A 54,896-nucleotide genomic window follows, 5' to 3' on the forward strand; every position below is an offset into this window, starting at 1 on the left:
GACGCGGTAGCCGTGCGGCGCGAGGACCTCGTGGATCGCCGTCATCATCTCGACGTAGACGGGGTTGCCGATGTCGGCGACGGCGAACGCGACCTGGAACGTCTTCTTCAGGCGCAGGGAGCGCCCGATCGCGTCCGGGCTGTAGCCGAGCTCCGTGGCCGCGGCGCGCACGCGCTCGACCATCGCCGGGCTCGCGCCCGTCCCGTGCAGGGCGCGGGAGGTCGAGGCCAGGGAGACCCCGGCCCGCTGTGCCACCTGGATCAGCGTGGCGCGTGATGACGTCACTGTCGTCCACCTCGTCGTCGAAGGACCGTCGTGTGTGGAAACGTTTCCAGACTGACGGCCTCGACAGCCCTGGAAACGTTTCCGGGTTGCGCACACTCTCGCACCCGCCCGCGCGGACGTCAACCCCGCCGTACGCCCCACGCCGAGGTAGAACCCTGGTCACGCGAGGTAGAACCGTGGTCGTGACCAGGGTTCTACCTCGCGCGACCACGGTTCTACCTCGCGCGACCGAGGCTCTGCCTCGCATCGTCCACGGGTACGGGGTTCTGCGTACGGGGGTTGTCCACCACGGTGCGGCGCCGCCAGGCTCGAACCGACCCGACCACCGACGAAAGGTGCACCGATGCACACCCGAGCTCCGGCGTCGTCCTCCACCGCGGCGTCCGCCGCGGTCGCCCTGCGGCCCGCGTCCCGCCCCCTCGCCCTGCTCCTCGCCGTTCTCCTCGTGCTCGTGGGAGCGCTCTCCTGGGCAGTCGCCGGGCCCGCGCAGCAGGCGCACGCCGCGACGTGCGCCCCCGCGTGGAGCTCCGGCACCGTCTACCTGGGCGGCGCCGTCGTCTCGCACGGCGGCCAGAACTGGAAGGCCGGCTGGTGGACGCAGGGCGAGACGCCCGGCACCACCGGCGAGTGGGGCGTCTGGCGCTCCCAGGGCGCGTGCGGCGGCGGGACCGACCCGGGCAACCCGGGCAACCCCGGCAACCCGAGCGGCTTCGTCGTCTCCGAGGCGCAGTTCAACCAGATGTTCCCGAACCGGAACGCGTTCTACACCTACCAGGGCCTCGTCGACGCGCTGTCGGCCTACCCGGGCTTCGCGACGACGGGCGGCACCGAGGTCGCCAAGCGCGAGGCCGCGGCGTTCCTCGCCAACGTCAACCACGAGACCGGCGGGCTCGTCTACATCAAGGAGATCAACACCGCGAACTACCCGCACTACTGCGACTACTCCCAGCCGTACGGCTGCCCCGCGGGCCAGAGCGCGTACTACGGCAAGGGCCCGGTCCAGCTGAGCTGGAACTACAACTACAAGGCCGCGGGTGACGCGCTCGGCATCGACCTGCTGAACAACCCGTACCTCGTGGAGCAGAACTCGGCCGTCGCGTGGAAGACCGGCCTGTGGTTCTGGAACACGCAGTCCGGAGCGGGCTCGATGTCCGGCCACCAGGCGATCGTCTCCGGCGCGGGCTTCGGTGAGTCGATCCGCTCGATCAACGGCTCGATCGAGTGCAACGGCGGGAACCCGGCGCAGGTCCAGTCGCGCGTCACCGCGTTCCAGCGCTTCGCGCAGATCCTCGGCACGACGACGGGCGCGAACCTCTACTGCTGACCTCGCCCGTCCCGAGCCCGTACCGTGGCCCGTCCCGATGTCGGGGCGGGCCACGGTCGCGTGCGTCGGAGGGCACGCTCAGGCACGCACCACGGTTCTCCCTCGCACGACCGGAGCTCTACCTCGCGTGACCACGGCTCTACCTCGCGTGACCACGGCTCTACCTCGCGTGACCACGGCTCTATCTCGCGTGACCACGGTTCTGCCCCGCGGGGCCTCGGCTCTGGCTCGGCGCGTCAGAGGGCGGCGAGGAGGTCGCGCATGCGGTCGATCTCGCCGCCCTGGCCGGACGCGGTCTCGGCCGCGATCTCGTTCGCGAAGAGGTCCTGCCCGTCGACGAGCACGACGTCGACCATCGCGAGGGCACCCTCGTGGTGCTGGATCATCCCCTCGAGGAACAGCCGGTCGAACTCTGCGCCGCTCGCCGCCTCGAGCGCGGCGAGCTGCTCGTGGGTGAGCATCCCGGAGACGCCGGCCCCGTGCTCGTGGCCCGCGCCGTCGGGGGCGCGCGGGCCCGTGCCGCCGACGTCCTCCGCCCCCTCAGGGACGGCCAGGTCGCGCGCCTGCAGCCACGACGCGAGCGCGTGGACCTCCGGGCCCTGCGCGGCGGTGACGCGCTCCGCGAACGACCGCACGGCGTCGGACCCCGCGCGGTCCGGCGCGAGCGCGGCGATCTCCAGCGCCTGGAGATGGTGCTCGATCATCCCGGTCACGAACGCGGCGTCGGCCTGGTTCCAGGACCCCTCCTCGGGCGCGGCCGCGTAGTCCTCGGGCGCCACCGTCGCCGCCTCCTCGCCCGGCCGGCCGGGCTGCACGACGACGCTCGACGGCGTCGAGGTCGGGTCCGGGTCGGCGGTGCACGCCGAGGCGCCGAGCGCGACCCCGAGCACGACGGCGCCGCAGGTCAGGGCGCGTGCGCCGACGGTCGGGGCTGCGTTACGGCTGGGAAAACTCTGCACCCGTCCTGTTCCCTCCGTGTAAAAGGTCACCGGAAACTGCCCGGTTTGAGTGGTCCAGATCACATTTGCCCGTCAGAATTCGCAGAACCCTACCAAGGAGGTGTTTCCCAGGTGCATCGAACGACGCACGGGCAGACGCTCCGGCAACGACGCCGGGTCCTGCTCGCCTCGTCCATGGCGGCCACCCTCGCCGTCTCCTCGCTCGCGGTCGCCTCGTCGGCGGCCGCCGAACCGTCCGACGGATCTCCCGAGGCGGTGGCCGCGCTCACCGAGCAGGCCGCCGGCTCGCTCGCGGACCTTCCCGCCCAGCGCCTCGCTCCCCTCGCCCAGGCCACCGACGTCCTGGCGCCCGGAGAGGTCGCCGGCAGCCCCAACCTGACCCACGTCGCGAACATCCCGAAGAACGGCGCGTTCGCGCCCGAGGGCCAGTACAGCAGCGACCTCGCGTTCCAGGGCCGCTACGCGTTCGCCGGAAACTACGGCGGGTTCACGGTCTACGACGTCGCGAACCCGACGGCGCCGCAGCAGGTCGCCCAGGTGGTCTGCCCGGGGTCGCAGAACGACATCTCGGTCTACGGGGACCTGCTGGTCCTCAGCACGGACTCGTCGCGCAGCAACGACTCGTGCGACAACGTCGCCCAGAGCGCCACGGTCAAGGACTCGTGGGAGGGCATCAAGGTCTTCGACGTCTCCGACCCGACGTCGCCGCAGTACGTGTCGTCGGTCGAGACGCAGTGCGGCTCCCACACGCACTCGCTCGCGCCGTCGAAGGACGGCGAGGAGCTGTTCGTCTACGTCTCGTCGTACAGCCCCAACGCGGCGTTCCCCGACTGCCAGCCGCCGCACGACCTCATCTCGGTCGTGCAGATCCCGCTCGACGACCCGGCCGCGGCCGAGCTCGTCTCGACCCCGGTGCTCTTCCCCGACGAGGGCGAGAACCCCGGCGGCAACCCCGGCGGCAACGGCTCGAGCACCACGTCGGGCTGCCACGACATCACGACCTACCCGTCGAAGGACCTCGCGGCGGGCGCGTGCATGGGCGACGGCATCCTCATGGACATCTCCGACCGCGCGCACCCGGTGGTCACGGAGGTCGTCCGCGACACGACGAACTTCGCCTTCTGGCACTCGGCGACGTTCAACAACGCCGGCACCAAGGTCGTCTTCACGGACGAGCTCGGCGGCGGCGGCGCGCCCACGTGCAACCCGACGGTCGGACCGGAGAAGGGCGCCGACGCCATCTACGACATCGTGGGCGGCGAGCTCGTGTTCAAGAGCTACTACAAGATCGAGCGCGAGCAGGCCGCGACGGAGAACTGCGTCGCGCACAACGGCTCGCTCATCCCGGTCCCCGGTCGCGACATCATGGTCCAGGCCTGGTACCAGGGCGGCATCTCCGTCTGGGACTTCACGGACTCGGCGAACCCCGTCGAGATCGCGTGGTTCGATCGCGGCCCGCTGTCCTCGGAGCGCCTGATCCTCGGCGGCTCGTGGTCGGCCTACTGGTACAACGGCGCGATCATCTCGAACGACATCCAGCAGGGCCTCGACGTCCTGCTGCTCGACGACCCGGTGACGAACGCCGCGAAGTCGGTCGTGACGGACGAGTTCAACCCGCAGGCCCAGCCGACGTACGCCGAGCCGCCGGCGTGGTCGAAGAGCACCGCCTACACGGGCGGCACCACGGTCACCTACGCGGGAGCCGTGTGGCGCGCGCAGTGGTGGACCAAGGGCCAGGTGCCCGGCGCCGACGCGTGGGGCCCGTGGGAGGAGATCGCCGGGGTCGACTCGGACGGGGTCGGCGCGTGGAAGCCGAGCCGCGTCTACGTCAAGGGCGACACCGTGACCTACGACGGGACCACGTACACGGCGAAGTGGTGGACACGGAACCAGGCGCCCGGCGACCGCTGGGGCCCGTGGGCCGCGCAGGACTGACGCGGTCGCGCCCGGGCCCTCCCGGGTGAGCCACAGCTCGACGGCGCCCGCTCACCTCCCGGTGGGCGGGCGCCGTCGAGCATGCGGTCTTGGCCCGAGACACGTCCGGGACGGGCGGCGACCGCGTGCTCGGCGGTCGGGGTCACGCTGCGGCGACGGCGGCCTTCTGCTCGCGCACGGGACGCAGGGCCCTGCTCCAGGCGACGACCTCGTCGAGGGTCGCGTCGAGGTCGCGCAGGTGCCGCTCGCGCGGCGCGAGCGTGCGGAACTCCTCGAAGTCGTCGTAGAGCGACAGCCCCACCTGGGTCCGCACGTCCGCGAGCTGGAGCTCGCCCGCGACGAGGCGGAGCTGCTCGACGGCGCGCGTGCCGCCCTGCGCGCCGTAGCCGACGAAGCCCACGGCCTTGTCGGCCCACTCGTGGTACAGCCAGTCGAGGGCGTTCTTCAGCACCGCCGGCGGCGCGTGGTTGTACTCGGGCGTCACGACGACGTAGCCGTCGAAGCCGTCGACGACGCGCGACCACTCCCACACCAGCGGGTTCTCGTACTGCTGCAGGCGGGGCGGGAGCGCCTCGTCGAGGTGCGGCAGCGGGTGGTCGGCGAGGTCGACGAGCTCGAACGTCGCGTCGGTGCGCCGCGTCGCGCGATCGAGCACCCAGCGCGCGACTCCCTCGCTGTTCCGCCCGGTGCGCGTGCTCCCGACGAGGATCGCGAGGCGCGGGGTCGAGGTCATGGTTCCTCCAGAAGAGTGACGTGTCACCAAAGTTGGTGATGCGTCACCATAACTCCACCTCGGTGACGTGTCACCCACAGCGCTAGGATCGTCCGCATGGCGGGACACCCGATACTCGACGACGCCGAGCGCGACGCGTGGGACGCCTTCGTGACGATGCGCAAGGCGCTCGACCGCGTGCTCGCCGCCGGGATGCGCGACGACGGCGACCTGTCGGAGGCCGAGTTCCAGGCGCTCTCGGCGCTCCACGCCGCGACGGACCGTGCCCTGCGCACGGGCGAGCTCGCCGCTGAGCTCTGCTGGGAGCGCAGCCGCGTCTCGCACCTCACGCGCCGCATGGCCGACCGCGGCCTCGTCGAGCGGACCGAGTGCGCCGACGACGCGCGCGGCACGTGGATCGTCCTCACCAACCCCGGCCGCCGCGCGCTCCTGCGCACCGTGCGCGGGCACACCGAGCTCCTGCGCGAGGTCGTGTTCGAGCCCCTCGGCCCCGAGGGGCTCGCCCGTCTCGAGGCGGTGTCGCGCACCATCGCGGACGCGGTGGAGAGCTCGGGCCGGGCGCCCGGGGCGGAGTGCGCCGCAGCCGCTGAGACGGACCGGCGGCGGGCCGCGTCGTGACCCCGGCCGACGACGCGCGGTGCCCCTGCCTGTCGGGCGACGCGTACGGGGCATGCTGCGGCCGCCACCACGCGGGGCTGCGTCCCGGCCCGAACGGCACCGCCCCGGGACCGCACGCACCGACCGCCGAGGCGCTCATGCGCTCGCGCTACAGCGCGTTCGCCATCGGTGACGCCGCCTACCTGCGCGCGACGTGGCACGCGTCCACCCGACCCGCCGAGCTCGACCTCGACGACGACCTCGAGTGGCGCCGCCTCGACGTCCTGCGCACCGAGGCCGGTGGCCCGTTCGACACCACCGGCGTCGTCGAGTTCGTCGCGCACCACCGGTCGCGCACGGACCGCACCGACCGCGGTCGGCTCCACGAGGTCAGCCGCTTCGTCCGCGAGGGCGACCGCTGGTTCTACGTCGACGGGACGGTGGACTGACCGGCGGCTCGTGCCAGCCGCACGGCGTCACCGGGCGCGCACCGCCGCCCGTCGTCGGCTCGCGGCGACCACGACGGCCGCGGCCAGCAGCGCTCCGAGGAGCGCCCCGGCGGTGTTCATCACGACGTCCTGGACGGTCGGGACGCGGCCCGGCAGGAGGTTCTGGGACAGCTCGATCGCGACCGACAGCGCGCAGCCCGCAAGGGTGACGACGCCGACGGTGCGCCACACGCCCAGAGGCGCACCGTGCCGTCGGGCGGTCGCGCCACGCAGGAGCGGGACCCCGAGCACGCCGAAGGGACCGAACATGACGACGTTCGCGAGCGCCTCGAGCACGGGGAGGGTGATCGGGATCCCGAGGCCCTGGAGGAACCCGAGGGTCGACGTCGCCCAGCCGGGCGCGTCGGTGGACTGCGGGGACGGCCACAGCGTCACGACGAGGACGGCGGCGAGGTAGGCGGCGAACGTCCAGGTCAGCAGTCGCATCGCGTCAGCGTACGGGCGCCGACGGGGGACGGGACGGTCCCTGCGGGGCGCCCACGCTCCCTCCACCGATCCCCCTCCTCGCGGGCGCCAGGCGCCGAGCGGGCAGGGGGTCGCGGCCAGCGCCGGGCGCTGGTACCCGGCGGAGTCCTACCCTGGGCACGTGACGTCGTTCGCCTCGGACAACTACTCCCCCGCCCATCCCGACGTCCTCGCCGCGCTCGCCGCGGCGAGCGCCGGGCACGAGATCTCCTACGGCGAGGACCCGTGGACGGCCCGCCTCCAGGACGCCGTGCGGTCACGCTTCGGCCCGGACGCCACGGCCTACCCGGTGCTCACGGGGACGGGCGCGAACGTCGTCGCGCTCATGGCGATGCTGCCGCGCTGGGGTGCGGTCGTCGCGACCGAGCACGCCCACCTCAACACGGACGAGAACGGTGCGCCCGAGCGCGTCGGCGGGGTCAAGGTGCTCGCCGTGCCGGCGCCGGACGGGAAGCTCACGCCCGACGCCGTGGAGCGGTTCGCGGGCGACCTCGGCGACCCGCACCGCGCGCAGCCGCTCGTCGTGTCGCTCACGCAGTCCACCGAGCTCGGCACGCTCTACACCCCGGCCGAGATCCGCGCGGTGGCCGATGCCGCGCACGCCCGCGGCATGCGCGTGCACCTCGACGGGTCGCGCCTCGCGAACGCCGCCGCGGCGCTCGACGTCCCGCTGCGCGCGCTGACCACGGATGCGGGCGTGGACGTGCTGTCGTTCGGCGGCACCAAGAACGGGCTCGCGCTCGGGGAGGCGGTCGTCGTGCTCGACCCGTCGGCCGTCGACGGCGTCGAGTTCGTGCGCAAGGCGACGATGCAGCTCGCGTCGAAGATGCGCTACGTCTCCGCACAGCTCCTCGCGCTGTTCGAGCCGGTGGGCGACGTCGTCGCGGAGGTCGACGAGATCGCGGACGCCGACGAGCTCTGGCTGCGCAACGCGCGGCACGCCAACGCGATGGCCGGGCGGTTGCGCGCCGGGCTCGCGGACGTCGTCGTCCCCGCCGCGCTCGGGCCGGACGACGCCGTCCCCGCCCCGACGTCGGGCCTCGCCTTCACGCAGCCCACGCTCGTCAACGCGGTCTTCGCGACGCTCCCCCGCGCTGCCGTCGAGCGCCTGCGGGAGCGGCACCGCTTCTACGACTGGGGGCCGGGCGAGGAGCCGGACCGCGTCGAGGTCCGCTGGATGTGCGCGTGGGACACGACCCCGGACGACGTGGACGGGTTCGTCGCGGACGTGCGCAGCGTCCTCGCGGTCGCGCGCTGACCGGGCGAGGATGGGCGCCATGACTCCCGACACGCTGCCCACCCCCGACGACCTCCTGCACCTGCGCCGCTGCGTCGAGCTCGCGCGCGAGGCGCTCGACGACGGCGACGAGCCGTTCGGCTCGCTCCTCGTCGACCGCGACGGGGTCGTACGGTTCGAGGACCGCAACCGCGTGAAGGACGGCGACGCGATCCGGCACCCGGAGCTCGAGATCGCCCGCTGGGCCGCGGCGCACCTCACGCCCGCCGAGCGGCGCGACGCGGTCGTGTACACGTCGGGCGAGCACTGCGCGATGTGCAGCGCGGCGCACGCGTGGGTCGGGCTCGGCCCGATCGTCTACGCGTCGAGCACGACGCAGCTCGTCGGCTGGCTCGACGAGTGGCGTGTGGCGCCCGGACCCGTGCGCCCGCTCGCGATCGGCGACGTCGCCCCCGGCGTCGCCGTCCGCGGTCCCGCGTACGAGCTCGCGCCCGAGATCCGGGACCTGCACGCGCGCCTGCACGGCGTGTCCTGAACCTGCCGACGCGACGCCGCACCCTGCCGCACCCTGCCGCGACCTGGCGCTGGCGGGTCGCGTCAGTCGTCCAGCGCAGCCCCCACCGCGCCCGCGACCTCGGGGAGCGCGAGGTAGCCCGCCGGGCTGCCGTCGGCGAGCAGCACGGCCGCCGCGTGGCGCCCGGGTGCCGCGTTCGCGACGACGAGGTCCTCGATCGCCAGCGTCGCCGGGTCGAGCGGGAACGCGTCCGGGCCGAGGCCGTGGAGCGCGAGCGCGTCCCGGCGGTCGCGCGCCGCGACCCAGCGCCGCACCGGGGCGGGCACGCGCAGCGGGGCGCGGGCGGCGAGGGCGTCGCGGATCGCGCGGATGGCGAGCGGGGACCCGAGCGTGAGCAGGAGCGGCACGTCCCACCGCGCGGCGTCGGGGTGCTCGCGCAGCACCGAGTACGCCACGACCGACCCGAGCGAGTGCGCGATCACGACGGCCGGGCCGTCCGCGGGGATCGCCGCCGCGACGGCGTCGTCGATCCTCGTGCGCACGGCGTCGTCGTGCAGGTACGCCCACACGTCGCGCGCGAGCAGCACGACGACGCCGCTGCTCAGGCCGGGGACGTACCGGTCGAGCGCGGACAGCAGCAGGTTCAGCCAGGCCCCGACGTCGGCCCCGCCGCCCGTCCCGGCACCCTCGGGCCGCGCCGGGACGCCCGCCCCCGCGCCCCGCAGCACCTCCTCGGCGACGGCCGCGACGAACGCGAGCTCGGCGTCGGGCAGGGCCGCCAGCGCGTGCACGGTCACCGGCGGCGGCTCGGCGTCGCCCGCGACGAGCCCCGCGAGCGTGTCGGCGTAGAAGACGAACGCAGTGTCGTCGTCGTGCAGCACGCGTCCGGACCCCGCCGCGCTCAGGCCCGCGTCCAGCACGGCGGTCCACGTGCGGTCGAGGACGTCGGCGTCGAGGCCCTGGTTGTCGCGGCCGTGGACGAGCACGAGTCGGGTCACGCGCCCGAACCTACCGGCTGCCGGTGTCGCCCGGAGGGTCTACCGTCGGCCCCAGAAGCGAGCCCCCGAGCCCCCGAGGTACCCATGAGCGACCCCTCCCTGACCGACCACAGCACGACCGCCGAGATCCACGTCGCACGACCCCCGCAGGTCGTGTGGGCCGAGCTCATGCACCCGAGCGCCCGCTGGATGCTCGGCATGAACGTCGAGACCGACTTCATGCCCGGCAGCCCCGTGACCTTCGAGGGCCACTACATGGGTCGCGAGTTCGCGGACTGGGGCACCGTCGTCGCGGTCGAGCGCCCGCGGCTGCTGCACTTCACGCACTTCTCCCCGACGATGGGCCTGCCCGACGTCCCTGAGAACTACCACGACATCGCGATCACGCTCGAGCCGGACGACTCCGGGACGCGCGTGCGCGTCGTCGAGCGCAACATCGAGACGGCGGACCGCGCGGACCGCGCCCACGCCCTGTGGACCAAGGCGCTCGCGACGCTCGCGGGCCACGACTGAGGCCGGGCACCCCCGCGCGAGCGGTACGACGACGGGCCGGTCACCCCCGCGGGGTGACCGGCCCGTCGTGCGTCGCGATGGCGACGTCGTCCCGAGGGTCAGGCGGTGCGGCCGCGTCGGGCGCGGATCGCGAGGAGCGCGGCACCGGTCCCGACGAACAGCAGCGCGAGCGTCGTCATGAGCACCGCGTCGGAGCCCGTGACCGCGAGGCCCTGGTCCTCCGCTGTGTTCGTCAGCGTCACGACCACCGTGCCGTCACCCACCGTCACCTCGGTGACCGCCGTGCCGTCCACGGTGAACGCCGGCACGCCCCACTCGACCCCACCGATCTCGGGCAGCTCCGTCTCGCTGAGCCGCACGACGGTCCCGGCCGGGAGGTCCTGCGGCCCGTCGACCGGGACGCCGTCGGCGCGGACGGTCAGCGTCCCGGTGACGGTCCCCACGGGTGAGTCGTACGCGTAGGCCACGACGAACTCCGTGGTCGCGGGGACGGCGTCGGACGCCTCGCCGGTCACCCGCTTGACCAGCGAGAACCCGCCCACCGCCTGGTCCGCCGTGTTCGTCACGGTGACGAGGGTGTTGTCCTCGTCGCCGACGACCACCGACTGCGGGCTGAACGTCGGGACGCCCCACGCGACGCCGGGGATGTCCGGCAGGTCCGCCTCCGTGAACGTGACGACCGTGCCCACGGGGAGGTTCTGCGGGCCGGCGACGACCGTCCCGCCGGCCGGGACCTGGAGGTAGCCGCCGACGAGGGTGCCGTCGAGCTCGTACGAGTACGCGACGGTGAACTCGGTGCTCGCAGGCACGAGGTCCGCGCGGTCGCCGGTCACCTCCTTGGCGACGGAGAACCCGCCGACCTCGGCGACGTCCTGCGTGGTGTTGGTCAGCGTGACGAGGGTGTTCTCCCCGTCGCCGACCGTCACGGTCTCCGGGGAGAACGTCGGGGCGCCCCAGACGACGCCGTCGATCTCCGGCAGGTTGATCTCGGTGAACGTCACGCCGGTCCCCACGGGGAGGTCCTGCGGGCCGTCGACCACGGTCCCGTCCGCGAGCACGGTCAGCGTCCCCGTGAGCGGGCCGTCGTACGTGAAGCCCGCGGGCAGGGTCGCGGACCACTCGACCTCGAACTGCGTGCCCGGCGGCACGCTCCCGGCGAGGCCGCCCTCGACCGCCTTCGCGACCGAGAACCCGCCGGTCTGCGCGGCCGCCGTGTTCGTCACGACGACGCCGGCGACCTCGGTGCCGTCACCGATCGTGATCGTGCCGGGCGAGACGGTCGGCGTCCCCCAGTCGACGCCGGGGATGCTCGGCATCGACTGCTCCGTGAACGTCACGACCGTGCCCTCAGGCAGGTCCTGCGGACCGTCGACCAGGGTCCCGTCCGCGAGCACGGTCACCGTGCCCGACGTCGGGCCGTCGTACTCGGCGCCGTCGGGGACCTCGGCCTCCCAGGCGACGACGAACTCCGTGTCCGGCGGCACGGCCCCGGACGCGTCGCCCGAGAGGGCCTTCTGCACCGCGAACCCCCCGATCTCCTCGGGGGCTTCCGCCGTGTTCGTCACGGTCACCGCGACACCCGTCGGGCCCTCGACGATCGTGAACGGGGACGCGGGCTCGAGAGTGACCGGCCCCCAGACGACGCCGTCGATCTCCGGCAGCGGCTGCTGCTCGACGAGCGTCACCGTCGTGCCGATCGGCAGTCCGGACGGGCCACCCGTCACGGTCCCGTCAGCGAGGACGGTCAGCGTGCCCGACGTGTCGCCGTCGTAGACGACGCCGGTGGGCACGGTCGCGGTCCAGTCGACGAGGAACGCGGTGCCGGGCGGCACGACGTCGGCTGCGCCGCCCTCGAGCACCTTCTGGACCGTGAAGCCGCCGACCACGGCGTCCGCGACGTTGGTCACCGTGACCGCGACCCCGGTCGCGCCCTCGACGATCGTGATCGGCGACGCCGGGCTGAGCACGGGTTCGCCCCACTCCACGCCGTCGATCTCCGGCGGCGTCTGCTCCGTGAGCGTGACGGTCGTGCCGACGGGCAGGTCGGACGGGCCGTCCACCACCGTCCCGTCCGCGCGCACGGTCAGCGTGCCCGACAGGTCGCCGTCGTACGTGGCCCCCTCCGGGAGCGTGGCCTCCCAGTCGACGAGGAACGCGGTGTCGTCGGGGACGAGCCCCGCGGCGCCGCCCGTCACGGCCTTGGCGACCGAGAACCCGCCCACCGCCGGGACGGCGCCGCCGTTCGCCGTGTTCACCACGGTCACGGTGACGGTCTGGTTCTCCTGGATCGTGAACTGCGCGGGGTCGCCGAGCGGCTCGCCGTTCACCTGGATCACGGGAGCGCCCCACTCGACGCCGGGCACGGAGGGAAGGCCCGTCTCGGTGACCGCCACGACGGTGCCGACCGGCAGCGTCGGACCGTTCACGAGCGCGCCGCTGATCGGCACGACGAGCGTGTCGCCACCGGTCGTCCCGTTCGGCTCCTCGTACGTGTACTCGACCTCGAACGTCGTGTCGGCGGGCACGTCGGCCGCGGCCTCGCCCGTCACGGTCTTCTGGACGACGAAGCTCGCGGCCGAGGTGCAGTCGAACGGCCCCGGGCCGATCCACGGGTAGTTGTGCATCTCGAGACCGCCGGTGACGCTCGGGTCGCCGAACGTGAGGTTCCCCCCGACGAGGACGCGCCCGTTGGTGCTCGTCGTGATCGTCGCGTCCGCCGCCGGAGCGAGAATCGTCCCGAGGAACTGGTCTGCCCGGCCCAGCGCGAGCTCCGGCGTCGTCTCGAAGTTCCACAGGATCCGCGAGGCCCAGTTGCCGAACTGAGGGCCGAAGGCATTGATCTGGTTGACGCCGTTGCCTACCCAGAAGTTCGGGTCGAAGTCCACGGGCGCGTCGCCGGTCACGTTGATCGCGATCGCCGCGCCCTCCGGGATCGAGGCGAACTCGACCTCGGTGACGCCGTCGAGCGCCGCCGCATCGATGGAGAACACCTGCGGGTCGTCCGTGCCGGTGCCCGTGAAGACGACCCGGTTCCCCGACACGGCGCCGGGCGTCGCCGGCCATCCCGCGATGGTGCTCGACGCGTCGGCCATCACCGTTCCGAAGTCGGACCACTCGGCGATCGCACCGGGCCCCATGTCCTCCGTCACGGGCGCTTCCACCCCCGGAGCAGCTCCCGCGGTCGAGAGGCTCCCCGCTCCCGTGACGGTCCCACCGACGTTCACCGCTCCGCCGCTGGGCAGCGTCGAGCCGACGGTGACGCTCGTCCCGGCCGCGATGTCGAGGCCCCCTGCGACGGCGAGCATCACCGCCCCGTCCGGCGGCGTGATCTGCGAGCCCGCCCCGACGGCACCCACGCTGAAGTTCCCCGGAGCATCGACGACAGCGTCACCGGCGACGACGAGAAGTCCCTCGGACTCTGCGGCGCTCGCCGTGGTGCGGTAGTCACCGCCTGCGTAGACGGTGACGTTCGAGTCCGTGAAGGCCGGCAGGTTGCCGATGTTGGGCATGTCGCCGGGGTCGGGGCAGAACCCGAGCGCTGCCGAGGCCGGCCGGGCCTGCGGCCCCGTGACGAGGACCACCGCCCCGACGAGGGCGAGGACGGCGGCGATCGTCGCGGCGACGACGCGACGGGTGCGATCCCCCAGGGCGAAGGTGCTGATGGGTGGGCGACGGGGCATGCCTGGCTCCAAGGGTCGGACGATGCGGAACGGCCCGATCGGGCAGTACCTCTCATGCACGAGACATCCCCCCGCGAGGATCATGACGGGAACACCGAGGTGACGCGCGTCATACCCGCGGCTCCGGTCGGCGCGGGCGCGCGTCCACGACCTCCGGCGCGGCGGAGCGGGGCTACGGTGGCCGCTGGAGGTGCCTGCCCTGTGACCCACCGTGCCCGGACCACCTGGATCGTCGTCGCCGTCGTCACCACGCTCGCCGCCGTCTCGGCGGTCGCGTGGTACCTCACCCGCCCGGGCCCTGCCCCGGCTCCGTCACCGTCGGGCGCGCCGACCGCGTCCCCCGACCCGTCGTCGTCGGCCCCTCCCCCGACGCCGTCCACCCCGCCCGAGGACCCGCTGGCCGGGTGGACGCTCGAGCAGAAGGTCGGGCAGCTCTTCATGGTCGGCGTCGACGTGAGCGGCCCCCAGCAGGTGAGCTACGACGCGGTGTCGCAGCTCCACGTCGGCAACGTGTTCCTCGCCGGGCGGTCGCAGGCGGGCACCGGCCCGACGGCGGACCTCGTCGCGGGCTTCACGACGCTCGTCTCGCCGGAGACCACGAACGGCACGCCGCTGTTCGTCGCGACCGACCAGGAGGGCGGCTACGTCCAGGTGCTGCGCGGGGCCGGGTTCTCGCAGATCCCCACGGCCACCGACCAGGCGACGCTCGACCCGGCGACGCTCCAGGCGGACGCGACGACGTGGGGCGGCGAGCTCGCGGCGGCAGGCGTGAACCTCAACCTCGCGCCGGTGATGGACCTGGTGCCCGAGGGGACGGCGGCGCAGAACCCGCCGATCGGGTACTTCCAGCGGAACTACGGCACCACGCCGGACACGGTGACGGCGCACGCGAACGCCTTCAGCGCCGGCATGGAGGCGTCCGGGGTGGACGTGACGATCAAGCACTTCCCGGGGCTGGGCCGCGTCACCGAGAACACCGACACCGACGCGGGCGTGACGGACGACGTGACGACGCGCGACGACCCGTCCGTCGCCGTCTTCGCCTCGGGGATCGAGGCGGGCGCCGCGTTCGTCATGACGTCCACGGCGGTCTACACGCAGATCGACGGGTCGCTCCCCGCCGCGTTCTCGCCCGTCGTCGTCGACGGGATGCTCCGCGGCGACCTGGGGTTCGACGGCGTCGTCATCACGGACGACGTGTCCGCGGCGCAGCAGGTCCAGGCGTGGTCGCCCGCCGACCGCGCCGTCCTGACGATCGACGCGGGCGGCGACATGGTGCTCGCGTCCGCCGACCCGAGCGTCGTGCAGCCCATGGTCGCGGCCGTCGTCGAGCGCGCGACGACGGACCCCGCGTTCGCCGCGAAGGTCGACGCCGCGGTGCTCCGGGTGCTCGCCGCCAAGGAGCGCCTGGGCTGACCCCGAGAACAACTGGCTGACTGGTCAGTAAGAAATATCGCTCCGCCCTCTTGACCTCCGCGGACCGGCTGGTCCAGGGTGTGAGAGAGCGCTCTATCGGCGCGAGCACAGCGGCTCGCCCGACTTTCCGAGCAGCTCGTGACCCGTCCGACGTCCGAAGGAGCACGTCCATGCGCACCGCGTCCCGTGGCACCCGCAGCACCGTCAGCAGCACCTCCCGACGGCCCCGACCACGACCCCGCGGCCGCGCCCTCGCGGCCGCCACGGCCGCCGTCGGGCTCCTCGCCCTCGGCGCGCTCGTCCCGGCGCCGGCGACCGCCGCCCCCGGCGACCCGCTCTCGCACGGCCGCACCGCGACGTCGTCGAGCACGGAGTTCGGCTGGAGCACCGCGGCCGCCGCCGTCGACGGCGACCGCGGCACGCGCTGGTCCAGCGCGCACGCCGACGGCGCCTGGATCCAGGTCGACCTCGGCGCCGTCCACGACCTCGACCGCGTCGAGCTCGACTGGGAGACGGCGTACGCGTCCGGCTATCGCATCGAGGTCTCGACCGACGGCGCCGCGTGGGCGACCGCGTACTCGACCACGAACGGCCAGGGCGGCGACGAGACGCTGCCCCTCGACGTCGCCGCGCGCTACGTGCGGCTCACCGCCACGCAGCGCGCGACCGTCTGGGGCGTGTCCCTCTGGGAGCTCCAGGTGTTCGGCGACGAGGGGGGCACGGGCGAACCCGAGCCCGGCACCGCCCGCCTGCTCTCCTACGGCAGGCCCGGGTCGGCGTCGAGCTCCCAGACGCTCGATCCGAACTGCTGGGACTGCACCCCGGACAAGGCGCTCGACCTCGACCCGGCGTCGCGCTGGGCCACGTCCCCGGACACCGGCTGGGTCGACGAGGGGTGGATCGCGGTCGACCTCGGCGCCCCCGCGCACGTCACCCAGGTCGTCCTCCAGTGGGACCCGGCGTTCGCGACGGGCTACGACATCGAGGTCTCGGACGACGGGTCGTCGTGGCGGTCCGTGTTCTCCACCACGACGGGGAGCGGGTTCAAGGAGACGATCCCGCTCGACGCCGACGGCCGCCACGTGCGCGTGCACATGAACGACCGCAGCAGCGCGTACGGCTACTCGCTGTGGGAGCTCCAGGTGTACGGCACCGGCGGCGCGCCCACGACGCCGCCCACGGACCCCGCCGACCCCGACTTCGACGACCTCGAGCTCGTCTGGTCCGACGAGTTCGACGCCCCGGCCGGCACCCCCGCCGACGCCGCGAAGTGGCACATCGACCCCGGCATGCCGCAGAACGCGGAGCACCAGGTCTACACGGCGTCAGGCAACGGCTTCCACGACGGCCAGGGGCACTTCGTCCTCGAGGCGCGCCGCGAGAACGCCGAGGGCCGTGAGTACACGTCGCACCGCATGAACACGTCGACGTCGCTCAACACCCAGTACGGCCGCTTCGAGGCCCGGATCAAGATCCCCGCGGGCCAGGGTCTGTGGCCGGCGTTCTGGATGATGGGCTCCGACTTCCTCGAGGGCCGCCCGTGGCCGTACAACGGCGAGATCGACATCATGGAGAACGTCGGGTTCGAGCCCACGATCACGCACTCCACGCTGCACGCGCCCGCGTACTGGGGGGCGGGCGGCTACGGCGGCCCGGCGACCCTGCCCGGCGGCGCGCGCTTCGCCGACGACTTCCACGTGTGGGCCGCGGAGTGGGACAGCGAGGGCATCCAGTTCTCGCTCGACGGGCGTGACACGTTCTACGCGTCGAAGGAGACCGTCGAGTCGACGCGCGGTCCGTGGGTCTACGACCACGAGTTCTACCTGATCCTCAACCTCGCGGTCGGCGGGGACTGGCCGGGCGCTCCCGACGCGAGCACACCGTTCCCGTCCCGCATGCTCGTGGACTACGTGCGGGTGTACCGGTGAGCGCCCGCACCCGGCGACCCCTGCGGGCCGCCGGTCCGTTCCCGTGGTGAGGCTCCGCCTCTCCCGGTGACCGGTCCACGGCGGGCGTCCCTCCAGCGCCCGCACCCCGGTGCCCGACGGCGCGGTGCTGCTCCCGCGCCGTCGGGCACCGCCCGGTGTCCCGGCCGGCCCTGGCGAGGCGGTTCCCCGCCCGCGGGGGACGACCGGCCGCACGGCCCCGGGCGGGCGGTATAACTGACGACATGGCTGTCCGTCGCTCCTCTCCCCGCCCGACGCTCGAGGCCGTCGCGGCCGTCGCCGGCGTCTCCCGAGCCACCGTGTCCCGCGTCATCAACGGGGTGCCGACGGTCGACCCGGCGATCGTCGCGGTCGTCGAGAAGGCGATCGACGAGACGGGCTACGTCCCCAACCTCGCCGCGCGCACCCTCGTCACCCGGCGCACCGGGTCGGTCGCGCTCGTCGTCTCCGAGCCGACGGAGCGGCGGCACACCAGCCCGTTCCTGGAGCGCCTGTTCACCGACCCCTACATCGGTCGGGTGACGGCCGGGGCACAGCAGGTCTTCCGCCCGCGCGACATCCACCTCGCGATCCTGCCCGCCGACCCGCCCGCGCACGACCAGGTCGTGCGCTACGTGCGCCAGGGCCACGTCGACGGCGTCCTGCTCATCACGTCGAGCTCCGGCGACCCGCTCCCCGCGCGGTTCGCCGCGCTGTCCGTGCCGGTGGTGCTCTCGACGCACCTCGACGGCGCGGACGAGTCGGCCGGCGTGAGCTGGGTCGACCTCGACCAGGCGGCGGGCGGCCGGCTCGCGGCGGAGCACCTGGTAGCCCGGGGCCGGACGCGCCTGGCGACCGTCGCCGGGCCCGCCGACGTCCCCTTCGCGCGCGCCCGGCTGGAGGGCTTCCTCGACGCCGTGCGGGCCGCGGGCCTCCCCGAGCCGTTCGTCGCGGAGGGCGACTTCACGCGGGCGGGCGGCGAGGCGGCGGCCCGCGAGCTCCTCGCGGCACGCCCCGACGTCGACGGCGTGTTCGGCGCCAGCGACCTCATGGCCGACGGCGCGTCCACGGTCCTCCAGGAGGCCGGGCGGCGCGTCCCGGAGGACGTCGCGGTCGTCGGCTTCGACGACTCCACGGTCGCGCACCAGGCGCACCCCCCGCTCACGACGGTGCGTCAGCCCGTCGAGGAGATGGCGGCGGAGATGGCGCACCTCCTGCTCGCGGCCATCGACGACCCGGAGACCGCACCCCGCTCGGTCCTGTTCGACCCGACCCTCGTGGTGCGAGACTCCGCCTGACCCGGCCCCGCGCTGAGTGCATGAAAGAGTCGCGGTCGAATCGGTCCGACCGCGACTCTTTCACGCATTCAACGGGGGGCCGCGTCAGTGGCCGCCGCTCGCGATGAAGGCGATGCCCACCGCGATCGCGACGACGACGACGGCGAAGCACACGAGCGCGCCGACCTGTCGGCCGCGGGTGGCGCGCTCGACGCGCACGGTGCGGCCGTCGGACGTGAAGCGGCCGTCGGGGGTGCCGACCTCCACGGGCACGGCGCGACCGGCGGCGAGCCGGACCCCGAGCGCGAAGAGCGCGGGCAGGCCGGCGCCGACGACGAGGCCGGCGACGACGACCTTGAGCAGCGAGTCGATCTCGACGAACACGGTTCTCTCCTCCGGGCTGCCGGGTCAGACGCTCGCGCGCTGGCGCGCGGCGGTCGGGGTCACGGTGGGTGCGCCCGAGGCGGGCACGGGCGACGCGGCGGCCTGCGGCTCGGCGTCGGTGAACGGGTCGGCCGCGTCGAGGCGGCGCTCCAGCGCGGCCTCGCGCGCCTCGACGACCTCGGTCTCGAGCCCGGCGTCCACCGCGCCCTCCTCCCAGGCGTCGTTGACGTTGTTGTGGTCCACGGGCTTGCGGCGCGACGCGACCCAGATGGCGACCGAGGTGGCGACGAGGATCGCGAACACGACGACCGTGCCGGCCGCGCCGCCGATCCCGTGCTGGATGCCGTAGCAGGCGGCGCCGACGAGGCCGGCGGCCGGGAGCGTCAGGCCCCACGCGGCGAGCATGCGGCCCGCGACGCCCCAGCGGACCTTGGCGCCCGGCATCCCGACGCCCGAGCCGAGGATCGAGCCGGTCGCGACGTGCGTCGTCGAGAGCGAGTAGCCGAAAAGGCCGGACATGAGGATGACGGCCGCGGACGACGTCTCGGCGGCCATGCCCTGGCGGGTGTCGATCTCGACGAGGCCCTTGCCGAGCGTGCGGATGATGCGCCACCCGCCCAGGTACGTGCCGAGCGCCATGAAGGACGCGCAGGCGAGGATCACCCAGAACGGCACGCCCGAGTCCGCCGGGACGGCGCCCGCCGCGATGAGCGCGAGCAGGATGATGCCCATCGACTTCTGCGCGTCGTTGGTGCCGTGCGCGAGCGAGACGAGCGAGGCCGAGCCGACCTGGCCCCAGCGGAACGCACGGGTCGACACGTCCTCCGGCACGTCGCGCGTGAGGCGGGCGACCGCCCACGTGCCGACGCTCGCGACGCCCACCGCGACGAGCGGGGCGAGCAGCGCGGGGATGAGCACCTTCGCGGCCACGCCGCTCCAGATGACGCCCTGCGTGCCGACGGCCGCGAGCACCGAGCCCACGACGCCGCCGATGAGGGCGTGCGACGAGCTCGACGGGATGCCGAGCAGCCACGTGAGCAGGTTCCAGGTGATGCCGCCCACGAGCCCCGCGAGGACGACCTCGAGGGTGATGACGTTGGCGTCGACCAGTCCCTTCGCGATGGTCGCCGCGACGGCCAGGGAGAGGAACGCCCCGACCATGTTGAGGACGGCGGAGAGGGCGACGGCGGTCTTGGGCTTGAGGGCCTTGGTGGCGATGGACGTAGCCATCGCGTTGCCCGTGTCGTGGAAGCCGTTGGTGAAGTCGAAGGCCAGTGCGGTCACGACGACGAGCACCAGCAGGAGCGTCTCGGTCACGTCGTCCATGGTGGGGTCATCCCCGGAGCCCGCTCGACCATCCTGTGGATTCTTCCGCCACTGTTCACCGACAGTTCATCCGGTGTTCGAAGCCGCTGTTCGAACGCCGGACGAGGCTCTGTCGAGCAGGCGCCGACCAGGGCCGGACGGCCCGTGAGCGCGGGCGGTCCGACCCTGTCGGGGCACGGGCGGGGACGTCAGGCGGCGGTCGGTGCGCCGAGCGCGGCGAGGGCGTCGTCGAGGTCGTCGACGACGGTCGCGACGGCCTCGCGCTGCGTCCGCGCGCGGTCCGCCTCCGCGGCGACGGCGGTGCGCGCCTCGGCCAGCTCGGCGTCGAACCGCTCCGCGCTGGACAGCGCGGCCGTGCGCTGGTCCCGCGCGCGCTGCTCGCCCGAGAACCACTGCCACGCGGCGACGACCCCCGCGACGACGGTCACCGCGAACCAGGCCGGCGCGACCGCGATCCCGAGCACGAGCGTCACCACCGCGATCGCCCCGACCCCGCCGACGACGCCCCACGACACCCCGTCGACGGGGCGCGCCAGGAGCTCCGACCTCGCCGTCGCGGCGGGCGCCGCACCGTCGTCGGCCGGTGTGACCGTGACCGTCCGGCCGGCGAGTCGCAGCGCACGCGACGGCGCCGGCGTCGCCGCCAGCTCGGCGGCCCGCGCGTGGCTCGCGACGCGCAGGTCGTCGACCAGCAGCGGTGCTGCGAGCACCGCGAGCCCCGGGTCGGTGCCGCGCGCGTCGTCCACGAGCAGGTCGACGAGCGGCCCCGCGGACGCGTCCCACTCCGGGCCGTCGTCCTCGGGCGCGCGGCCCACGCGGTCGGCGAGCAGCTCCGCCCGCTCGAGGAGGCCGCGCTCCACGGGCGCCCCCTCGTTGACGAGCGACCCGACGACCCGCAGCAGCGCCGCGCCCGGTGCCGGTGCGGCGCCCGGCGTCTCGGCGGTACCGGGCGCGGCGGGCGTGGCGCCTGTGCTTCCCGACGACGCCCCGAGCGCGAGCGGGCCCGGCGCCGCGGGCAGGACGATCTCCCCGGCGACGACGGCCCGCGACCACGCGGTCCAGGACCGCAGCAGCGGCAGGGCGTCGGGCGCCGCGGTCCGACGACGTGTCCCGGACGCGTCGGCCTCGGGCGAGCCCCAGTCGTCCCCGCTCTCCGGGAGCGCGGGCGCGGCCTCGAGGAGCCGGGCGCGCCAGCGGGCGTGCGCGTCGTCGTCGAGCAGGGCCACACGGTCGGCGAGCGCCGCGCGGACGACCGCGACGCCGTCGTCGCCGAGGTGCCCGGCAGCCGCGGCACGCCACAGCGCCCGCTCGGAGGTCGTCACGAGGACCTCGTCCGGCCCCTCGCCAGGGCGTTCCGGCGCCGCCTCCGGCGCGCCGTCGGCGCTGCCCCAGCCGGCCGCCGGGAGGACGGGGGCGTCGAGCACCCAGGGCATCCACTCGCGCGCGAGACCGGGCTGCCCGACGAGCGCGCACACCGCGACGAGGTACGTCGCGGCCCGACGCCGGTCGCGCAGCAGCGCCTCCTGCGCCGCCTCGGGGTCCAGCCGTCCGGCGGGCAGCTCGGCGACGGCGAGCGCCGCGGGGACGAGCCAGTAGCCGGGCACGTCGGCGAGGTCGGGCGAGCGACGCAGGTGCGAGACGTCGCCCTCGCCCGCCACGACCGCGCGCGTCAGGGCGCGCGCCGCGTCCCGGGCGCGTCGGGCGGGGGTGAACAGCGCGAGCTCCTCGCGCACCTCGCCCAGCTCGATGAGCGCGTTGACGAGGCGCGTGAGCACCTCGACGCGGCTCGACAGGTCGCCCTCGAGCGAGCGCAGCCGGCGGCTGAGCGACGCCTCGCGCGACCGCGCCATCGCGGCCTGCGCGGCGAGCTCGTCCGAGAGGGCCTGCATGTTGCCCTGGTCGCTGCGCCAGTAGCTGTAGGTCGACATGCGCGCGAGCGTACTCAGCCCTGCGCCGCTGTCGAGGGGGAGTTCTCCCCGGCACCCCGCGCCGCGGCGGTCAGCGTCGCGGACGCATGAGCGGCGGGTCGAGGACGGCGGGCACGCTCGCCGGCGCGAGGTCAGGGTCCGCTCCCGAACCCGGGGTCGATCCCCAGCCGGGGCCGGTCGTGGGGAGGGACCCCGGGTTCGGCGCGGCGCGGTAGAGGGTCGCGGGGCGGCCGGTGCCGCCCGACGTCGTGCGGCCGGTGTCCTCGAGGAAGCCGGGCGTGGTCGTGGCCTTGCGCGAGAAGTTGCGCGGGTCGAGCCGCACGCCCCAGACCGCCTCGTAGACGCGCCGCAGGTCGGCGACGGTGAACTCGGGCGGGCAGAACGCCGTCGCGAGCGCCGAGTACTCGAGCTTGGCGCGGGCGCGCTCGACGCCGTCGGCGAGGATCCGCGCGTGGTCGAACGCCAGGCCGGGGCCCGACGGTGGCCGGTCGCCCGACGTCGTCGACCCGCCCGGGGCCGTCGCGAGCAGGGGCTCGACGGGGTGCCAGGCCGCTCCCCCGGCATCGGACCCGGCGTGCACGACGCCGAACTCCGGCGCAAGGAGAAGGTAGGCGACGGAGAGGACCGGCCCGCGCGGGTCGCGATCGAGCGGCCCGTAGGTGCGGAGCTGTTCCAGGTGGCCGGGCGGGCGGACGCCGGTCTCCTCCGCGAGCTCGCGCCGGGCCGCCCGGGCGAGCCCCTCCTCCGGCAGCACGAACCCGCCGGGGAGCGCGAGCGTGCCGCGGAACGGCTCGATGCCACGCTCGACGAGCAGCACGTGCAGGGCGTCGTCGCGGACCGTGAGCGCCACGACGTCGACCGTGACGGGCAGCAGCGCGGCGGTCGGCGGGACGTCGGGGGTCGGGCTCGCAGGCGGCGTCATGCGGTCATCGTCGCACATTAGCGTCAGGTTGACGAGAACGACCGGAGGGGTCTAGCGTCCTTATTGTCAAAACGACGAGAACGATCGGAGACGACCATGGCCACCATCCGCACCTACCCGTGGACGCGGCACTTCCTCGGCAGCCCCACCGGGCACGTCGTGCACCTGCGCCGCGGGCGCGTCGCGCACGAGGGCGTCGGGCAGGCGTTCTGGTTCCGCCCGACGACGTCGGTCCTCTCGGAGGTCCCCGTCGACGACCAGGAGCTGCCCGTCTTCTTCCACGCCGTGACCGCCGACCAGCAGGACGTCACCGTCCAGGCCGGCGTGACCTACCGGTTCGCCGACCCCGTGGTCGCCTCGCGACGCCTCGACTTCGCGGTGGACCCGCGCACGGGCGAGACGAGCGCCGCCGGCCGCGACCAGGTGACGAGCATCGTCGGACGGCTCGCGCAGAGCCGCGCCGCCGACGCGCTCGCCGCGATGCCCCTCGCCGACGCCCTCACGGCCGGCGTGCCCCGCGTGCGCGACGTGCTCGCCGAGGCGCTGACCACGGACCCGCGCCTCACCGCGACCGGGATCGTCGTCATCGGCGTCCAGGTGCTCGCCGTCCGGCCCGAGAAGGACGTCGAGCGCGCGCTCCAGACGCCGGCGCGCGAGCGGGTGCAGGCCGAGGCCGACCGCGCGACGTACGAGCGCCGGGCCCTCGCCGTCGAGCGCGAGCGCGCGATCGCCGAGAACGAGCTCGCGAGCAAGATCGAGCTCGCGACGCGCCGCGAGCGCCTCGTCGCCCAGGAGGGCGCGAACGCCCGGCGCGAGGCCGAGGAGAAGGCCGCCGCCGCGCTGGTCGACGCCCGCGCGACCGCAGAGCGTGCGCAGCTCGCGACGGACGCGAAGGCCGAGCAGGTGCGCGTCGTCGGCGCGGCCGAGGCCGCCGCCGAGCAGGCCCGCATGGACGTCTACGCGAGCGCCGGGCAGGGCACGCTGCTCGCCCTCGCGGTCCGCGAGGCGGCGGGCTCGCTCCCCGACGTCCAGAACCTCACCATCACGCCCGACCTCCTGACGGGTGTGCTGGGCTCGCTGCTGGGCGGCGCGCTCGGTGGGCCCGACGGCGGACCCGGCGCCCCGCGTCCGGGCGGCGCGAGGTCGGGCGCGACATCGGGCGCCACCGCGGGCACCACCGTGACGGCGGCCTGACGATGCTGCGGCGACGCGCCGTCGTCGTGCACCGGCGGACCGAGCTCGACGAGCTCCTCGACCGGCACGGCACGCGCGGCCAGGCGGAGTTCTTCCTCCGCTCGCGGGGCCGGTCGCTCGGCGAGGTGCAGGCTCGGCACGACGCGCTCACCGCGGCCCGCGCGGCGGTCGCGGCCGCGGTGCCCGACGGGTGGGCCCGCGCGGACGTCGAGCGCGCCGACCTGTCGCGGTTCCTCCTCGCGCCGGAGGACGTCGTGGTCGCCGTCGGGCAGGACGGCCTCGTCGCGAACGTCGCGAAGTACCTGCTCGGGCAGCCCGTGCTGGGCGTCGACCCCGAGCCCGGGGTCAACGCCGGGGTGCTCGTCCGGCACTCGGTGCGGGCGGCGACCTCGCTCCTGCGCGGGCTCGGTGCCGACGTCCCCGCGGGCGCGTCCGACCGCGCGGCTGCCCTGCCCGTCGACGCGCTCACCATGGTCCGCGCCGAGCTCGACGACGGGCAGCACCTCACGGCGCTCAACGAGGTGTTCGTCGGGCACCCGAGCCACCAGAGCGCGCGCTACACGCTGCGGTGCGCCGCGGGCGAGGAGCGGCAGTCGTCGTCGGGGGTCCTGGTCGCGACGGGGACCGGCGCGACGGGCTGGTGGGCGTCGCTCGCGCACGACCGCGGCGGCCGCCCGGCACCGGGGCGCACCGAGCACCGGCTCGGCTGGTTCGTCCGCGAGGCGTGGCCGTCGCCCGCGACCGGCGCCACGCTCACGGAGGGCGTCGTGGAGGACGGCGCGGACGTCGCGCTCACCGTCGCCTCGGACCGCCTCGTCGTGTTCGGCGACGGCATGGAGGACGACCGCCTCGTCGCGACCTGGGGCCAGACCGTCACGATCCGCCCCGCCGAAGCCCCGCTCCGCCTGGTCCGCCCTTGACCCCTACCCCCCTGCCCCCGACCTCCCCCACCGTCGAACATGTGGTCATGTCCCGTCCTGGCGTCCGGACGGGCACCCACCGCATGCTCGGCGGTCTGCCCGATTTCACCCGGGTGATCCGCCCGGGCGACGAAGGTCCGTGGGTAGCATCGCTGCGGTCATGGGATCCCCATGACGTCACCCTCCCGTGGGCCTGGCCTGCGGGGACGCCGACCCCCGAGCCTGCCGAGGTCCCTGCCATGAGCGCGCCCATCGCCTTCACCGACAACGTCCGCGACCTGTCGAACGCCGGTGGGTACCAGTTCGAGTTCCGGTGCGAGCGGTGCGGCAACGGCTACCGCTCGGCCTACCAGACGGACGTGGTCGCCAAGGGCAGCAGCCTCATCCAGGCCGCGGGGCGGTTCTTCGGCGGCAAGGTCGCCGACCTGTCGTACGCGGCGGGGTCGTGGGCCGCCGACCGGCAGACCAACTCGTCGGCGAAGGACAGGGCGCTCGACGCCGCCGTCGGCGAGGTGCGCGACGCGTTCCGCCAGTGCCACGGGTGCGGCGACTGGACGTGCCACGAGGTCTGCTGGAACGACGCCGTCGGCCAGTGCGTGCGCTGCTCGCCGAAGCAGGTGGAGGAGCTCGCGCAGCTCCAGGCCGAGGCCCGCCGGTACCAGCTCCAGGAGCAGCTCCGCACGACCGACCTCGTCGGCGGCGCGGACGTACGGACGGCCGCCGTCACCCGGTGCCCGTCGTGCGACGCGAAGGTCGACGGCGGCAAGTTCTGCGGCGAGTGCGGCGAGCGCCTGGCGCGGGTCGCCGCGTGCCGCGAGTGCGGCACGCAGAACGCCGCGGGTGCGCGGTTCTGCGCCGAGTGCGGCAGCCCGCAGGCCGCCTGAACGCATGCCGTCCGAACCCAGGCCGTCTGAAGCCAGGGCGGCGGGCTCAGCGGTCCGACGGCGTCCCGCGCCGCCGGTCCCGACGCGCCCCCTTGCGAGCCTCCCGCGCCTCCCGCGCCTCGCGGTCGCGGCGCGCCCGGAGCACGGCCTCGCGACGCTCACCGATCTCGTCGCTCGTGAGGCTCGTCAGGCGGTCCTCCGAGCCACGCGACGCGGCCCGCTCCGCCTCGACGCGTGCCCGGTGCTCGGCCGACTGCGGGCGCGTGCGGACGACGCGCGGGTCGATCCGGTACCGGTCGCCGTGCCGCTCGAGGCGGCGCCGCGCCGCCAGGCGTGCGCGCTCCCGGTGGAACCGCCACGTCCAGGCCCGGCGCAACGCGACGACGGACCAGAGCGCGAACGGGACCGCGGCCACGACGAGCCCGAGCCGCCAGCCCGACGGCAGCGCCGTCGACGCCCCGGTGCTCGCGAGCGCCCACGCGACCCCGGCCGGGACCGCGGGCCAGAACTCGCGGAAGTCCAGGTTCCAGCCGCACGCGTAGAAGCGCATGAGCGTGTCCGTGAGCCGCGTGCGCCGTTGCGGCTGGAGCGACATCGCGACCGGCCCGGGCACGGGCGGGCCGAGCGTCGTGCCGGGGGCGGCGTGGCTCGTGAACGACAGCCGGTCACCGCGGTACGACGGCCGCAACCCCCGCCCGGCGTACACGAAGGACAGCGCCGCGAGCGGCCAGATCGCGCACGACAGGTACCAGGCGACCGGTCCGGCGAGCGCTACGAAGACGGGCGCGAGCACGGCGAGCCGGCCCAGCACGGCACCGGGCGAGACCACGAGATCGGCCCACGGCTCCTGGTCCGCGGGCGGCTCGAACAGCCCGTACGCCGCGACCGCGAGGTACAGGCCGACGACGAACAGCCCGATCGTCGTCCACACCAGCCCGATCGCGAGGTAGCCGACCGGGCGCAGCAGCAGCGCCGCCGTCCCCGGGGGCGTCGCGTCGCGCGCCGCCCGCGGGGCGGGCGTCGGGCCGGTCACCGTCCCGCGAGCCCGAGCACGTCGAGCACCCATGCGTCCTCGTACGCGACCTCGCGCCAGCCCTCGTACCGACCAGAGACCCCGCCGTGCCCGGCGTGCATCTCGATCTTCAGCAGCGCGGGGGCCCCGGCGGCGCGCAGCCGCGCGACCCACTTCGCCGGCTCGACGTAGAGCACGCGCGTGTCGTGGAACGACGTGACGGCGAGGATGCGCGGGTAGCGGGCCGCGTCGTCGGGCACGTTCTCGTACGGCGTGTACGTGCGCATGTACCGGTAGACCTCGGGGTCGTGCAGGGGGTCGCCCCACTCGTCCCACTCGACGACGGTCAGCGGCAACGACGGGTCGAGGATCGACGTGAGCGCGTCCACGAACGGGACCTGCGCGAGCACGCCCGCGAACAGCTCGGGCGCGAGGTTGGTCACCGCGCCCATGAGCAGGCCGCCCGCGGACCCGCCCTGCGCGACGAGCCGCTCGGGGCTCGTCCAGCCCGCGTCGACGAGGTGGCGCGCGACGGCGACGAAGTCGGTGAACGTGGTGCGCTTGGCGAGCGTCTTGCCGTCGTCGTACCAGCGACGCCCCATCTCGCCGCCGCCGCGCACGTGCGCGACCGCGAACACGACGCCGCGGTCGAGCAGCGACAGGCGCGAGACCGAGAAGCCGGGGTCGATGCTGATCTCGTACGACCCGTACCCGTAGAGCAGCAGCGGCGCGGGCTCCGCGCCCGTGCCCGTCGCGTCGAGCCCGACGGCGTCGCGCCGCCACACGAGCGAGACCGGCACCTGCGTCCCGTCCTCGGCCGTGGCCCACTCGCGGCGCTGCACGTAGTCCGCGGCGTCGTACCCGCCGAGCACGGGCTGCTGCTTGAGCAGGGTGAGCTCGTCGGTCTCGACGCGCAGGTCGTACACCGTCGACGGCGTGACGAAGCTCGCGTAGGACAGGCGCACGTTCGGCTGGTCCCACTCGGGGTTCCCGGCGAGCGCCGCGGTGTACAGCGGCTCGTCGAACGCGACCTCGTGCACGTGCCAGTGGTCGTCCGAGGGCGCCGGGGTGTCGCCCGTGCGGATCGGCGTCGGCAGGCCCGCGGGGCGGGGCGGCTCGGCCGAGGCGAGGTCGATCACCCCGACCCGCGACAGGGCGTCGCGCCGGTAGGAGACGACGAGGTGCGAGGCGAAGGCGTCGACCGCTTCCAGCCGGGTCTCGGGGTCGTGCGGCACGACGACGGTCGCGTCGCCCGGCCCGCCCGGGCTCGCGCCGTCGTCGGGCACCCCGGTCACGACGAGCTCGAAGTTCTCCGCGCCGTCGTTGTGCAGCACGAGCAGCACGTCACGACCGTGCGCCTGCTCCCCGCCGAGCATGTGGTCGTCGCCCGTCCCGGCCTCGGGACGGGACACCTCCGCATGCTCGGCGGGGAACCAGGTGCTCGGCAGGACGGCGTGCTCGACCGTGTACTCGACGCCCTCTCGGCGCGGCCATACCACCCGGGGCTCGCCCGTCGGGTCCGTGGCGTCGATGAGCCACGTCTCCGACGTGATCTTCGAGCCGACGTCGATCTGCACGAACCGCTGCGAGCGCGAGACGCCCACGCCGACCCAGTAGCGCTCGTCGGGCTCCTCGAAGACGACGACGTCCTGCGTCGCGGGGGTGCCCACCTCGTGGCGCCACACGCGCCAGGGCCGCCACGCGTCGTCGACCGTCGGGTAGAAGACGTACCGCCCGTCCGGGGAGAAGACCGCGCCCGGGAACGTCCCGGGAACCTCGTCGACGAGGTCGGTGCCGGACTCCAGGTCGCGGATCCGCAGGGTGTACCGCTCGTCGCCGACGACGTCGACCGCGTACGCGAGCCGCGTCCCGTCGACCGACACGTCGAACGACCCGAGCGAGAAGAAGTCGTGCCCCTCGGCCTCGACGTTGTCGTCGAGCAGCACCTGCTCGCCCGGCACGGGCACGCCCGGCTCCAGCACGGGCGGCACCCAGGACGACGGCGCGTCGCTGCCCACGCTCGCGTCGATCGGCGCGCGCGCCCGGATCGGGTACTGCGAGCCCTCGACGGTGCGCGCGTAGTACCAGTGCGCGCCCTGGCGCACGGGCACGGACAGGTCGGTCTCGAGGGTGCGCGCCTTGATCTCCTCGAAGATCCGCTCGCGCAGCGGCTCGAGGTGCGCGAGCCGCGCCTCGGTGTACGCGTTCTCGGCCTCGAGGTGCGCGACGACCTCGGGCGACTCCTTGTCCCGCAGCCACTCGTAGTCGTCGTCCACGGTCTCCCCGTGGTGGGTGCGCGGCGCCGGGCGGCGCGGCGCGACGGGCGCCTGCGGCTCCTCCCGCTCCGCGGGGGTCGGCGTGGCGGTCTGCGTGAGGTCGTCAGGCATCTGGCCAGGGTAGTGCCGCCCGACGGCGCGCCGTCGCCCTGGCGCGACGCGCTCCCCTCGTTACGCTCGACGCGTGACGCAGGAGCAGGGGGAGCGCCCGACGGCGGGGACGCTCACGAGCGGTGAGATGGTGCGCGCGTCGGGCCTGTCCATCAAGGCGCTCCGGCTCTACGACGCGAACGGCCTCCTCGTCCCGGCCCGCGTCGACCCCCGCACGGGCTACCGCGCCTACGCGCCCGAGCAGGTCGAGCGGGGCCGCGCCCTGGCGCTGCTGCGCCGGATCGACGTGCCGCTCGCGCGCGTCCCCGAGGTGCTCGACGCGGACCCGCGGGACGTGCGCGACGTCCTCCTCGGCTGGTGGGACGAGCGGCAGCGGTCGCTCGCGGAGCAGCGCGCGACCGCCGAGGAGCTCGCGCGTGCGCTCGTGACCCGACGCGGGGAGACCAAGGTCCGGTGGCGCGAGGTCCCCGCGTGCACGGTCGCCACGATCACGTCGTCCACGACCCAGGCCGGCCTGGTCCCCACGTTCAGCGCCGACCTGCTGACGATCCGGGCGTACCTCGCCGCGGCCGGGGCGGAGGCGGGCGCCGCGCACTGGGTGGTCTACCACTCGCCCGTCGGCCGCGACGTCCCCGGTCAGGTCGAGGCGTGCGTCCCGTACCGGGGAGCGGTCGTCCCCGCGGGGCCGGTCGTGCTCCGCGAGGACCCGGCCCGCACCGAGGCGTACGTCGAGGTCCCCTCGCGCGACTGCCGCTTCCCGCAGATCGTCGGGTACCTCGACGCGCTGCGCGTCGCGACCGGGCTGGCGCACGCCCCGTCGCGCGAGGTGTACGCCGTCCCGTGGTCCGACGAGCCGGACGCGGTCGTCGCGGACGTCGCGCTCGCCGTCGGGCTGCCATGAGGGTGTCTATCTGGTCGCGAACCTGCGCGTCGCGCCGTCCAACGACCGGGTGCAGACGAGAGGGTCGGTCGCCGGGAGGGCCTGGTCCTCGGTCAGAGCGAGCCGCGAGGGACGACCCACTCCTGCTGGAACCCCTGGATGGAGGCGGCGATGTGGTCGCTGAAGTCGGAGTCGTAGTGCAGCACGGTGAGACGGTGCCGGTAGGCGTATGCCGCGATCATCACGTCGACGGGACCAACCGACCGCAGCTTGCCGTGTGTCGCCAACGCTCGCTGGACGTCCTCGCAGGTGTCGTTGAGGTCGTCAGCGGGCTCGAGGTACACCCCGACGGCGTCGAGGAACTGCTGCTGCTTGTCGAAGTCCTCCTGGGACGTTGCCGAGTAGAGGAACTCCAGACGCTGGGGCGTGACCGTGTAGATCACGTCGGTCAGGCCCTCCACTGCCTGCCGAACCTCGGGAACCTTGATCCGACCCCACACCGAGTTGTCGACGATGTAGCCGGCCACGCCTCACACAGTCCGTTCGACGGGTCGAAACTGGGTGACCTCCGCGAGGTCGGAGACGTCCAGGTCGTCGAGCATCGATAGCGCCTTGCGCTGAGCGTGGACTCGCTCCTCGCGCGTCTCCTCCTCGTCGACGGCGTTCTGGATCAGATCGATGACCATCTCTTGGTTGGACTTGTAGCCGAGGAGCTTCTTGGCCCGGGCCAACGCCTGCGGGTTCGCGCGCACCACGGTGGGCTTGGCCTCACCGGCCCGCAGGTCGATATGACCTCGCGTGGCGGTCTTTGAGACAGTCCTGACCGCCGTCGCCCCGTCCGGGGCGTCGGCCTTGCGCTGTTTCGCCATGCTCATGATGGGCTCCCCTCGACATCGCCTCCACGATATCAGATCGGAGCGGATCGATATCGCGGATGCTCGGCCACGCCCGCCCCGGCCCGGGGCGGCCGACCCAGCGCCGGACGCGTGTGTCGTCGTGCTACTCGGGTGTCAGTCCTCGACCAGCTCCAGGTCCCCCGGGAGCCACGTGCGGTCGAACCACGGCTCGAGCGGCCCGTACAGGCGCAGCATGGGGAACCACGACCTGCCCGGGACCGTCCCGACCCAGTTGGACTCGCGCCCCGTCGGCGGCTCCGGGCCGAACCACAGGACCGTGCTCCCGTCGTCCTCCGTGGCGACGGTGCCGCTGAGGCTCATGAGGCTGGGGTACGGGTTGTCGGTCTGGAGCAGCGACCGGGTCTGGGTGTCGTAGAGGTCCACCGACCAGAAGTTCTTCGCCGGCGGGTTCGGCGGCAGCACGAGCCGGTAGGTGCGCGCCCCGTCGAGGATGCGGCCCTGCGCGTCGTGGGCCGTGTAGGCGTACGCCGACCCGGCCCCGACCTGGGCGTGCGCCATCGCGGGCGTGATGACGGTCGCGAAGAAGTGGAACTGCGCGCGCGCGTCGAGCAGGCGCGCGCCGTCGGCGAGGAACTCGTACGAGCCGCCGAGGAACGCCTGGAGCCAGCTCGACCCGGGAGCGACGCGCGCCTCCGGGTCGCGGGGGGAGTAGACGAGCGCGCGGCTGATCGCCGCACCGGCCTTGGCCGCCGTGTCGAGCGTCGCGCGCAGCTCCGGGCTCGGGGCGAACGGGCGGCCGGGCACGATGCCGACGGCCCGCAGCAGCCCGGCACGCTCGGGGTCGAGCGCGCTCGTCGGCTCCTCCGCGACGATCTCGGCGACCTCGTCGAAGAACGACGCGTCGTTGGCATGGACCGTGTTGACGCGCGTCCCCGCGATGTTGACGAACTCGGTCGGGGGCGGGTCCCCCGCGTCGGCGAGCGGGTAGATCCGCGTCTCCTTCATCGCCGGCACGCCGCCCAGCGCGCGCAGCACCACCCAGTTGGTGAACGTGGGGGTCCGGTAGACGAAGTAGCCGTCCGGGACCTCCCCGTCGTAGCCGGGCGGGAGGAACAGGTAGCGGCCCCCCTCGCCGCGGTCCGGACCCGCGATGCCCATGTCGGCGACGTAGCGGAACCAGAAGTCGTCGACCACGCACAGCGAGTTCTTGGGGGGCTCGATGACGAGCGGGCCCGTCTCGCGCAGGTCGACGAAGAGCGACCCGTACGTGGTCGCCGTGTTCGGCGTGAGGAAGATGCCGCCCGAGTCGGCCCGCGGGTCGGTGTACCCGACCTGGTTCGAGCGCAGGAGGCCGAGCTCGCGGAACCCGCGCCGCATCGCCACGAGCGACGCGCCGGGCATCGCGCTGAGGAACGCCTCGACGCCGCGCAGGAAGTCCAGCGAGCCGTAGAGCCGCTCGACGGACTCCGGGGTCGGCACCCCGTCGACCAGCTCGAACCGGCCGAGCGGGGTGTCCACCGGGGAGGGCGTGCTCACCGCGGCGACCGCCGCCGCCAGCGCGTCGGCCCCGCTCGTCGCCGTGCTCTCCTCGGTGCTCCCCCTGGTACTCGCGTCGGACATGGCTCAGGCTCCCTCGTCGGTCGGTGCACGGCTCGCGCGCTCGACGACGAGCGGCTGCGCCGACCGTAGGTCGGGGGCCACCGCACCGCCACCGGAAGGAGGCTTGACCCTGCCCCTGGGGCGGGCCCGAGGGTCGACGCATGGACGTCTCGCGCTACGCCGCCCACAGCCCCTGCTCCGACCCGCGCCACCACGGCCCGCTCCTCGCCGCCGTGGCGCCCGACCCGGCGAGCCTGCACGCCGCGGTGACGAACGCCGTCGTGCACTACCGCGCCGGAGCGACCCCACCCACCCCCGCGCAGCTCGACGACGTCGACCGGCGGTGGGTCTCGTCGACCCTCGACGCGGTCGCGGAGCGTGCCCCCGGCCCGCTCGACGCGCCGCGCTCCCCCGAGCAGCGGGCCGGCGGGTGCTGCCGGGACCACTCCCTCCTCGCCGTGGCCGTGCTCCGCGAGCACGACGTCCCCGCCCGCACGCGGCTCGGGTTCACGGACTACCTCGGCGAGGGCGGGTTCCACCACGACCACGTCGTCGTCGAGCGGCACGACGGCGACCGCTGGGTCCGGTCCGACCCGGAGCTCGAGCAGGGCTCCCGTGCGTTCGACCTCCACGACATGCCGACGGGCGAGGGCGCGCCCTTCGAGACCGCCGCCGAGGTCTGGACGGCCTATCGCGCCGGGCGGCGCGACCTCGCCGACCACGGCGCCGATCCCGACCTGCCGTGGCTGACCGGGCCCGGGTTCGTGCAGCGGTACGTGCTCGCCGACCTCGCGCACCGGCAGCGGCACGAGCTCCTCCTGTGGGACGTGTGGGGCGCGTCCGCCCTGCCCGGCACCGCCCCGGACGACGGCGCCGCGGCGCTCACGGACCGGGTCGCCGAGCTCACGATCCTTGCCGACGCGGGCGACCGGACCGCCGAGGCGGCGCTCACCGTCCTGTGGGCGACGGACGACCGCCTCCGGCCCGGGCGCTACGTGACGACGTGGTCGCCCACCGGCCGGCTCGGCTGGACCGACCTGGTCGCGCGCCGGACCGGCTGGGCCGCGGTGCCGCGGGACGCGGCGGTCGTCGGCTGAGCCCCGCTCAGCCCAGCAGGGTGACCGACTCCCCGTCCCAGCGCAGGAGCCGCCCCTGCGCGGGCACGAACGACGCCCAGTCGCCCTCGAGGTCGTCCTCCCAGACGACCGACCCCGACGAGAGCTCGAGCGCGACCACGCGCGGGTGCGTGCCCGTGGCCGGGTCGACGAGCACGAGGATCGCGCACCGTCCGTCCGTGAAGGCCTGCGTCACCATGGCGGCCCGTCCCTCGTCGCCCCCGAGGTCGTCGAGGAAGCGCGACCACGTCTGCTCCCCCGACAGGGCGTCGAGCCCGAGGACCGTGTTCGCCGTCCCGACGACGGCCGTCCCCTCCGCGAGCACGTAGACGGACTCGGGCACACGGGCGCCGTCGTACGTCCACAGGCGCGCGCCCTCGTCGTCGTACGCGCGCAGGTCGATGCCGTCGCGCACGAGGAGCACGCCGGGCGCCGGGTCGTCGGTCGCCCGCGGGTCGAGCACCTCGCCGGGAACGTCGAGGACGGGCACGCCCTCGGCGTCGAGCACGCGGTCGGCGCGCAGCGCCCCGGTCGAGCCCTGCCGGTCCGCGTCCACGAGGAACCGTCCGCCCGCGAGCGGCACGGCGCCGTCGGCCGGCAGGTCGGGGTCGTCGAGGCGCTCGCCGTCCGGGAGGAACGACGCCGCGACGCCGCAGCCGCCGACGTCGACCAGCGTCTCCGTCGCGACGAGCGTGAGCCGGTCCGGGTCGATCTCCTCTCCACCCGTCTCGGGATCCCACGTGGTGCACGACCACGGCACGTCCTGGAACGGGAGCTCGCTCCGCCAGCGCACGTCGCCCGTCAGGGCGTCCTCGACCGTGACGGCCACGTCGCGCCCCGCGATGCCGTCGATCGTCTCGCCGGCGCCCGGGTCGACCGACACGGGCGGGCCGCTCGGCGGCCCCGGCTCCCCGACGCGCTCGGCCCGGACCAGGCTGCCGTCGGGACCTGGCACGAGCACCGCGCCGTCGATCTCGACCTCGCGCTCCCCCACGACCTGCCCCGCGGCGTCGAGCACGACCGTCGTCGCGGTCCCCGCACCGGGAGGCGGCCGCGCCGCCGGGTCGTACCAGAACGGCGAGACGCCCGTGCCCGCGACGCACACGACCGTGCGCGACGGTGTGCTCGACAGCTCCCACGGGCTCCACGACCCGCACACCGCCTCGTCCCCGCCGAGCGGGGCGCGCCACGCCTCGGCGCCGGTGTCCAGGTCGAGCGCGACCGCCTCGTCGCCCTCGACCGTCACGAGCAGGCCGGGCAGGAACCCCACGCCGCGGTCCGCCGCGGCCGGCGCCGTCCATCGCTCGGTCGGGGCGACGTCGAGGGGGCGCACCGCCCCGCGTGCGGCCTCGAGCCGCTCCTGCGCGTCACGGCTCGTCACCGCGTCGACGACGAGCATCCCGCCCACGAGCGCGGCGACGACACCCGTCACCACGGCCGCGGCGACCCACCGCCGTCGACGACGGTCCCCGCCGGGCGCGCGCGGTAGGGAGCCTCCCGCGCCGACGTCGTCCGGGCCGTCGCCGCCCCCGAGACCCGTCGGGTCGTGCAGCTCGAGACCGGGCGGGGCGTCGCGCGGGAGCGCGCCGAGCAGCACGGGGTGGGGCGCGTCGAGGAGGTCGGGGTCCACGTCGACCCCGGCCGACTCGACGAGCTCGAACGTGCGACGGTCGTCACCGCCGTCTCGTCGTCGGAGCGGCACGCCCCCAGCGTAGGACGGCCGTCAACCGAGCCGGGAGATCTCGGTGTCGGTCATCCGCAGGAGCCGACCCTGGAGCGGTGCGACCCAGGAGCCGCCGTCCGGACCGGCGGTCTCCGCCGTCCACGCGACGCTGCCGTCGGCGAGGTCGAGCGCGAGCAGCGACGTCGTCCCCGCGTCCCAGTCGGAGACGGAGACGATCGCCCGGGAACCGTCCGTGTAGGCCACGTCGGCCGACCACCCCGCCCCGACCTCGAGCCCCGCGATGAGCTCCTCGCGGTCGAGCGACCAGCGTTCGCCGCCCGTCGTGAGGTCGAGGCCTGCCAGGGCGCCGTCACCGTACCCGTTGCTGACGACGAGCGTCCCGCCCGCCGCGACGAGCACCGCGCCGGAGGTGCTCTGCTCGGACGTGCGCCACAGCTCGGTGCCCGCGGCGTCGAACGCGACGAGGTCCAGACCGTCCCGCACGAGAGTGGGCACCGGGCGCCCGTCGGTCGCCGACGGCGAGAGGACGCTGCCCGGCGGCTCCCAGAGCACCGACCCGTCCGCCCCGAGGACCGCAGGCGCAGAGGTCGGCTCGGTCCCGCTCGAGGGTCCCCAGCCGTAGTCGTAGCCGGTCGGGTCGCGGGAGTACGTGCCGTCGGCGAGGCCGACGACCCCGTCGACGGGGTTGTCGGCCTCGTCCAGGCGCGTGCCGTCGAGGGTGAACCACGCCGTGACGCCGCAGCCCTCGACACGCAGCAGGCGCGTCTCGACCGCGGTCCACAGGTTCTCCAGGTCTGCACGGATCGTCTGCTCGCCGTCGGCCTCGCTCCACGTGATGCACTGGCCTGCCCCCGCGACGAAGGGGAGCTTCGCCTCCCAGCGCACGTCACCCGTGAGCGCGTCCTCGACCTGGACGACGGCGGGACGTCCGTCCGGGATCTCGCGCGGCATCCCCGTGGCGTCGTCCGTCTCGAGCACCGCGCCCTCGCCGGCCGGGACCTCGCCCACCCGCTCGGCGCGGACGACCGTCCCACCCGGGCCCGGGGTCAGGAGCGCGCCCTCCGTGCTCGCCTCGCGCTGGCCCAGCACCTCGCCGTCGTCGTCGACCACCGTGATCGTCCAGGTCGCGGCCACGATGCGCCCGGTCATGGGGTCGATCTCCGGCGACCGGTCCCGGACGATCCCTCCCGGGGCCTCCGGGACAGGGGCGACGCACACGAGCGTGTCGTCGGGCTCCCCCGAGGGCAGAGCCCAGAAGATCCCGCTCCCGCACGTCGCGTCCTTCCCGACACCGACCCGCCAGCGCTCCTCACCGCCGTCGAGCGAGACGGCGACCGCCTCCCCGTCCACCACCGTCACCATGCTGCCGGGCAGCAGCGCGAGCCCGCCCGTGAGACCCACGTCGGCCGTCCACTGCTCCCGCGGGGCGTCCGGCAGCGGCTCGACCCCGCCCGGCGCGGCGCGCAGGCGGGCGATGTCGGCCCGGCCGTGCCACGCGTCGACCGCGAGCATCCCGCCGAGCACGAGGGCGACCCCGGCGGCTACCGCACCGACCACGGCCGTCCGCCGCCCGGGGCGCGACGCCCGCGGGGAGTCGGGACGGGACCCGTCCGCCGCGGGTTCGCCGGTGTCGGGCTCGTCGGTGTCGGACACGTCGGCATCGAGCGCGTCCTCGGGGCCGGTGCGTGGGGTGCCCCGGCCGCGCCCTCGCCCGTCGAGGTCCACCGGCCGGGCGGCACCCGACCAGGCGGGGGCGGCGGTGCCGCGCGGCGCCGAGGCGGAGCCGCCCGCGGATCCCCAGACGGGCCCGTCGTCCTCGAGGTCCGCGTCCACGTCCGCCGACTCGACCAGCTCGAAGGTCAGTCGGTCCCGGGCGTCACGACGGCGGAGCGGCACGCGTCCAGCCTAGGCGACGCGACCGTGCCGCCCCCGCACCGTGCAACCCGTACCGCGGTGTCCCGGTGACGCCCGGCGACCGTCGCGTGACGTGGCCGTGAACTCTCGACGAACACTGGGGCTCGTCCCGGCCGGGACGGTCGCGACGCCGCCACACTGCCCGTGTGCACGACGAACTCACCGAGCTGGCCCAGCACACGGCGATGCGCCCGCCCACGCGTACGAGCGGCACGGTCGCCGACCTCGCGCGGCCGGTGCTGTCGGTCGGCTCCTCCATGCCCGTGGGCCAGCTCGAGGTCGTCTTCCGCAACCCCGACGTCACGTGCGTCGTCGTGCACGACGACGAGGTGCCGCGCCCTGATGCCCCGGCCGCGCGTACCGGGGTGGTGGTGCGCGCGAGCCTCGTCGCCGCGCTGACGGGCCGGCTCGGCTACGGCCGCGCGGTCCTCGAACGCCGTCCGGTCGCGAGCGTCACCGACTGGTCCCCGCTCGTCGTCGCGCCGACCGCGGCCGTGACCGAGGTCGCGACCCTCGCCATGTCCCGGCCCGACGACCACCGGTACGACGACGTCCTCGTCCGCGGCGGCCACTGGGCGAGCGTCGGCGCGGCGGAGCTCGTGCGCTCGCTCGTCGGGACGCTCGCGGAGCGGTCCACGCACGACGCGCTCACGGGGCTGCTCTCGCGTCGCAGCACGTGGCACTCGCTCACCCGGCGCTGCCGGCTGGTCGCGCGCGGCGGGACGCGCGTCGCGCTGCTCCTGCTCGACGTCCAAGACATGTCCGGGGTCAACGCGCTCCACGGGCAGGACGCCGGGGACGCCCTCCTCGCGGGGGTGGGGCACCGGCTGCGGTCGTGGCTCCCCGGGGGCTGCGAGGCGGGCCGCGTCGACGGCGACCGGTTCGCGGTGCTCGCGACGCTGCCCGCGATGGGCGACGTCGAGGCCGCCGCGAGCGCCGAGGCCCTGCGCCAGGAGGTCCTCGCCCAGCTCGGCGCACCCGACGGCCCGGTGCGGCCGTCGTTCCGCACGTCGCTCACGTGGTCCGTCGCCGGTGCGGCGGGCGCCGACGAGCTCGTGCGCGAGGGCGAGGCCCGCCTCGCGGCGGCGCGCACCTCGCCGAGAACGACATGGGTGCCGTCATCCCACGGATGACGGCACCCACGTCGATCTCGACAGCGCGCCGGGGCGTGCTCGACCCAGGGTCAGGTCAGGCCACGCCCAGGTACGCCTCCTTGATGCTCGAGTCGGCCAGCAGCTCCTTGCCGCCGCCGCTGCGCACGACCTCGCCCGTCTCCAGCACGTAGGCCCGGTCGGAGCGCGACAGCGCCTGCTGCGCGTTCTGCTCGACGAGCAGCACCGTCGTCCCCTGCGCGTTGATCTCCGACACGATGCGGAAGATCTGCTGGATGACCATGGGCGCGAGGCCCATCGACGGCTCGTCGAGGAGCAGGAGCCGTGGGCGCGCCATGAGCGCGCGCCCGATCGCGAGCATCTGCTGCTCGCCGCCGGACATCGTGCCGCCCACCTGCGCCTTGCGCTCGGCGAGGCGAGGGAAGAGCTCGAACACGCGGTCGAGCGTCTCGTCGTGCTCGGCCTTGGACGCGAACGTCCGCGCGTAGGAGCCCATCTCGAGGTTCTCGATGACCGTCATCCCGGGGAAGATCCCGCGCCCCTCGGGGGCCTGCACGATGCCCTCCAGCACGCGCAGGTGGGCCTTCATCTTGGTGATGTCCTTGCCGTCGAAGAGGACCTTGCCGCGCGCCACCGGACGGATGCCCGAGATCGCGCGCATCGTCGTCGTCTTCCCGGCGCCGTTCGCCCCGATGAGGGTGACGAGCTCGCCCTCCTCGACGGTGATCGAGATGCCCCGCACCGCCTCGATGCGCCCGTAGGCGACCGTCATGTCCTGGAGCTCAAGCAGAGGCATCGTCGCCACCTCCTTCGGTCGTGGGGGTCGCGCTCCGGTCGTCGGCGGCGGCGAGCTCCTCGTCGGGCACGCCCAGGTAGGCCGCGATGACCTTGGGGTCGCTCGTGACCTCGTCGGGCGTGCCGTCCGCGATGACGCGCCCGAACTCGAGCACGACGATGCGGTCGGTGACCCCCCGCACGAGGCGCATGTCGTGCTCGATGAGCAGGACCGTGTAGCCGTCGTCGCGGATGTGGCGGATGAGGTCCATGAGGGACTCCTTCTCCGCCGGGTTGAAGCCCGCCGCGGGCTCGTCGAGGCACAGGAGCTTGGGCTCGGTCGCCAGGGCGCGCGCGATCTCCAGACGGCGCTGGTCACCGTAGGAGAGGTTGCGCGCCTTCTCCGTCGCCCGCCCGCCCACGCCCACGAACTCGAGCAGCGCGAGCGCCCGGTCGATCGCGTCGCGCTCCTCGCGCCGGTGGCGCGGGGTGCGGAACAGGGCACCCGGGACGGACGTGCGGTGGCGCGCGTCCGACCCGACGACGACGTTCTCGAGCGCCGTCATCTCGTTGAACAGACGGATGTTCTGGAACGTGCGGGCGATACCGCGCTGCGTGATCCGGTAGCGCTTGAGCTTGCCGACCGGGGAGCCGTCGAACACGACCTGCCCCTTGGTCGGCCGGTAGACCCCCGTCATCGCGTTGAACGCCGTGGTCTTGCCCGCGCCGTTCGGCCCGATGAGGCCGAGGATCTCGCCGCGCCGGATGTCGAAGGACACGTCGTCGAGCGCGACGAGGCCGCCGAACTGGACGGTGACGTTCTGCATCTGGAGCAGGGGCTCGCCGACCTTCGCGTGGACCGTGCGGTCCGGCGCGACCATCGCGTCGACGAGCTCGGGGTTCGCGAGCTCGGGCCGCACGTCCGCGACGTCGACGATCGCGGGCTCCTCCAGGACGGCGCCCGGCATGTAGAGGTCGGCGCGCGACGAGTCGGCGCGGCCCGACGACGCGAGGTGCTCGTCGCCGTGCTCGCCGCCCGCCCCGATGCCGCCGGGGTCGTGGGTGCTCATCGGGTCTCCTCCCCGTCCGTCGTGCTCTCTCCCGTGCGGGTCCCGCCGGGCGTCGGGCGCGCGGCGCCCGTCGTCCCCGACGCCGTGGCGACGGCCGGGGTGCCCGGCCGCGCACCGTCGTCGGACCCGGACCGCGTGGCGGCCTGCGCCGCGCGGCGCGCCGCCACGTAGAGCTCGCGCCCGTAGGCGAGCAGCTTCTGCCGGACGGGGATGAGGCCCTGTGGACGGAAGATCATGAGCACGACCAGCGCGATCCCGAAGAACAGGTACCGGTAGCTCGCGATCTCGTTGCCGTTGATCGGGATGCCGAACAGCTCGGTGCGGCCGAGGAAGAAGTTCGGCAGGTACACGATGATGAACGCGCCGAGGATCACCCCGAGCTTGTTCCCCTGGCCGCCGAGCACGACCGCGCAGAGGAAGAGCACGGAGTTGATGACGTTGAAGTTCGTCGGGATGACGAACTGGACCTGGCCCGCGTAGAGCGCGCCTGCGACGCCGCCGATCGACGCGCCGATGACGAACGCCCACAGCTTGAAGCGGAAGGTCGGGACGCCCATGATCTCCGCCGCGTCCTCGTCCTCGCGGATCGCGACCCAGGCGCGCCCGACGCGCGAGCGCTCCAGGTTCCCCACGAGGAGCAGCGAGATGACGATGAAGACGAGGCTGAGCCAGTACCACCAGACGCCCGAGTTGAGCGTGCCCGCCGCGTTGCCCGCGGAGAAGACGCCGTTGGGCAGCTCCTCCGTGACCCCGACGCGCGGGTAGGCGACGCCGCGCAGGCCCTGGCCGCCACCCGTGAGCTCGTCGAGGTTGTCCGCGAGGAGGCGGACGATCTCGCCGAAGCCGAGCGTGACGATCGCGAGGTAGTCGCCGCGCAGGCGCAGCGTGGGCGACCCGAGGATCAGGCCCGACAGCGACGTGATCGCGACCGCGACCGGCAGCGCCGCGAGCCAGGCCCAGTCGCTCGACAGCCACTCGTCGGTCTGGTTCCACGGGCTGTCGGGGCTCGTGAGGATCGCGACTGTGTACGCGCCGATGGCGTAGAAGCCGACGTACCCGAGGTCGAGCAGGCCGGCCTGGCCCACGACGACGTTGAGGCCGATGGCGATGAGCGCGATCATGCCGAACTGCGCCATCACCCCGCCGAAGTTGGTCCCCACCGTGGTGAGCACCGGGATGTTGAGGATCGGCACGAGCGCGATGAAGATGAGGAACGGCACGCCGATCAGCCACTGGGTGGGTCGCGCCTGGGCGTCCCACCACAGCCGGAACCGGTCGCCGACGCCGCCGTGCGGGCGGTCCTTCGTCGCGACCCGGCCCACGGGGGGCATGGACGTGGGGCGGCCCTCGGGGGCCGGCTGCGGTGCGGGGGTCGAGGTGCTCATGCGCGCGCCCTCCCCAGAGACTCGCCGAGGATGCCGGTCGGGCGGAACATGAGGACGATGATCAGGAGCGCGAACGCGACGACGTCGCGCCACTCCGTCCCGAACACGACCTGGCCGTAGTTCTCCATGACGCCGAGCAGCAGGCCGCCGAGCAGCGCGCCGCGCAGGTTGCCGATCCCGCCGAGCACCGCGGCGCAGAACGCCTTGATACCGAGGATGAAGCCGCCGGAGTAGATGATCCCGTTCGGCACGCGCAGCGTGTACAGCAGCGCGGCCGCGCCGGCGAGGATGCCGCCGATGAGGAACGTCAGCATGATGACGCGCTCGCGCGAGACGCCCATGAGGGTCGCGGTCACCGGGTCCTGGGCGACGGCGCGGATGCCACGCCCGAACTTGGTCCGGTTGATGAACATGTCGGTCGCGAGGGCGAGGACGAGCGCCGACAGGATGATGACGAGCGTGATGTTCGTGACCGGCGCGCCGCCGATCGTGAACTGCACCTCCGGCTGCACGAGCCGGATCGGCTGCTGCGCGTTGACGCCGCCCAGGGTGCCACCCGTGAGCTTCGGCAGCACGAAGTGCACGAACTCCTGGATGATGAACGACATCCCGATCGCGGTGATGAGGAACACGAGCGCCGGTGCGCCGCGCCGTCGCAGCGGTCTGTAGGCCACGCGTTCCAGCCCGACGGCGGCGCCGCCCGCGACGAGCATGCCGCCGAGCATCGCGATGCCGAGGTAGAGGACCGTGAGGGCGATGCCCTTGTCGTACGCGTTCCCGCTCGGGGCGAAGCCCAGGAGCATGAGCGTCGCGTACTGCCCGAACATGCCGAGCATGAAGACCTCGGAGTGGGCGAAGTTGATGAGCCGCAGCACGCCGTAGACGAGCGTGTAGCCGACGGCCACGAGCGCGTAGATCGCGCCGTAGGTGAGGCCTTCGATGGTGAGGCCCCAGAAGTTCCGGGCGAGGCCCGCGATGTTGAAGTCGATGAGGGACTGGTGGACGAGGGGACCGGCGGTCGCGCTGTGCATCAGCGCGTCAGCAAGAGCGGGCATGACGCTCCCTGATTCTTTCTCTGGTGTACGAGGTCGTGGTCCACGACGGGCGCCCCGCCCGCCGGCCCCCGCGCGGTGCGGGGGCGTCGGGGCAGGGCGCCCGTCGTCGTCGGACTACTGGACCTCGTAGATCCAGATGAGCGCCGAGGCGAGCTCGCCCGTGTCGTCCCACTCGTAGGTGCGGGCCAGGCCCTCACCGGAGTAGTTCGCCACGTAGTCGATCAGGCCCGCGCGGTCGGTCACGCCGGACGCGATGCCCGTGAGCATGATCGTCGCGAGGTCGTAGCCCTCGACCGAGTACACGCCCGGCGCCTGGCCGGCCGACTCCTCGTAGGTCGCCGCGAAGTCCTCCGGCGCGGGGCCGCACGGGCAGGACAGGATCGCGCCCTCGGAGGACGCGCCGGCCTGCGAGACGAACTGCGGGTCGTTCGTGCCGTCCGCCGAGACGAACGGGATCTCGACGCCGCCGTCGCGCAGCTGCTGCACGAACGGCGCCGCCTCGGCGTAGTAGCCGGCGTAGAAGACCGCGTCGGCGTCGGCGCCCGAGATGATCTGGACGGCGGCGGAGAAGTCCTTGTCGCCCGTCTTGACCTCGGCGGCGCAGTCCGCGTTCGCGGCGTCGCCCAGGCCCTCGGTGATCTGCTGGGCGAGGCCGATGCCGTAGTCCGAGTTGTCGGAGACGACGCAGACGCTGCCGAACTCCTTCGTGTTGACGAGGTACTTGGCGACCGACGGCCCCTGGACGGCGTCGTTGGCGAGGCCGCGGAAGAAGTTGGTCCAGCCGTTCGACGTCAGGTCGGGGTTCGTGGCCGACGCCGTGAGCGACAGCAGGCCGGCCTGGCTGAAGACGTCGCCGGTCGCGGCCGTCTCGCCCGAGAACGCCGGGCCGAGGAGGCCGAGGACCGTGGCGTCGCCGACGATCTGCGGCGCGACCTGGGTGGCCTTCTGCGGGTCGCCCTCGGTGTCGAACTCCTTGATGGTCACCTGGCACCCGGGGTTCGCCGCGTTGAACGCGTCCACCGCGACCTGCGCCCCGTACAGGATGTTGAGGCCGAGCGCGGCGTTCGGGCCCGTGAGGGCACCCGCCATCGCGATCGACGTGCCCTCGGCACACTCGGCGCTGCCGTCGCCGGCCGGGTCGACCGGGTTGCCGGCCTCCGCCGCGGGGACCTCGGCACCCTCGATGTCGATCTGGACCGACGGGACGATGCTCAGCTCGGCAGAGCCGCCGTCGTCGGTCTCGGTCGACGTCCCGGTCGTCTCGTCGTCTCCGCCGCCCTGGGACTGGGGACCGCAGGCGGTGAGGACGAGAGTGGCCGCGAGGAGCAGGGCAGCACCCCCGCTCGCCCGTCGTGCTGTGCGATGCATGCCAACCTCCGTGGTCCTGATCCCCGCGGAGGGCGGCCACGCCGCTTCTCCCCGCGGTCGATCGCTGAATTCAACACTGAATTGCGTGCTGAATAGTGACACAGGTCACCCGGGGACGAAACCTGCCGCGGACGTGTCGCCCGGAGCCCTCCGCGGCATCTCGGAGGGCTCCGGACCCACGAATCCGCGGGAGGTGGCGCCTCCGCGTTCCTGGGTGACGCGAACGTAGGCGGATCGGATTTCGTGGGACGCAGGGAGTTGTTACCGACTCGTAACGTAAGGGTCTCGTTTCGTTCCGTGGACGGTACGAATGTGCCGATTCAGGTGCTGCCGTACGGTGGACGGATGACGGTCGCGTCCCGGCTCCTGCACACGCGCTGGCTCGTCCGGACACCTGTCGCCCTCTTCCGCTCCGGGCTCGGTCTGCTCCTGGGCGGACGGCTCCTGATGCTCGGCCACCGCGGCCGGACGACCGGCGAGACCCGGTACGCCGTGCTGGAGGTCTCCGCGCGACCGGATCCCCGCACGTGGGTCGTCGTCGCCGGGCTCGGCCCGCGCTCGCAGTGGTACCGCAACGTCGTCGCCGACCCGCGCGTCCTCCTCTGGGTGGGCGCCCGTCGCGGCGTGCGCGGCCGCTCCCGCACCCTGGCGCCCGCGGACGGAGCGCGATTCCTGCGCGAGTACGCCGCCGCGCACGCCCGCTCCTGGGAGGTGCTGGAGCCGGTGGTCCTCGAGTGGGCGGAACCGCTCGCGACGGAGCGGGGCGAGGACGACTGGCGGCGCGTCGTGCCGGTCGTCGAGCTCACGGTGCCCGCGGCCTGACGCGCGGCCGGCGGGCTCCCGGACGACCCCCCGCGACGCCCCGGCGACACGTCGCGCGACCGGGTACGACATCAGCGGGGAGAGCCATGGCCAAGGAGAGGCATACCCTGTACGGTTGACCCCGAGATTGCAGTGCCTCGCTTGTCCTCGCGTCGATGTGACCGCCACCCGGCGGGCGCCCGGCGGACCTTGTTACCCAAGAGTTGACGACGAACACCGTGATGTACTCCCCTGCGCCCGCGGGGGGTGTTTCCACACTCTTGAAGGAGTAACAATGGCTACCGGAACCGTGAAGTGGTTCAACAGCGAGAAGGGCTACGGCTTCATCGCCCCCGAGGACGGCTCGGCCGACGTGTTCGCGCACTACTCCGCGATCCAGTCGCAGGGCTTCCGCACGCTGGAGGAGAACCAGCGCGTCGAGTTCGACGTGACGCAGGGCCCCAAGGGCCCGCAGGCGGAGAACATCCGCGCGATCTGATCCGATCTCCCCGGTGACGACCCTCCCGGGTCGCGCCGACCGATCGTTCACCGAGCGCCCCCGACCCTCCGGTCGGGGGCGTTCGTGCGTCCGGTGCCGGTCGCGCTGCGGAGCCGTGCCGAACCCGGGGTCGCTCCTCACGAGGCGGGCGCGGTGAGGAACGATCCCGGGTTCGGCAGCGGGCGGAACCGTGCGCCGAGGCTCCTCGTTGTTCCGGGAGTGAGCCGCACCGGCCACGACCCCCGCGCGAGCGTCCGACGCCGCGCCACCGAACTCGGAGGACGACCCATGGGATTCCTGGACCGGCTCCTCGGCCGCGAGCCCCGCGACCCGCACGGCGCCCCGCAGGCGGGCCCCTACGGCTCGCCGGCGCAGCACCCGACGCAGTACCCGACCCAGTACCCGAGCCAGCCCGCCTACGGGAGCGCCCCGCAGGACGCGCGCGCCGCGACGACCGCACCCCGCACCCCCGACCAGGTCGCGGTCGACCGCTACCGGTACCTGCTGCGCACCGCGCCGCCGGACCAGGTCGAGCAGGCGCACGCCGAGGCGTTCGCCCGCCTGACGCCCGAGCAGCGGCGGCAGGTGCTCGCCGAGCTCGGCGAGCAGGTCCCCGCGTCGGAGCGCGCGACGTCCGACGCGCCGCAGGACCTCGCCCGGATGGCGACCCGCGCCGAGATGCGCCAGCCCGGCACGCTCGAGCGCACGTTCGCCGGCCGCGGCCAGGGCGCACCCGGGTTCGGCGCCATGGTCGGCTCGAGCCTGCTCGGCACCATCGCGGGCGTCGTCATCGGCTCGGCGGTCGCGAACGCCCTCTTCGGGCCGGCGTTCGCCGATCCCACGCAGCCCGTCGCGGAGGACGCGGCGGCCGAGCAGGGCGCCGAGGATCCCGGTGCCACCGAGGGCGGCGACGGCGGAGCGGTCGAGGCGGCCGGCGAGGATCCTTCGGGCGGGGGCGACCCCGGCGGGGACGACTTCGGCGGCGGCGACCTCGGCGGAGGGTTCGGCGACTTCGGGGGTTTCGGGGAATTCTGACCCCGGCGCGCCGCCCGCGCATCGCCCGGCCGGGCGAACCCTGCTCGGCCGGGCGAGCCCTGCTCGGCCGAGCGCATCCCCGGCTCACCGCGGGCGGGACTCGCCCGCCGGCCGGACGCCGTTCAGCCGACGGGCGGGGAGCCCGCCAGCCCGAGGAACGCGCCGAGCTCCTCGACACCGCGCGGGGAGTGCGGCAGGAGGTCGGTGAGACCGGGTGAGCGCACGACGACCGCGCTCCACTGCGCTCGCGACACCGCGACGTTGACCCGGTGCCGCGAGAGCAGGAACCCGAGCCCGCGCGACGCCTCGCGGCCCGACGAGGCGGCGAGCGTCACGACGACGACCGGCGCCTCCTTGCCCTGGAACCGGTCGACCGTGCCGACCTCGACGTCCGGGTAGCCCGCGGCCTCGAGCGCCCCGCGCACGGCCCACACCTGCGCGTTGTACGCCGCGACGACCAGGACGTCCCCCTGCCCGAGCGGACGTCGCTCCTCGACCCCGTCGACCGTCGTCGTCCACGTCCGCCCGAGGACCCGCTCGACCTGGCGGACGACCTCGGCCGCCTCCTCGGGCGAGCGCACCGAGTTCCCCGCGTGCGCCACGAGCACCTGCTCGACCCCGGGCGGGACGCCGTCGAGCTCGCGGGCCGCGGCGCACGGGTGCGCGTGGAGACGGTCCTCGTACGCGAGGGTCGAGACGGCCTGCGCGAGGCGCGGGTGCAGACGCCACGTCAGGGGGAGGAAGTAGCCGCGGAGTGCGGGCAGCACCCCGTGACCGTCGGCGAGCCACCCGAGCACCGAGCGGTCGACCGGCTCGGGGTGCCGCCCCTGGCTGACCTGCGGGAGCTGCTGCGGGTCGCCGAGCAGGAGGAGCCGGCGCGCGGCGCGCGACACGGCGACCGTGGTCGCGAGCGAGAGCTGACCGGCCTCGTCGACGACGAGCAGGTCGAGGGTGCCGGCCGGGAGGCGGTCCGCCGCGAAGTCCCAGGCGGTCCCGCCGACGACGCGCGGCCCCGGCTGCGTCGCGAACGCCGCGAGGTGGGCGCCGTCGAGCTCGTCGTACACGGCGCGCGCCGACGGCCCGTCCGCCGCGACCTTCTTCGCCACGACCTCGCGCGGGACGCCGGCCCCGAGCACGACCGCCCGGAGCATGTTCTCGACGACGGCGTGCGACTGCGCGACGACCCCGACCCGCCAGCCCTGCGCGACGAGCCGCGCGACGACCCGCGACCCGACGTAGGTCTTGCCCGTCCCGGGCGGGCCCTGGACCGCGAGGTACGAGTCGTCGAGGCGCTCGACGGCGGCCGTGACCGCCGCGACGATGTCGTCGTCCACGACGGGCGGGAGCCCGGGCCCGGCCGCTCCGTCGTCGCCTGCCGGGACGCGCGCGCCGTCGCCCCCCTCCGGGACGTGGAGGCGGTCCGCGCGTGCTGCCGTCGCCGGCACGAGCCGTGGGGGTCGCCGCAGGAGCACGTCGGTCGCGGCGTCACGCGGCAGCGCCCCCGTCGTCTGCCACGTCCGGAGCGCGGACCGCGCGGCGGCCTCCGCCGCCGCCTCCAACGGCTTGGCGCTCGGGCCCGGCGACGGGGTGAGCGCGACGGGCGTCGCGTCGAACGGCTCGGCACCGGTCGGGAGCTGCTCACGCACGAGGAGCACGTCCCGCTCGCCCGCGGGCGTCGCACGGCGGCGCGCGTCGACGACCGACGCGCCCGTGAGCCAGCCGCGCACCCCGTCGGCCGCCGTCCTGACGCACGGCGGCAGCGGCGGGTCGTAGAGGACGTACGGCGCCACGCCGACGCGCAGGTCGCTGCCCTCGGGGAGCCGGCCCACGAGCTCCAGGCGGCGCGACCACGTCCGGCGCCCAGGCTCGACCTCCCAGCCCGAGACGACCTCGGCCTGCTCGACGAGGAACGCGTTGCGGCGCCCCAGCCACTCGTCCACCGGGAGCGAGAGCCGCGAGTAGTGCTCGTGCCAGAACGGCTTCGCCTCGCGCCGGAAGTACCCCGCAGCGGCGCCGTACAGCGCGAGCGCCTGCTCCTCGGCACCACGCCGGGCACGATCCTCCCCCACGACCTGCCGGATCTCCTCCTCCAGCACCACCACGGACGACCGCTCCCGCAGCTCGTCGGTCGCCAGATCCTCACCCCGCCTGTCGGGCGCGATCTCGCCCCCGGGGGAGGTGACGGACATGGCGGGGTCGGGGGAGGTGCGCGCCGTCGTGGTCGGGTCTGGCGGGAGCGCCGCGAGGGACGAGCGGCGCGGATGGTAGACGGCGCGCACCTCCCCCGACCCCGCACCCGAGGCCACCACCTCGGAGGCGAGAACGGCATGACGCAACCACTCCCCCAGCCGCAGCGTCGACACGCAGTCGTACCGGTTGTAGTCCGCGATCCCGCGGAGGAGCTCGTCCGCCTCGTCGTCGCGCCCCGCCTCGCGCAGCGCGGTGTACTCCGCGTACGCGACGACGGACGCGGCGGCGGTCGTCACGTCGCCGGTGCGCAGCTCGTCGCCCATGTAGAGCGGCTCGAGCTTCTTGATCGACCGGGACTTGTCGGAGACGTGCAGCGCCTGGCGCACGACGGCGTAGAGGTCGACGAGGACGCCGTCGCGCAGGAGGTCGTCGACCTCCTCCTCGTACACGCCGTGCCGCGCGGCGATGGCGAGCAGGTGCGCGCGCTCGTAGTCGGCGTAGTGGTAGACGTGCAGGTCCGGGTACGTGCGGCGGCGCGCGTTGACGTGGTCGACGAACGCGACGAGGGCGTCGCGCTCCGCCGCGAGGTCGTGCGCCCACAGCGCGTGGAACGGCGGGCGGTCCTCGGGCGCGTCGGGACGCTCGACCCAGCCGAACAGGTAGTCGAGGCCCCAGCTCGTGCCGCCCGCATCCGTCCACAGGGGGTCACCCTCGAAGTCGAAGAAGACGTCACCCGGGCTCGGCGCAGGCAGCGCGAGCACGGGGGCCGGGTCGTCGATGCGCCACGAGAGCTCGTGGGGTCCCGCCGCGTCCGCCCACACGACCGTGCCGTCGGAGGGCCCGGTGCCGAGCTGGAACGCGGCCTGGCGTCGGACCTTCGCGAACGAGGACCGGCTCATGCCGTCGGGCACGGGTGTCTCGTCGGTCGCGGCCGCGAGCTCGTCGATCGTGCGGATCCCCGCCGCGTGCAGCCGTGCGCGCTGCGACTCGTACACCCCACCCACGAGCAGCACGTCGCGGTGCGCGTCGATCTGCGCCCGGCAGTCGTCGCAGCGCCCGCACGCCCGGACGGCGGGGTCGTCCCAGGGGGCGCGGCCGTCGCGCGCGACGTGCTCGGCCGTGAGCCGGACGAGCCGGTCGCGGCGGTCCCGGAACACGGGCAGGAGGTCGGCGAGGCGGTGCGAGGTGCGCTCGCGCGTGCCGAGCACGAGCGAGACGTCGGGGTCGACGGGCACGCCCGCGGCCCGGAGCTGGTCGCCGTACGCGGCGAGCTGGAGGAGCGCGGGGACCTTGGCGCGCCGCGCGAGCTTGGTGTCGACGACGGCGTAGCGGGCCGACCCCGTGTCGTCGGTGCCGGTCCGGACGAGGAAGTCGGCACGCCCGTGGAAGGAGCCGTCGAAGAACGCCGCCTGGTGCACGACGTCGGCACCGGCCTCGAGCGCGGCGAGCGTGCTCGCCTGGGCCGCCACGAGCGCGTCCCAGGAGACCCGGCGCGGCGGCTCGAGGCGCACGACGCCGCGACCCGTCGTCGGGTCGAACGCCCCGTGCTCGGCCTCGTAGCGCGCGAGGACCTCGCGCTCGTGCCGAGCGCCGAGCGCGGCGGTGCGCGCGAGCATCGCGTCGTCCCCCGCAGCCCTGCGTGGCGCACGGCCGAGCTGCTCGTCGAGCCGGCACAGGAGCCGGTACTCGCAGTCGGCGGCGACGACGAGGTCGCTCGCCGAGTGCACGAGGACGCGCTCGCGCGCGGGCGCGCCGCCCGTGGCGGCCCGGCCGGGGTCGGCTGCGACGGTCCGCAGCGCCGGCTCGTCGACGAGGAACACGCACACCTCCGGGTCGGGGACGATCGCCGCCGGGGCGGGAGCTGGGCCGCCTCGCCGGTCTGTGTCCGTTCTACCAGCGGCCACCCACGTCGCGGCGCAGCGTTCCCCGCACGCCCGGACGCACCAGGGGCACCGCCACCTCTCCTCCGGTCCGTGCCGGTCTGCGGTCGGTCCGTGGCCGGCGCGCGGGCGCCACTGCCGGTCCGCGGCCGGTGCGATTCGTGCCGGTGGCCACGACTCCCCTACTGTTCCCGTCGAACCCGGAGCCCCGTCGAGACCCTGCGTCCCCGTCGACCGTGCGCCGGACGCTACCGAAGGAGGACCCCATGGCCGTGCGGTTCGTACCGCCCCCGGGGTGGCCCGTGCCCGAGGGCTTCACCCCCACGACCGACTGGCACCCGGACCCGTCCTGGCCGGCCCCGCCCCCGGGCTGGGTGTTCTGGGAGGACGCCGCGACCTCGGGGCCCCCGGTCCCCGTGCCCCTCCCGGACGCGCCGGTCCTCCGCACGACCGAGCCCCTGCCCTCCGGGTCCGGGACGCCGACGCGGCGGTCGCTGCGCGCGCGCTCGTCCGGGGCGACCCCGGCGGTCGGCGCACCCCTCACGGGTCCGGGGTCCGACGCGACGCACGTGGCGACGCTCGCCCCGGTCGCGACGGGCGCCGTCGACGACCACCCGGTCGCCAGCTCGACGATGATCCTCCCCGCGCTCGGCGCGCTGCTCGACGACCCGGCCGCACGCCCTGCGGTCGCGGGCGCGGCCCCGACGGTCTCGGCCGGAGCCGCGCGGTCCGGCGTGGTCCCCGTCGGCCCGACGCCCGCCGGCCCTGCCGCGGCACCGCCGCGCGCGACGGCGAGCACGGCACGCACCCCCGGGGGCGTCGGTCCGCTCGCGCTCCCCGGCGCCGACGACGACGAGGACGCCGCCCCCGACCGCGGCCGCCGGTGGCTCGTCCCGACCGCCGTCGGCCTCGCGGGCGTCGCTCTCGGCCTGCTCGTCGGCATCGGCCTGACGCTCTCCGCGCAGGGGGAGGCGCAGCGCGAGAAGGCCGAGGCGCAGCGCGTGCAGAGCGAGGTCGCGGCGGAGCGCGAGCAGCTCGAGTCGGAGCGTGCCGACCTGGAGGCCCAGCGCGCCGAGCTCGACGCGGCGACGACGCAGCTCAGCGAGCGCGAGGCGGCGATCACGAAGGCCGAGGAGGACGCCGCCCAGCGGTCGCAGGAGCTCGACGACCGGCAGAAGCAGCAGGACGAGCGCGACCAGCAGAACCAGCCCGGCCCGGGGAACAACGGCAACGGCAACGGCAACGACGGGAACACCGACGACGGCAGCTGGGACTGGGGCGACTGGGGCTGGTGAGACCGTGGTGGTCCCCCACGAGCCCGGAGCTCACTTCTCCGGGTCGGGGTGCTCGGCGAGCCGCGCGTAACGGCTGAGGATGCGTGGCCACCCGGTGAAGCGCGACCGCACGCGCTCGCTGCCGGGCGCCCACCCGCCGTGCTCGAACCGCACGGCGGTCCCGGTCGTGCTCGGCCGCAGGTCGACCCGGACGAGCGACGCCCGGCCGGGCGGCTGCCCCGGGGTGAACGTGTGCGCGAGGTGGGTCGCCCGCTCCCAGAGCGTCACGCGCCCCCAGACCTGCTCGTCGGCGCCGTGGGACGCGACCACGCGCCCGCCGACGACGGGCTCGACGACGAGCCCGGAGAACGACCGGGCGTCGTCGGTGTACCCGGGGGGCCACCACTCCGCGATCCGGTCGACGTACGTGTCGAAGGCGACCTCGACGGGGCACGCGAGCCGGAGCTCGTGGACGATCGGGGCGAGGCTCATGCGGTCCTCCCGGGTGCGACCGGGACGCGGCGGCCGGTGCGCGTCAGGATGCAGTGAACCGCGCCCGACGACGTCGCGCCACCGGTGGCTCGTCAGCGCCGGTCCGAGGCGTGCGCGCCCGGTCTCCACGAACGTCTCACGGACACGTCACCGCTTCCGGTCGCGGAACGCACGTCCCTCACCGAAGGTGGGAGGCGTGCCGACGCGATCTCTCTCCCACACCCTCTCCCCCACCCCGGACAGCGAGACCCCGATCTACGACGCGCTCGTGGTCGAGCACGAGAACATGCTGCCGCTCGTGCACCTGGGCCGGGCGCTCAGCGGGGAGATGGTCACGGTCGCGCGCCCCACGGGCCTCTCGCCCCGCCTCGCCCCGGGGCACGACGCCCCCGCGCTCCCGCGCCGCCGTCGCGCGGGCTGAGCCGAGGCGCGCGAGATCGACCCCCACGTCACCGGGTCGACCTTCCGAGGGCCGATCTCGGACGCACAGGCCGATCTCGCGGCCCGCCCCGCCTACAGGACGTGCGCGAGGAACGAGCGCGTGCGCTCGTGCTGCGGGTCGCCGAGCACCTGGTCGGGCGTGCCCCGCTCGACGATGACGCCCTCGTCCATGAAGACGACGGTGTCCGCGACCTCGCGCGCGAACCCGATCTCGTGCGTCACGACCATCATCGTCATGCCGGACCGCGCGAGGTCGCGCATGACGGCCAGCACCTCGCCGACGAGCTCGGGGTCGAGCGCCGACGTCGGCTCGTCGAACAGCATGAGCTCGGGCTCCATCGCGAGCGCGCGCGCGATCGCCACGCGCTGCTGCTGCCCGCCGGAGAGCTGCGCCGGGTAGTGGTCGGCCCGGTCGACGAGGCCGACGCGCGCCAGGAGCTCGGTCGCCTGCGCGCGCGCCGCCGCCCTCCCGAGCCCGCGCACCTGGACCGGCGCCTCGGCGACGTTCTCGAGCGCCGTCATGTGCGGGAACAGGTTGAAGCGCTGGAACACCATGCCGATGCGCGAGCGCTGGCGCGCGACGACCTTGGGGTGCAGGCGGTGCAGGCGCGTCCGCCCGTCCTTGGTCACCTCGCGGTAGCCCATGAGCTCGCCGTCGACGCGGATGCGTCCGCCGGTGATCTCCTCGAGCTCGTTGACGCAGCGCAGGAGCGTCGACTTGCCGGACCCGGACGGCCCCAGGACGACGCACACCGAGCCGCGCGGGACCTCGAGGTCCACGCCCCGGAGCACGTGCAGGTCGCCGAACATCTTGTGCAGGCCCTCGACCTGCACCATCGGCGTGGCGTCGGCGGTCCGGTCGCCTGTGCGGCTGGCCGGCGAGGCCGCCGCGTCGTGCGTCCCGCTCACGGGGTCACCTCCAGGAAGGGGTCGTCCTTGGTCGTGCCGGACGCGGCGATGAGGTCCTGCTTGCTCGGCTTCCGGCGCCCGCCGCCCCGGCCTCCGGGGCCGCGCCCGCGGCGTCGGGCCGCCGTCTGCGTGCCGAACCCGCGGCCGTAGTACCGCTCGATGTAGTGCTGGCCGACCATGAGGACGCTCGTGATGAGCAGGTACCAGATCGCCGCGACCATGAGCAGCGGGATCGGCAGGAAGAGCCGGTTGCCGATCGCGTTCGTCGAGTACTGCAGGTCGAGCGTGAACGGCACGGCGAGGACGAGCGACGTCGTCTTGAGCAGGGAGATCGTCTCGTTGCCCGTCGGGGGCACGATGACGCGCATGGCCTGCGGCAGCACGATGCGCCGAAGGATCTTGCCGTCCTTCATGCCGAGCGCCTTGGCAGCCTCGGTCTGGCCCGGGTCCACGGACCCGAGGCCCGCGCGCACGATCTCCGCGAGGTACGCGGCCTCGTTGAGCGAGAGCCCGATGAGCGCGCACACGAACGCCGTGAACAGGTCCGCCGTGCGGAACTCGAAGAACTCGGGGCCGAACGGGATGCCCAGGCTCAGGCGCGGGTAGAGCACCGAGACGAGGCCCCAGAACACGAGCTGGGTGTAGATCGGGGTGCCGCGGAAGAACCAGATGTAGCCCCAGCTCACCGACTTCATGACGGGGTTGTCCGACCGCCGCATGATCGCGAGCAGCACGGCGAGCACGATCGCGATCGCCATCGAGCAGAACGTCAGCACGAGCGTCCAGCCCACGCCGCGCACGACCGTCACGTCGCGGAAGTAGAGCCAGACGACGTCCCAGCGGAACTTCTCGTTCGTCAGCAGGGCGTTGGCGGCCATCGCGGCGAGGACCAGCAGCACGACGGCGGAGATCCACCGGCCGGGCCGCGGGACGGGTCGGGCGTGGATGCGGTCGGGGACCGGGTCGTCGCCCGGTGCGCCGGCGGCGTCGCCGCCGGGAGTCCTACCGGTCATGGTGCACCTCGGGGTGTCGGGGCTCGGGGCACGAGCCGGGCCGCGCGGACGACGTCGTCCGTGCAGGCGTCCAGTGTGCCGGTCGCGGGGGCCGGGGGGGGGCCCCCCCCACCGCGGGGGCGGGGGGGGGGGGTTTGCACTGCGCTTTTGGGTGTTTGCTTTAGTGTTCGGGGCCCCCCGCGCGGGGGGGGGGGCCCCCAAATTTCACAGGACTCGACCGAGCTC

The 54,896-nt window shown here is 74.4% G+C and carries 47 protein-coding genes (1 of these 47 cut by a window edge); 21 read left to right on the plus strand and 26 right to left on the minus strand.

Features of this window, described 5'->3' with window-relative positions; translation table 11 throughout:
• On the minus strand, window positions 1–285 hold the 5' portion of the coding sequence (locus ACFVN3_RS01125) for a LacI family DNA-binding transcriptional regulator (protein WP_378229696.1). The gene continues 825 nt to the left of window position 1, outside the view; 285 of the gene's 1,110 nt are visible here — the first part of the coding sequence; it begins with the start codon at window positions 283–285; its stop codon lies off the left edge, out of view.
• Between the two features lie 343 nt (window positions 286–628).
• Here ACFVN3_RS01125 and ACFVN3_RS01130 point away from each other — a divergent pair, with 343 nt between their 5' ends.
• Window positions 629–1,609 carry a glycoside hydrolase family 19 protein gene (locus ACFVN3_RS01130; RefSeq protein ID WP_378229698.1) on the plus strand — a complete coding sequence of 327 codons (981 nt, stop codon included), beginning with the start codon at window positions 629–631 and terminating at the stop codon, window positions 1,607–1,609.
• A gap of 236 nt (window positions 1,610–1,845) precedes the next feature.
• On the opposite strand, the gene ACFVN3_RS01135 is transcribed toward ACFVN3_RS01130, so the two are convergent.
• A complete protein-coding gene (locus ACFVN3_RS01135) occupies window positions 1,846–2,568 on the minus strand; it encodes a DUF305 domain-containing protein (protein WP_378229700.1) in 723 nt (240 codons plus the stop codon).
• A gap of 111 nt (window positions 2,569–2,679) precedes the next feature.
• Between ACFVN3_RS01135 and ACFVN3_RS01140 the strand changes: the two genes are divergently transcribed.
• The gene (locus ACFVN3_RS01140; RefSeq protein WP_378229702.1) at window positions 2,680–4,503 is read left to right on the plus strand and encodes a carbohydrate-binding protein; all 1,824 of its coding nucleotides are present in this window, start codon (window positions 2,680–2,682) and stop codon (window positions 4,501–4,503) included.
• Between the two features lie 142 nt (window positions 4,504–4,645).
• On the opposite strand, the gene ACFVN3_RS01145 is transcribed toward ACFVN3_RS01140, so the two are convergent.
• The gene (locus tag ACFVN3_RS01145; protein ID WP_378229704.1) at window positions 4,646–5,236 is read right to left on the minus strand and encodes an NADPH-dependent FMN reductase; all 591 of its coding nucleotides are present in this window, start codon (window positions 5,234–5,236) and stop codon (window positions 4,646–4,648) included.
• A 96-nt stretch (window positions 5,237–5,332) separates the two neighbouring features.
• Between ACFVN3_RS01145 and ACFVN3_RS01150 the strand changes: the two genes are divergently transcribed.
• Window positions 5,333–5,854, plus strand: a complete 522-nt coding sequence (locus tag ACFVN3_RS01150) for a MarR family winged helix-turn-helix transcriptional regulator (protein WP_378229706.1) — start codon at window positions 5,333–5,335, stop codon at window positions 5,852–5,854.
• Window positions 5,851–6,282, plus strand: a complete 432-nt coding sequence (locus ACFVN3_RS01155; protein WP_378229708.1) for a YchJ family protein — start codon at window positions 5,851–5,853, stop codon at window positions 6,280–6,282. The genes ACFVN3_RS01150 and ACFVN3_RS01155 overlap by 4 nt, the downstream gene beginning before the upstream one ends.
• Before the next feature lie 27 nt (window positions 6,283–6,309).
• On the opposite strand, the gene ACFVN3_RS01160 is transcribed toward ACFVN3_RS01155, so the two are convergent.
• The gene (locus tag ACFVN3_RS01160) at window positions 6,310–6,768 is read right to left on the minus strand and encodes a VanZ family protein (protein WP_378229709.1); all 459 of its coding nucleotides are present in this window, start codon (window positions 6,766–6,768) and stop codon (window positions 6,310–6,312) included.
• Window positions 6,769–6,928: 160 nt separating this feature from the next.
• Between ACFVN3_RS01160 and ACFVN3_RS01165 the strand changes: the two genes are divergently transcribed.
• Both ACFVN3_RS01165 and ACFVN3_RS01170 read left to right on the plus strand, forming a co-directional pair.
• On the plus strand, window positions 6,929–8,065 hold the full coding sequence (locus ACFVN3_RS01165) for a threonine aldolase family protein (RefSeq protein ID WP_378229711.1): 1,137 nt from the start codon (window positions 6,929–6,931) through the stop codon (window positions 8,063–8,065).
• Between the two features lie 19 nt (window positions 8,066–8,084).
• Window positions 8,085–8,579, plus strand: coding sequence for a nucleoside deaminase (locus tag ACFVN3_RS01170; protein WP_378229713.1), 495 nt, complete (start codon window positions 8,085–8,087; stop codon window positions 8,577–8,579).
• Between the two features lie 62 nt (window positions 8,580–8,641).
• On the opposite strand, the gene ACFVN3_RS01175 is transcribed toward ACFVN3_RS01170, so the two are convergent.
• Entirely contained in the window at window positions 8,642–9,556 is a 915-nt protein-coding gene (locus ACFVN3_RS01175; RefSeq protein ID WP_378229715.1) for a hypothetical protein, read from the minus strand.
• 84 nt (window positions 9,557–9,640) lie between these two features.
• On the opposite strand from ACFVN3_RS01175, the gene ACFVN3_RS01180 reads away from it, so the two are divergent.
• On the plus strand, window positions 9,641–10,069 hold the full coding sequence (locus ACFVN3_RS01180; protein ID WP_378229717.1) for an SRPBCC domain-containing protein: 429 nt from the start codon (window positions 9,641–9,643) through the stop codon (window positions 10,067–10,069).
• A gap of 98 nt (window positions 10,070–10,167) precedes the next feature.
• Here the strand turns inward: ACFVN3_RS01180 and ACFVN3_RS01185 are convergent, their stop codons facing one another.
• Window positions 10,168–13,749 carry a DUF5979 domain-containing protein gene (locus ACFVN3_RS01185; protein ID WP_378229719.1) on the minus strand — a complete coding sequence of 1,194 codons (3,582 nt, stop codon included), beginning with the start codon at window positions 13,747–13,749 and terminating at the stop codon, window positions 10,168–10,170.
• Window positions 13,750–13,950: 201 nt separating this feature from the next.
• Here ACFVN3_RS01185 and ACFVN3_RS01190 point away from each other — a divergent pair, with 201 nt between their 5' ends.
• From ACFVN3_RS01190 to ACFVN3_RS01200, 3 genes are all read left to right on the plus strand, one after another.
• Window positions 13,951–15,165, plus strand: a complete 1,215-nt coding sequence (locus ACFVN3_RS01190) for a glycoside hydrolase family 3 N-terminal domain-containing protein (RefSeq protein WP_378229721.1) — start codon at window positions 13,951–13,953, stop codon at window positions 15,163–15,165.
• Window positions 15,166–15,335: 170 nt separating this feature from the next.
• On the plus strand, window positions 15,336–17,093 hold the full coding sequence (locus ACFVN3_RS01195) for a discoidin domain-containing protein (protein ID WP_378229723.1): 1,758 nt from the start codon (window positions 15,336–15,338) through the stop codon (window positions 17,091–17,093).
• 242 nt (window positions 17,094–17,335) lie between these two features.
• The gene (locus ACFVN3_RS01200; RefSeq protein ID WP_378229725.1) at window positions 17,336–18,388 is read left to right on the plus strand and encodes a LacI family DNA-binding transcriptional regulator; all 1,053 of its coding nucleotides are present in this window, start codon (window positions 17,336–17,338) and stop codon (window positions 18,386–18,388) included.
• Window positions 18,389–18,472: 84 nt separating this feature from the next.
• Here ACFVN3_RS01200 and ACFVN3_RS01205 read toward each other — a convergent pair whose 3' ends face one another.
• From ACFVN3_RS01205 to ACFVN3_RS01220, 4 genes are all read right to left on the minus strand, one after another.
• Entirely contained in the window at window positions 18,473–18,751 is a 279-nt protein-coding gene (locus ACFVN3_RS01205) for a hypothetical protein (RefSeq protein ID WP_378218137.1), read from the minus strand.
• 24 nt (window positions 18,752–18,775) lie between these two features.
• Window positions 18,776–20,077 (minus strand): anion permease, encoded by a 1,302-nt coding sequence (locus ACFVN3_RS01210; protein ID WP_378229727.1) that lies wholly within the window; start codon window positions 20,075–20,077, stop codon window positions 18,776–18,778.
• A gap of 188 nt (window positions 20,078–20,265) precedes the next feature.
• Entirely contained in the window at window positions 20,266–22,005 is a 1,740-nt protein-coding gene (locus ACFVN3_RS01215; protein ID WP_378229729.1) for a hypothetical protein, read from the minus strand.
• Window positions 22,006–22,075: 70 nt separating this feature from the next.
• Window positions 22,076–22,927, minus strand: coding sequence for an NUDIX domain-containing protein (locus tag ACFVN3_RS01220; protein WP_378229731.1), 852 nt, complete (start codon window positions 22,925–22,927; stop codon window positions 22,076–22,078).
• A 96-nt stretch (window positions 22,928–23,023) separates the two neighbouring features.
• Between ACFVN3_RS01220 and ACFVN3_RS01225 the strand changes: the two genes are divergently transcribed.
• The 3 genes from ACFVN3_RS01225 to ACFVN3_RS01235 all read left to right on the plus strand — a co-directional run bounded on the left by ACFVN3_RS01225 (window position 23,024) and on the right by ACFVN3_RS01235 (window position 25,925).
• On the plus strand, window positions 23,024–24,121 hold the full coding sequence (locus tag ACFVN3_RS01225; protein WP_378229733.1) for an SPFH domain-containing protein: 1,098 nt from the start codon (window positions 23,024–23,026) through the stop codon (window positions 24,119–24,121).
• 2 nt (window positions 24,122–24,123) lie between these two features.
• Entirely contained in the window at window positions 24,124–25,041 is a 918-nt protein-coding gene (locus tag ACFVN3_RS01230) for a hypothetical protein (RefSeq protein ID WP_378229735.1), read from the plus strand.
• 239 nt (window positions 25,042–25,280) lie between these two features.
• Window positions 25,281–25,925 carry a zinc ribbon domain-containing protein gene (locus ACFVN3_RS01235; RefSeq protein ID WP_378229737.1) on the plus strand — a complete coding sequence of 215 codons (645 nt, stop codon included), beginning with the start codon at window positions 25,281–25,283 and terminating at the stop codon, window positions 25,923–25,925.
• Between the two features lie 46 nt (window positions 25,926–25,971).
• Here ACFVN3_RS01235 and ACFVN3_RS01240 read toward each other — a convergent pair whose 3' ends face one another.
• Both ACFVN3_RS01240 and ACFVN3_RS01245 read right to left on the minus strand, forming a co-directional pair.
• Window positions 25,972–26,991, minus strand: coding sequence for a hypothetical protein (locus ACFVN3_RS01240; protein ID WP_378229739.1), 1,020 nt, complete (start codon window positions 26,989–26,991; stop codon window positions 25,972–25,974).
• Window positions 26,955–29,324, minus strand: a complete 2,370-nt coding sequence (locus ACFVN3_RS01245; RefSeq protein ID WP_378229741.1) for a S9 family peptidase — start codon at window positions 29,322–29,324, stop codon at window positions 26,955–26,957. The genes ACFVN3_RS01240 and ACFVN3_RS01245 overlap by 37 nt, the downstream gene beginning before the upstream one ends.
• Window positions 29,325–29,397: 73 nt before the next feature.
• On the opposite strand from ACFVN3_RS01245, the gene ACFVN3_RS01250 reads away from it, so the two are divergent.
• Complete coding sequence (locus tag ACFVN3_RS01250; RefSeq protein ID WP_378229743.1) at window positions 29,398–30,225, plus strand: MerR family transcriptional regulator; 828 nt, start codon at window positions 29,398–29,400, stop codon at window positions 30,223–30,225.
• A gap of 92 nt (window positions 30,226–30,317) precedes the next feature.
• Here the strand turns inward: ACFVN3_RS01250 and ACFVN3_RS01255 are convergent, their stop codons facing one another.
• From ACFVN3_RS01255 to ACFVN3_RS01265, 3 genes are all read right to left on the minus strand, one after another.
• Complete coding sequence (locus ACFVN3_RS01255; RefSeq protein WP_378229745.1) at window positions 30,318–30,731, minus strand: PIN domain-containing protein; 414 nt, start codon at window positions 30,729–30,731, stop codon at window positions 30,318–30,320.
• A 3-nt stretch (window positions 30,732–30,734) separates the two neighbouring features.
• Window positions 30,735–31,079, minus strand: a complete 345-nt coding sequence (locus ACFVN3_RS01260; protein WP_378229747.1) for a hypothetical protein — start codon at window positions 31,077–31,079, stop codon at window positions 30,735–30,737.
• A gap of 135 nt (window positions 31,080–31,214) precedes the next feature.
• On the minus strand, window positions 31,215–32,681 hold the full coding sequence (locus ACFVN3_RS01265) for a DUF1254 domain-containing protein (RefSeq protein WP_378229749.1): 1,467 nt from the start codon (window positions 32,679–32,681) through the stop codon (window positions 31,215–31,217).
• Between the two features lie 140 nt (window positions 32,682–32,821).
• Here ACFVN3_RS01265 and ACFVN3_RS01270 point away from each other — a divergent pair, with 140 nt between their 5' ends.
• Window positions 32,822–33,757 carry a transglutaminase-like domain-containing protein gene (locus tag ACFVN3_RS01270; RefSeq protein WP_378229751.1) on the plus strand — a complete coding sequence of 312 codons (936 nt, stop codon included), beginning with the start codon at window positions 32,822–32,824 and terminating at the stop codon, window positions 33,755–33,757.
• Between the two features lie 7 nt (window positions 33,758–33,764).
• Here the strand turns inward: ACFVN3_RS01270 and ACFVN3_RS01275 are convergent, their stop codons facing one another.
• Together ACFVN3_RS01275 and ACFVN3_RS01280 are read right to left on the minus strand one after the other, a co-directional pair.
• Window positions 33,765–35,477, minus strand: a complete 1,713-nt coding sequence (locus ACFVN3_RS01275; RefSeq protein ID WP_378229753.1) for a hypothetical protein — start codon at window positions 35,475–35,477, stop codon at window positions 33,765–33,767.
• Window positions 35,478–35,498: 21 nt separating this feature from the next.
• Window positions 35,499–37,355 (minus strand): PQQ-binding-like beta-propeller repeat protein, encoded by a 1,857-nt coding sequence (locus ACFVN3_RS01280; RefSeq protein WP_378229755.1) that lies wholly within the window; start codon window positions 37,353–37,355, stop codon window positions 35,499–35,501.
• A gap of 164 nt (window positions 37,356–37,519) precedes the next feature.
• Here ACFVN3_RS01280 and ACFVN3_RS01285 point away from each other — a divergent pair, with 164 nt between their 5' ends.
• Window positions 37,520–38,506, plus strand: a complete 987-nt coding sequence (locus ACFVN3_RS01285) for a diguanylate cyclase domain-containing protein (RefSeq protein WP_378229757.1) — start codon at window positions 37,520–37,522, stop codon at window positions 38,504–38,506.
• 55 nt (window positions 38,507–38,561) lie between these two features.
• Here ACFVN3_RS01285 and ACFVN3_RS01290 read toward each other — a convergent pair whose 3' ends face one another.
• From ACFVN3_RS01290 to ACFVN3_RS01310, 5 genes are all read right to left on the minus strand, one after another.
• Entirely contained in the window at window positions 38,562–39,281 is a 720-nt protein-coding gene (locus ACFVN3_RS01290) for an ABC transporter ATP-binding protein (RefSeq protein WP_378229759.1), read from the minus strand.
• Entirely contained in the window at window positions 39,268–40,329 is a 1,062-nt protein-coding gene (locus ACFVN3_RS01295; RefSeq protein ID WP_378229761.1) for an ABC transporter ATP-binding protein, read from the minus strand. The genes ACFVN3_RS01290 and ACFVN3_RS01295 overlap by 14 nt, the downstream gene beginning before the upstream one ends.
• Complete coding sequence (locus ACFVN3_RS01300) at window positions 40,326–41,714, minus strand: branched-chain amino acid ABC transporter permease (protein WP_378229764.1); 1,389 nt, start codon at window positions 41,712–41,714, stop codon at window positions 40,326–40,328. Before ACFVN3_RS01300 ends, ACFVN3_RS01295 begins: the two co-directional genes overlap by 4 nt.
• On the minus strand, window positions 41,711–42,769 hold the full coding sequence (locus ACFVN3_RS01305; protein ID WP_378229766.1) for a branched-chain amino acid ABC transporter permease: 1,059 nt from the start codon (window positions 42,767–42,769) through the stop codon (window positions 41,711–41,713). Before ACFVN3_RS01305 ends, ACFVN3_RS01300 begins: the two co-directional genes overlap by 4 nt.
• Window positions 42,770–42,883: 114 nt before the next feature.
• A complete protein-coding gene (locus ACFVN3_RS01310; RefSeq protein ID WP_378229768.1) occupies window positions 42,884–44,137 on the minus strand; it encodes a branched-chain amino acid ABC transporter substrate-binding protein in 1,254 nt (417 codons plus the stop codon).
• A 345-nt stretch (window positions 44,138–44,482) separates the two neighbouring features.
• Between ACFVN3_RS01310 and ACFVN3_RS01315 the strand changes: the two genes are divergently transcribed.
• The 3 genes from ACFVN3_RS01315 to ACFVN3_RS01325 all read left to right on the plus strand — a co-directional run bounded on the left by ACFVN3_RS01315 (window position 44,483) and on the right by ACFVN3_RS01325 (window position 46,472).
• Window positions 44,483–44,959, plus strand: a complete 477-nt coding sequence (locus tag ACFVN3_RS01315; protein WP_378229770.1) for a nitroreductase family deazaflavin-dependent oxidoreductase — start codon at window positions 44,483–44,485, stop codon at window positions 44,957–44,959.
• Between the two features lie 274 nt (window positions 44,960–45,233).
• Window positions 45,234–45,437 (plus strand): cold-shock protein, encoded by a 204-nt coding sequence (locus tag ACFVN3_RS01320; RefSeq protein ID WP_047231069.1) that lies wholly within the window; start codon window positions 45,234–45,236, stop codon window positions 45,435–45,437.
• A gap of 288 nt (window positions 45,438–45,725) precedes the next feature.
• Window positions 45,726–46,472: a hypothetical protein gene (locus ACFVN3_RS01325; RefSeq protein ID WP_378229772.1), complete on the plus strand. Its 747-nt coding sequence runs from the start codon at window positions 45,726–45,728 to the stop codon at window positions 46,470–46,472.
• A gap of 122 nt (window positions 46,473–46,594) precedes the next feature.
• Here ACFVN3_RS01325 and ACFVN3_RS01330 read toward each other — a convergent pair whose 3' ends face one another.
• A complete protein-coding gene (locus tag ACFVN3_RS01330; RefSeq protein ID WP_378229774.1) occupies window positions 46,595–50,482 on the minus strand; it encodes a TM0106 family RecB-like putative nuclease in 3,888 nt (1,295 codons plus the stop codon).
• A gap of 326 nt (window positions 50,483–50,808) precedes the next feature.
• On the opposite strand from ACFVN3_RS01330, the gene ACFVN3_RS01335 reads away from it, so the two are divergent.
• Window positions 50,809–51,837: a hypothetical protein gene (locus tag ACFVN3_RS01335; protein ID WP_378229776.1), complete on the plus strand. Its 1,029-nt coding sequence runs from the start codon at window positions 50,809–50,811 to the stop codon at window positions 51,835–51,837.
• A gap of 30 nt (window positions 51,838–51,867) precedes the next feature.
• On the opposite strand, the gene ACFVN3_RS01340 is transcribed toward ACFVN3_RS01335, so the two are convergent.
• The gene (locus ACFVN3_RS01340; protein ID WP_378229778.1) at window positions 51,868–52,308 is read right to left on the minus strand and encodes an SRPBCC domain-containing protein; all 441 of its coding nucleotides are present in this window, start codon (window positions 52,306–52,308) and stop codon (window positions 51,868–51,870) included.
• Window positions 52,309–52,504: 196 nt separating this feature from the next.
• Between ACFVN3_RS01340 and ACFVN3_RS01345 the strand changes: the two genes are divergently transcribed.
• Window positions 52,505–52,729 carry a hypothetical protein gene (locus tag ACFVN3_RS01345; RefSeq protein ID WP_378229780.1) on the plus strand — a complete coding sequence of 75 codons (225 nt, stop codon included), beginning with the start codon at window positions 52,505–52,507 and terminating at the stop codon, window positions 52,727–52,729.
• A 92-nt stretch (window positions 52,730–52,821) separates the two neighbouring features.
• Here ACFVN3_RS01345 and ACFVN3_RS01350 read toward each other — a convergent pair whose 3' ends face one another.
• Window positions 52,822–53,586, minus strand: a complete 765-nt coding sequence (locus ACFVN3_RS01350) for an amino acid ABC transporter ATP-binding protein (protein WP_378230314.1) — start codon at window positions 53,584–53,586, stop codon at window positions 52,822–52,824.
• 68 nt (window positions 53,587–53,654) lie between these two features.
• Window positions 53,655–54,671, minus strand: coding sequence for an amino acid ABC transporter permease (locus tag ACFVN3_RS01355; RefSeq protein WP_378229782.1), 1,017 nt, complete (start codon window positions 54,669–54,671; stop codon window positions 53,655–53,657).
• Window positions 54,672–54,896: the final 225 nt, after the last annotated feature.

Origin of the sequence: Cellulosimicrobium sp. NPDC057862 (assembly GCF_042797035.1) — a bacterium.
Lineage (GTDB): Bacteria > Actinomycetota > Actinomycetes > Actinomycetales > Cellulomonadaceae > Cellulosimicrobium.

Bases quoted from the DNA above. Each gene is read 5' to 3' on its own strand.
- ACFVN3_RS01130 (WP_378229698.1), top strand. From the start codon at position 629: ATGCACACCCGAGCTCCGGCGTCGTCCTCCACCGCGGCGTCCGCCGCG.
- ACFVN3_RS01145 (WP_378229704.1), bottom strand. From the start codon at position 5,236: ATGACCTCGACCCCGCGCCTCGCGATCCTCGTCGGGAGCACGCGCACC.
- ACFVN3_RS01150 (WP_378229706.1), top strand. From the start codon at position 5,333: ATGGCGGGACACCCGATACTCGACGACGCCGAGCGCGACGCGTGGGAC.
- ACFVN3_RS01160 (WP_378229709.1), bottom strand. From the start codon at position 6,768: ATGCGACTGCTGACCTGGACGTTCGCCGCCTACCTCGCCGCCGTCCTC.
- ACFVN3_RS01170 (WP_378229713.1), top strand. From the start codon at position 8,085: ATGACTCCCGACACGCTGCCCACCCCCGACGACCTCCTGCACCTGCGC.
- ACFVN3_RS01180 (WP_378229717.1), top strand. From the start codon at position 9,641: ATGAGCGACCCCTCCCTGACCGACCACAGCACGACCGCCGAGATCCAC.
- ACFVN3_RS01185 (WP_378229719.1), bottom strand. From the start codon at position 13,749: ATGCCCCGTCGCCCACCCATCAGCACCTTCGCCCTGGGGGATCGCACC.
- ACFVN3_RS01195 (WP_378229723.1), top strand. From the start codon at position 15,336: ATGCGCACCGCGTCCCGTGGCACCCGCAGCACCGTCAGCAGCACCTCC.
- ACFVN3_RS01200 (WP_378229725.1), top strand. From the start codon at position 17,336: ATGGCTGTCCGTCGCTCCTCTCCCCGCCCGACGCTCGAGGCCGTCGCG.
- ACFVN3_RS01210 (WP_378229727.1), bottom strand. From the start codon at position 20,077: ATGGACGACGTGACCGAGACGCTCCTGCTGGTGCTCGTCGTCGTGACC.
- ACFVN3_RS01215 (WP_378229729.1), bottom strand. From the start codon at position 22,005: ATGTCGACCTACAGCTACTGGCGCAGCGACCAGGGCAACATGCAGGCC.
- ACFVN3_RS01220 (WP_378229731.1), bottom strand. From the start codon at position 22,927: ATGACGCCGCCTGCGAGCCCGACCCCCGACGTCCCGCCGACCGCCGCG.
- ACFVN3_RS01225 (WP_378229733.1), top strand. From the start codon at position 23,024: ATGGCCACCATCCGCACCTACCCGTGGACGCGGCACTTCCTCGGCAGC.
- ACFVN3_RS01230 (WP_378229735.1), top strand. From the start codon at position 24,124: ATGCTGCGGCGACGCGCCGTCGTCGTGCACCGGCGGACCGAGCTCGAC.
- ACFVN3_RS01235 (WP_378229737.1), top strand. From the start codon at position 25,281: ATGAGCGCGCCCATCGCCTTCACCGACAACGTCCGCGACCTGTCGAAC.
- ACFVN3_RS01240 (WP_378229739.1), bottom strand. From the start codon at position 26,991: ATGGGTGCTCGACGTGCTCGGGCTCGCGGGACGGTGACCGGCCCGACG.
- ACFVN3_RS01245 (WP_378229741.1), bottom strand. From the start codon at position 29,324: ATGCCTGACGACCTCACGCAGACCGCCACGCCGACCCCCGCGGAGCGG.
- ACFVN3_RS01260 (WP_378229747.1), bottom strand. From the start codon at position 31,079: ATGAGCATGGCGAAACAGCGCAAGGCCGACGCCCCGGACGGGGCGACG.
- ACFVN3_RS01265 (WP_378229749.1), bottom strand. From the start codon at position 32,681: ATGTCCGACGCGAGTACCAGGGGGAGCACCGAGGAGAGCACGGCGACG.
- ACFVN3_RS01270 (WP_378229751.1), top strand. From the start codon at position 32,822: ATGGACGTCTCGCGCTACGCCGCCCACAGCCCCTGCTCCGACCCGCGC.
- ACFVN3_RS01290 (WP_378229759.1), bottom strand. From the start codon at position 39,281: ATGCCTCTGCTTGAGCTCCAGGACATGACGGTCGCCTACGGGCGCATC.
- ACFVN3_RS01295 (WP_378229761.1), bottom strand. From the start codon at position 40,329: ATGAGCACCCACGACCCCGGCGGCATCGGGGCGGGCGGCGAGCACGGC.
- ACFVN3_RS01300 (WP_378229764.1), bottom strand. From the start codon at position 41,714: ATGAGCACCTCGACCCCCGCACCGCAGCCGGCCCCCGAGGGCCGCCCC.
- ACFVN3_RS01305 (WP_378229766.1), bottom strand. From the start codon at position 42,769: ATGCCCGCTCTTGCTGACGCGCTGATGCACAGCGCGACCGCCGGTCCC.
- ACFVN3_RS01310 (WP_378229768.1), bottom strand. From the start codon at position 44,137: ATGCATCGCACAGCACGACGGGCGAGCGGGGGTGCTGCCCTGCTCCTC.
- ACFVN3_RS01315 (WP_378229770.1), top strand. From the start codon at position 44,483: ATGACGGTCGCGTCCCGGCTCCTGCACACGCGCTGGCTCGTCCGGACA.
- ACFVN3_RS01320 (WP_047231069.1), top strand. From the start codon at position 45,234: ATGGCTACCGGAACCGTGAAGTGGTTCAACAGCGAGAAGGGCTACGGC.
- ACFVN3_RS01325 (WP_378229772.1), top strand. From the start codon at position 45,726: ATGGGATTCCTGGACCGGCTCCTCGGCCGCGAGCCCCGCGACCCGCAC.
- ACFVN3_RS01335 (WP_378229776.1), top strand. From the start codon at position 50,809: ATGGCCGTGCGGTTCGTACCGCCCCCGGGGTGGCCCGTGCCCGAGGGC.
- ACFVN3_RS01340 (WP_378229778.1), bottom strand. From the start codon at position 52,308: ATGAGCCTCGCCCCGATCGTCCACGAGCTCCGGCTCGCGTGCCCCGTC.
- ACFVN3_RS01350 (WP_378230314.1), bottom strand. From the start codon at position 53,586: ATGGTGCAGGTCGAGGGCCTGCACAAGATGTTCGGCGACCTGCACGTG.
- ACFVN3_RS01355 (WP_378229782.1), bottom strand. From the start codon at position 54,671: ATGACCGGTAGGACTCCCGGCGGCGACGCCGCCGGCGCACCGGGCGAC.